This is a genomic window from Janthinobacterium amylolyticum (assembly GCF_051380655.1).
Taxonomy (GTDB): domain Bacteria; phylum Pseudomonadota; class Gammaproteobacteria; order Burkholderiales; family Burkholderiaceae_D; genus Janthinobacterium.
In genome coordinates this window covers 516322-572446 of sequence record NZ_JBNYXL010000003.1, presented here as the reverse complement: position 1 = coordinate 572446, position 56125 = coordinate 516322, and the positions used below count along the sequence as shown (strand labels likewise).

The following is a 56125-nucleotide window of genomic DNA, read 5'->3' as shown; positions in this document are numbered from 1 at the left end:
GAACCTGTGGCACGGGTCGCGCTCGGCACCAGCGAGGAAGTCGACGCAGCCGTGCAGGCCGCCGCCGCCGCCTTTCCTTCGTGGTCCGCCACGCCGCCCTTGACGCGTGCGCGGGTGCTGTTCCGCTACCTGCAGCTGTGCCAGCAGCACACGGACGAATTTGCCGCCATGCTCACGCGCGAACATGGCAAGACGTTTGCCGATGCGCAGGGCGAGGTGGCGCGCGGCATCGAGATGGTGGAATTTGCCGTCGGCATCCCGCAGCTGTTGAAGGGAGAATTCACCGACCAGATTTCACGCGGTATCGACGCCTGGTCCATGCGCCAGGCGCTGGGCGTGGTGGCCGGCATCACGCCATTCAACTTCCCCGTGATGGTGCCGATGTGGATGTTCCCCGTCGCCATCGCTTGCGGCAATACCTTCATCTTGAAGCCGTCCGAGCGCGATCCATCCGCTTCGCTGCTGCACGCCAAACTGCTGAAGGATGCGGGCTTGCCTGACGGCGTCTTCAACGTGGTACAGGGCGACAAGGTGACGGTCGATGCCTTGCTCGACCATCCCGTGGTGCAGGCCATCAGCTTTGTCGGCTCCACGCCGATTGCCGAATATATCTATGCACGCGGCAGCGCCAGCGGCAAGCGCGTACAAGCCTTGGGCGGCGCGAAAAACCATATGGTGGTGATGTCCGACGCGGACATGGACATGACAGTTGACGCGCTGATCGGCGCCGCCTACGGTTCGGCCGGCGAGCGCTGCATGGCCATCTCCGTGGTGGTGGCCGTGGGCGACGCGGGCGACAAATTGATGGATGCACTGGCAAGGCGCACGGCCGCACTGAAAGTGCGCGACGGCATGGCCGATGGTGCGGAAATGGGGCCGGTGGTGTCGCTGGCGGCCAAGCAGCGCATTGAAAAACTGATCGCATCTGGCGTGGAGCAGGGCGCCACCTTGCTTGTTGATGGCCGCAACCATGTTGTGCCCGGACGCGAAAACGGCTTCTTCGTGGGAGGCACCCTGTTCGACCACGTGACGCCGGACATGAACATCTACAAGGAAGAGATTTTCGGCCCCGTGCTGTGCATGATGCGCTCGCCCGACGTGGTGCACGCGGTGAACCTGATCAACGCCAACGAGTACGGCAATGGCGTGGCCATCTACACGCGCGATGGCGGCGTGGCGCGCGAATTCGTGCGGCAGATACAGGTTGGCATGGTGGGCGTGAACGTGCCCCTGCCCGTGCCGATGGCCTTCAACAGTTTCGGCGGCTGGAAGCGCAGCCTGTTCGGCGACCACCACGCCTACGGCCCCGAAGGCGTGCGCTTTTATACGCGCCACAAGGCCGTGATGCAGCGCTGGCCAAACACGGCAAGCGCTGGTGTGGAATTTGCTTTTCCCCAGATGAAGTAAAGGTTTCAAATTACAAGCCGGCCGCACATAACAAGAGGAATACGCGATGATCGAGTCTTTACACTATTTGCCGCATCCCGCCCTGCCCAATGAGGAACTGGCAGGCCACTTCACGGATCTGGCGCCGCCCCTGTCGGCGCGCCAGGCGGCCATCGAAAGTGCCCGCTGCCTGTACTGCTATGACGCGCCGTGCAGCCGCATCTGCCCGTCGGAAATCGACGTGGCCAGCTTTATCCGCAACATCCACGACAAGAACATCAACGGCGCGGCCGCCGGCATCCTGAAGCAGAACATCCTGGGCGGCAGCTGCGCCAGAGTCTGTCCGACGGAAATCCTCTGCGAAGACGTCTGCGTGCGCAACCACGACGCCGAAGGCCAGCCCGTCAAGATCGGCCTGCTGCAGCGCTACGCCGTCGATCACGCACATTTCGCGGCGCACCCGTTCAGACGCGCCGCTGCCACCGGCAAGACGATCGCCATCGTCGGCGCAGGACCGGCCGGCCTGTCCTGCGCGCACCGCCTGGCCATGCTGGGGCACGACGTGGTGATTTTTGAAAAGGAAGGCAAGGCGGGCGGCCTGAATGAATACGGCATCGCCAAGTACAAGCTGACGGACGATTTCGCGCAAAAGGAGGTCGCGTTCCTGCTCGATATAGGCGGCATTGAGATCCGATGTCGCCAGGTGCTGGGTGAAAACCTGCACCTGCGCGAACTGCACGCCCAATACGACGCCGTGTTCCTGGGGCTGGGCCTGGGCGCCAGCCGCAAGCTGGGCTTGACGGGCGAGGACGCGCCGGGATTGCTGGCTGCCGTCGACTACATCGCCGCGCTGCGCCAGGCCGATGACCTGGCCGCGCTGCCCGTGCCGAAGCGGGCCATCGTCATCGGCGCCGGCAATACGGCCATCGACATGGCCGTGCAAATCCAGCGCCTGGGCGCCGAGGAAGTCACCCTCGTCTACCGGCGCGGCTTCGACGCCATGACGGCTACCCACCATGAACAGGAGATCGCCAAGGCCAACCAGGTGCGCATGCTGACGTGGGCCCAGCCGCAGCAGGTACTGCTCGATGGCGCGGGCAAGGTGGCGGGCATGCGCTTCGAAAAAACCGCCATGCAGGGCACGCGCCTGGCGGGCACGGGCGAAACATTTGACGTGGCGGCCGACGCCATTTTCAAGGCCATCGGCCAGAGCCTCGACACGGACGTGCTGCATGACCCGATGGCGTCGCTGCTGCGACGCGAGGGCGACAAGATCGCTGTCGATGCGCGCTTTCGCACGGTGCTGCCGAGGATCTACGCGGGCGGCGACTGCGTGGCGCCGGGGCAGGACTTGACGGTGCAGGCCGTCCAGCATGGCAAGCTGGCCGCACTGGCCATCCATGCCGATATTCTTTCCAAAGTGGAGGCTGCATAATGGCTGATCTCAGCATCGAATTTTGCGGCATCAAGTCGCCGAACCCTTTCTGGCTGGCGTCCGCGCCACCGACCGACAAGGCCTATAACGTGGTGCGCGCTTTTGAAGCGGGGTGGGGCGGCGTCGTGTGGAAAACCCTGGGGGAAGACCCGGCCGCCGTCAACGTCTCGTCGCGCTATTCCGCCCTGTATGGCAAGAACCGCGAAGTGGTGGGCTTCAATAACATCGAACTGATTACCGACCGCTCGCTGGAGATCAACCTGCGCGAAATCACGCAAGTGAAAAAGGACTGGCCCGACCGCGCCATCGTCGTCTCGCTGATGCTGCCCTGCGAAGAGCACTACTGGGCCGATATCCTGCCCAAGGTCGAAGCGACGGGCGCGGATGGCATCGAGCTCAATTTCGGCTGCCCGCACGGCATGCCGGAACGGGGCATGGGCGCGGCGGTGGGCCAGGTTCCCGAATATGTGCAGATGGTCACGGCCTGGTGCAAGAAGCACAGCAAGCTGCCCGTCATCGTCAAGCTCACGCCGAACATCACGGACGTGCGCATGCCGGCGCGCGCAGCCAAGGCAGGCGGCGCCGATGCCGTCTCGCTGATCAACACCATCAACTCGATTACCTCGCTCGATCTGGACCGCATGGTGGCCTTGCCCATCGTCGGCGGCGCCAGCACGCACGGAGGCTATTGCGGCGCAGCCGTGAAACCCATCGCGCTGAACATGGTGGCGGAAATCGCCCGCGATCCGCAGACGCGGGGCCTACCCATTTCCGGCATCGGCGGCATCGGAAACTGGCGCGATGCGGCCGAATTCATCGCCCTGGGCGCCGGCTGCGTGCAGGTGTGCACGGCCGCCATGCTGCATGGTTTCCGCATCGTCGAAGAAATGAAGGATGGCCTGTCGCGCTGGATGGACGAGAAGGGCTATGCATGCATCAGCGACTTTTCCGGCAAGGCCGTGGCCAACACGACGGACTGGAAATACCTGGACATGAATTACCAGGTCATCGCGCAGATCAACCAGGACGACTGCATCAAATGCGGCAAGTGCTACGTGGCCTGCGAAGACACGTCGCACCAGGCCATCGCGCAGCTGATCGACGCGGCCGGCACGCGCAGCTATGAAGTGATCAAGGATGAATGCGTGGGCTGCAACCTGTGCGAAATCACCTGTCCGGTGCAGGGCTGCATCACGATGGTGCCACAGACCACGGGCAAGCCGTACATGAACTGGACGCAGGATCCCAGGAATCCCCGGGCCTTGGCGGAGACGGCATAGGGCACGGTTATTGCGTGCGTTTATTTTATAAACAGCGGCTCGTCTTTGCAGTAAGCTAGATTACTTGAAGCCGAGCCGTTTCCACATTGCCGTATCCCTGGCGCCCGTGCGCGCCAGCGGTCTCACCGATGGAGCAACCCTGTGAACCACGACTACTCAGGCAACACGCAACTCTGGAATGAAGACCTGGCGCCCACCACGGCGGCGCAGCGCACCTGGCGCTGGTACCACTTCGCCGCGCTGTGGGTCGGCATGGTGATGTGCATTCCCGCCTACACCCTGTCGGCCAGCCTGATCGACAGCGGCATGTCCGGCTACCAGGCCGTGCTCACGGTATTTCTTGCCAACGCCATCGTGCTCCTGCCGATGCTGCTGATCGGCCATGCAGGCACCAAGTACGGCATCCCGTACGCCGTGCTGGCGCGTGCCTCGTTCGGCACGGCGGGAGCGCGCCTGCCGGCCCTGATGCGCGCCATCGTCGCCTGCGGCTGGTACGGCATCCAGACCTGGTTCGGCGGCCAGATGATCTACACCCTGATGGGCGTGCTGATGGGCCATGAACTGGGCGGCGAGAAGATCGCCGGCCTGGGCATCAATGGCAGCCAGCTGCTGTGCTTCCTGGCTTTCTGGGCCATCCAGTTCTATTACATCCTGCACGGCATGGAGTCCATCCGCAAACTGGAAACCTATACGGCACCGCTGAAAATCCTCATCTGCTTCGTGCTGCTGTACTGGGTGCACAGCAAGGCCGGCGGCGTGGGCAGCCTGCTGGACCAGCCATCGCAATTCATCCCCGGCGGTAAAAAGGCGGGCCAGTTCTGGAGCGTCTTCTGGCCATCGTTGACGGCCATGGTGGGTTTCTGGGCCACCCTGGCCTTGAACATTCCCGACTTCACGCGCTTTGCCAAGACGCAGCGCGATCAGGTGCTGGGCCAGTCGATCGGCTTGCCCGTGCCCATGGGCCTGCTGGCCATGCTGGCCGTGATCGTCACGGCAGGCTCCGTCGTCATGTACGGCAAGGCCATCTGGGACCCCGTCGACCTGGCCAGCCGCATGACGGGTGCCGCCGTGCTGATTGCCCTGATCATCCTGCTGATCGACACGGTCAGCGTCAACCTGGCGGCCAACCTGGTGGGGCCCGCATATGACTTTTCCGCGCTGGCGCCCAAGCAGATCTCGTACAAGATGGGCGGCTACATCACGGCTTTCATCGCCATCATCATGATGCCGTGGAAGGTGCTCGAATCGACACAGGGCTACATCTTCACCTGGCTGATCGGCTATTCGGCCCTGCTGGGTCCCATCGCCGGCATCCTCATCGTCGACTATTATTTCGTGCGCAAGACGCAGCTCGACGTCAGGCAGCTGTACCGCGACGACGGCGTCTACTCGTATGGCAGTGGCTGGAACATGGCGGCCCTGATCGCCTTCGTCATTGCCGTGCTGCCGAACATCCCGGGCTTTCTGAATGCGGCCTTTCCCACGGCGTTCCCGGGAGTGGCTGAAGGATTCAAGACCATCTATACCTACGCCTGGTTCGTGGGCGTGGCCATCGCCGCCGTCGTCTACGGCGTCATGATGAAGGGCAAGGTGGCGGCGCACGTGCAGCAGGCGCCGCAGTCGTAATCACTCAAGGAGACAAGATGACTACACTGATACGTGGCGGCACCGTCGTCAACGCCGACAGGGCATTCCGCGCCGATGTGCTGATCGAGGGCGACATCATCGCCGCCGTCGGCGAGAATCTGGCCGTACCGGCAGGGGCTACCGTGATCGACGCGGGCGGCCAGTACGTGATGCCGGGCGGGATCGACACGCACACGCACATGAATCTGCCCTTCATGGGCACCGTGACGTCCGACGATTTTTTCACCGGCACGGCAGCGGGACTGGCGGGCGGCACCACCACCATCATGGACTTCGTCATCCCCGCGCCGAAACAGTCGCTGATCGAGGCCTACCACCAGTGGCGCGAATGGTCGGCCAAGGCGGCCGGCGACTATACCTTCCACGTGGCGATCACCTGGTGGAGCGAGCAGGTGCATGAAGACATGGGCACCCTCGTGCGCGAGCATGGCGTGAACAGCTTCAAGCATTTCATGGCCTACAAAAACGCCATCATGGCCGATGACGAAACCCTGGTAAAAAGTTTTACGCGCTCGCTGGAGCTGGGCGCGCTGCCCACCGTGCATGCGGAAAACGGCGAGCTGGTTTTTCAATTGCAGCAAGCCTTGCTCAAGAAGGGGATCACGGGGCCGCAGGCGCATCCGCTGTCGCGCCCGCCGGCCGTGGAAGCGGAGGCGGCCAACCGCGCCATCGCCATTGCCAACGTGCTTAATACGCCTGTCTACATCGTGCACGTCTCTTGCGCGGAATCGCTGGACGCCATCACGCGTGCGCGCGCGAATGGCCAGCGCGTGTATGGCGAGGCGCTGGCAGGGCACCTGGTGATCGACGACAGCGTCTACCAAAGCGACGATTTTGATTTCGTCGCCGGCCACGTCATGAGCCCGCCGTTTCGCGGCAAGCACCATCAAGCGGCCTTGTGGCATGGTCTGCAAAGCGGCAACCTGCACACGACGGCCACCGACCACTGCACCTTTTGCGCCGAGCAGAAGGCGGCCGGCAAGGATGACTTCACGCGCATCCCGAACGGCTGCGGCGGCGTCGAGGAACGCATGGCCGTGGTGTGGGATGCGGGCGTCAATTCCGGCATGCTGACGCCGTCAGAATTCGTCAAGGTGTCGTCCACCAATGCGGCGCAGATCTTCAATATGTATCCGCGCAAGGGCATCGTCGCCGTCGGCAGCGACGCCGACATCGTGCTGTGGGACCCGCAAGGCACGCGCACCATTTCCGCCGCCACGCAGTTCGCCAAAGGGGGCTTCAATGTCTTCGAAGGACGCACCGTGCGCGGCATCCCCAGCACCACCATCGCCGCCGGCAAGGTGGTGTTCCACAAGGGCGAGTTGATGGCCGTCGAGGGGGCGGGGCGGTATATCGGGCGCCCGGCTTTTTCCGCCACGACCGCATAAGGAGTTGACGATGGATGCATTGCGTATCAATGGCGAACGCCTGTGGGCGGCGCTGATGGAACTGGCGCAGATCGGCGCCACGCCGAAGGGCGGCGTCAAGCGCCTGGCCCTGACGGACCTGGACAAGCAGGGGCGCGACCTGGTGGTGGGCTGGGGGCGCGAAGCGGGCATGAGCATCACGATCGACCAGATCGGCAACGTCTTCATGCGCCGCGACGGCGCGGACAATACCTTGCCACCGGTGATGACGGGCAGCCATATCGACACCCAGCCCACGGGCGGCAAGTTCGACGGCAATTACGGCGTGCTGGCTGGCCTGGAAGTGGTGCGCACCCTGAACGATTTGCACATCAAGACGCGGGCGCCCATCGAAGTGGCCTTCTGGACCAACGAGGAAGGCTCGCGCTTCGTGCCCGTGATGATGGGTTCCGGCGTGTTCTGCGGCGCCTTTTCGCTCGAAACCGCTTACGCGGCCAAAGACACGGAAGGCAAGACGGTGGGCGAGGAGCTGGCGCGCATCGGCTATCGCGGAGACCAGGTGCCGGGCGACCACCCGATCGGCGCCTACTTTGAAACGCACATCGAGCAGGGCCCCGTGCTGGAAGACGCGGACAAGGTGATTGGCGTCGTGCCGGCCGTGATGGGGCTGTCGTGGTATGACTGCGTGGTGACGGGCATGGAAGCGCATGCGGGCCCCACGCCCATGGGCCTGCGCAAGGATGCATTGCAGGTGGCCACTACCATCATGCAGGAGGTGGTGGCCATTGCGAACCGCTATCCGCCTTACGGGCGCGGCACGGTGGGCATGGTGCAGGTCTTCCCGAACAGCCGCAACGTGATTCCCGGCGAAGTCAAATTCAGCATCGACCTGCGCAATGTGAACGACGAACTGCTCAACACCATGCATGGCGAGATCACGGCTTTTATCGACGCCACGCGCGACAGGACGGGGCTGGGCATTTCACTGGAAAGGGTGTCCTACTACCCGCCATGCCCGTTCCACCCCGACTGCGTGGACGCCGTGCGCAACGCCACGGAAAAGCTTGGCTACTCGGTGATGGACGTGGTCTCCGGCGCCGGCCACGATGCCATCTATGCGGCCAGGCTGGCGCCGGCCGGCATGATCTTCGTGCCCTGCAAGGACGGCATCAGCCACAATGAAATCGAGGATGCCAAGCCCGAACACCTGGAAGCGGGCTGCAACGTGCTGCTGCACGCAATGCTGGAGCGGGCCGTCGCCGTCTAGCGGCAGCGGCCCGGCTCCGTTCAGGGCTTGGGTTGGAAGTTGCGCAAAAAGGCCAGCAGGGCGCGCGCCGCGATGTCGGCGTCGTCCGCCGTCATGGTTTCCAGCGGGTTGTGGCTGATGCCGCCATTGCCGCAACGGGTAAACAGCATGGCCACGTCGGTGATGGCGGCCATGGCCATGGCGTCGTGGCCGGCACCCGACAGCAGCGCGTACGGTGCGATGCCGACCGATTCCACGGCTTGCGCCAGCTGCGCCATCAGCCACGGCGCGCAAGGCGCCGCGCTGATCGACAGCAGCAGTTCAAGCTGATAATCGATCTGGCGCCGCGCGCAGATGGCGGCGATGCCATCCAGAATATCGTCGACGGCCGCCTGGCGTACCGCGTCGCTGGCCGCGCGGATATCCAGCGACAGGGTGCAGGCGCCGGCGATCACGTTGACGGAGCCATTCGGCACCTGCAGCTGCCCCACGGTGCCGACCAGCGCCTCGCCCTGGTTGCAGCGCTGTTCCACCAGCAGGATGATTTCGGCGGCCGCGCTGGCCGCATCCTTGCGCATGGTCATGGGCGTGGTGCCCGCGTGGCTGGCCACGCCGCCCAGGGTCACCAGGTAGCGCGAGCTGCCGGCGATGGCCGTGACGATCCCCAGCGGCAGGTCGCGTTCCAGCAGCACGGGACCCTGCTCGATATGCACTTCCACATAGCCGAGCAAATCGGCCGGATCGCGCGCGATGGCACCGATGGCGGTCGCTTCATGGCCGGCGGCGGCCAGCGCCTCGCGCATGCTGACGCCGTCCGCGTCACGCTGTTCCAGCAGCGCCACGTCGAACCTGCCCGTGACGGCCGTGCTGCCCAGGAAAGTGCTCTTGAAGCGCACGCCTTCCTCTTCGGCGAAGCCGACGATCTCGAAGTGAAACGGCAGCTTTTCGCCCCGCTCATGCAGGTGGCGCACGATGGCGATCGGCAGCACGATACCCAGGCGGCCGTCGTACTTGCCGCCGTTGCGCACCGTGTCGTAGTGCGATCCCGTCATCAGGGTTTTCGCGCCGGGCGTGTCGGACAGATAGCGTCCGACCACATTGCCGACAGCATCGATATGCACCTGCATGCCTGCTTCCGTCATCCACGCGGCCAGCTGCGCGGCCGTTTTCCGGTGCGCCGGCGTCAGGTAGGCGCAGGTCAGGTTGTAGTCGCTGTCGCTCCAGCCGGCCAGGGTTTCCGCCTGCTGCATGATGGCCGGGCCGAAGTCCAGGCGCACGTCGAACAGGTCGTTCAGCCGCAGCTCGGCGATGCGCTTGATCTGCCGCAGCGATTCGGCCAGCTCGTCGGCGCGGCGGTTTTTCAGGCGCCGCGCAAAGGTGGCGATGATGTCCTGGCGCGTCAGGCCTTCACCCGTCGGTCCCTTGACGGCAAGGATGAAGGGAAAGCCGAACTTGGCGTTGTAGTCGCTGTTGAGGCGCTGCAAGGTGGCAAATTCGTCGGGACTGCACAGGTTCAGGCCTGACTTGGCCTGCTCGCGGGTGGATTCGGCCGTCAGCTGGCCGGCGATGGCGGCCTTGCCGGCCAGCTCGGGATGGGCGCGGATCAGTCCCAGCTGTTCTTCCGGCGAAGCCAGGGCCAGCACGCGCTGCAGCTCTGCCTTGAGCGCCGTCAGGCTGGCGAAGGGCATGGCGTGGGCGGCGCGCTGGGCGATCCAGGGCGAGTGTTCGTAGATGCCGTGCAGCCGCGCGATAAAGTCGGCCGGGCTGCTGGCGTTCAGGTCTGAAAGGGTGGTCATGGTTTTCCGATCATGCAAGCGGTGATGATAGCGCCCCGTCCTGGCGTCCATTATATGCGCGCGCTGATAGCGCCTATCGCTGCACCAGCGCCTTGGCCGCGGCGCTGACCTGGTCGCGCAGCCATTTGTGCTCGGGCGCCTGGTGCACGCGCTGGTGCCACAGCTGGTAAAAGCGCATCGGTGGAAATTTCAATGGCACGGTGTACGTTTTCAGCGCCAGGGTCTTTTCATAAAAGCGCATGAACTGCCGGCCCGTGGTCAGCACCAGGTCGGTCTGCGTCAGCATGTAGGGGATCAGGCCGAAATACGCCGATTCCACCACCACGTTGCGCTGCAGGTTCTGCCGCTCCAGGAAGGAGTCGATCACGCCATGATAGCCGGGCATCATCTGCGACGGCGCCACGTGCGGCAGGCTCAGATAATCGTCCAGGGTCATGGCGTCGCTGGCCGTGCGCCGCGCGTAGGCGTTTTCCGCGTGCATGGCGCAGATGATGGGGTCTTCAAACAGCTTCGAGATGTGCAGGTGGGCGGGCGGCTCGTCCCAGTTGGCGATCACCAGGTCCAGGCCACCGTCTGACAGCTGGCGGATATGGTCGATGCCCGGCCCCAGGCTGTGCAGCACCACGCGGCTTTTCGGCGAACCGCGGCGCAGCAGCGCCACCACGTTGGGCAGGAACTGGCTGTCCAGATAGTCGGGCGCGGCGATGTGGAAGGTGCGCGCTTCTTCCTGCGCCACGAACGGCGTCTTCTTGACGAACAGGCTTTCCGTCTGGTCGAGGATGCGCTTGGCCGGATTGAGCAGGCTTTCGCCATGCTGGGTGGGCACCATGCCGCGCGCGCCGCGCACCAGCAGCGGGTCGCCCGTCAGCTCGCGCAGCTTGCGCAGTGACGCGGAAATCGAGGGCTGCGGCTGGTTGAGTTTCAGCGCCACGCGCGAGACGTTTTTTTCCACCAGCAGCAGGTAGAGGATGCGGATCAGGTGCAAATCGAGGTGTTGCGGCAGGCTGGACATGGGCTGGTGGCTCTGTTGTATATCGAATTGAATATGTCAAATATACGATATTTTTCATGTGACGGGCGGTAAATCCGTTTATCTTGTGTAGATTGGCACGAATATTGGTTCGGTCTGACTAGAGGAAATTTATGGAAGTATTTGCCTACCTGATTCCGTACGGCCTTGAATGGCTGAACCTGATCGTCCGCTGGCTGCACGTCATCACGGGCATCGCCTGGATCGGTGCTTCCTTTTATTTTGTCTGGCTCGACAACTCGATCCGCCCGCCGGCACCCGGTTCCGAGCTGGCGAAAAAAGGCGTGTCGGGCGAACTGTGGGCCGTGCATGGCGGCGGCTTTTACAATCCGCAGAAATACCTGGTGGCGCCGGCCGAACTGCCGAAGGAACTGCACTGGTTCAAGTGGGAAGCGTATTCCACCTGGCTGTCCGGCTTTGCCCTGCTGACGATTGCCTACTACTTCAATGCGCAAGCCATGATGATCGATAAATCCGTGGCGGACATCTCCAGCGGCCAGGCTGTCGGCATCGGCATCGCCACCCTTGTCATCGGCTGGACCGTCTATGACTTGCTGTGCCGCTCGAAGCTGGCGCAATATGAACTGTGGTTCGGCGTGACCGTGTTCGCGCTGATCGTCGGCGCCGCCTATGTGCTCACGCATCTGCTCAGCGGACGCGCCGCGTATATCCATGTGGGTGCCATGATCGGCACCATCATGGTGGCCAATGTGCTGATGCTGATCATTCCCGGCCAGCGCAAGATGGTCGAGGCCATGGCCGCCGGCAAGCTGCCCGACCCCAAGCACGGGATGAAGGCCAAGCAGCGCAGCGTGCATAACAATTATTTCACCTTGCCCGTGCTGTTCATCATGATCAGCAACCACTACGCGATGACCTACCGCAACGACCATGCCTGGCTGGTGCTGGCGCTGATCATGGCGGCCGGCGTCTTCATCCGCCACTTCTTCAACCTGCGCCACAGGGGGCGTGTCGAGTGGCGCTATCCGGCCCTTGGCGTGGCCTTGCTGCTGGCCGTGGCCGTCGCCATCGCGCCGAAAGCGCCGGTGGCCGTGGCGGCCGCGCCAGCGGTGGATCCGGCAGCGCAGTTCAAGAGCGTGCATGCCATCATCGCGCAGCGCTGCGCCACCTGCCATTCGGCCCAGCCCACGCAGCCGGGCTTCGCCACGGCGCCGGCCGGCATGATGCTGGATAATGAAGCGGAAATCCGCCAGCACGTGGCGCAGATCTACAAGCAGGCCATCGAACTGAAGGCCATGCCGATCGGGAACCTGACCAATATGACCGACGCCGAGCGCAGTGAGCTGGGCGTCTGGCTGCAACAGACCATGCAAGGAAAAAAATGACAACGCACGCAGAACAGATTACGGCCTGGATCGACGAACACTTCGACGAGGAAGTCGCATTCTTGCAAAAAGTGGTGCAGCAGCCGACGGACACGCCGCCCGGCAATAACGCGCCGCACGCGGAACTGGTGGCCCAATTGCTGCAGGCGTATGGCTGGCACGCGGAAAAACACGCGGTTCCGGCCGACCAGGTGGAAGCGTACGGCATGCAGAGCATCACCAATCTGATCGTGCGCCGACCATATGCGGCCAGTGGACCGACCGTGGCCCTGAACGCGCATGGCGACGTGGTGCCGCCCGGCGACAACTGGACGTATCCGCCGTACGGCGGGCAGATCGACAACGGCTATATGTACGGCCGCGCAACGGCCGTTTCGAAAGGCGATTTCGCCACCTATGTGTTTGCCGCGCGCGCCCTGGAGGCGCTGGGCATTCCACTCAAAGGCCAGCTGGAACTGCACTTCACGTATGACGAGGAATTCGGCGGCTTGCTGGGGCCGGGCTGGCTGCTGGAGCAGCAACTGACCAAGCCCGATTTTGTCATCGCCGCCGGTTTCAGCTATGGCATCGTCACGGCGCACAACGCCTGTTTGCAGCTGGAAATCACCGTGCATGGCAAGTCGGGCCACGGCTCCATGCCGGAGACGGGGCATGACGCGCTGCAGGCGGCCAACAAGATCCTCAACGCCATCTATGGCCAGTTGCCGGAGCTGAAAAAGATCAAGTCTAAGGTGGCCGGCATCGACTCGCCCACCATGCTGGTAGGCCGCATCGACGGCGGCACGAATACCAATGTGGTGCCGGGCAAGGTGGTCATGAAGATGGATCGCCGCATGATTCCGGAAGAAGACCCGGTGGCGGTGGAAGCGCAGGTGCGCGCGCTGATCGAGAATGCCGTGCGCGGCGAACCTGGCATCCGCATCGAGATCCGCCGCCTGCTGCTGTCGCATGCGTTGCGCCCCTTGCCGGGATCCGAACAGCTGGTCGGCAGCCTGCAAAAGAATGCCCAAGCCATCCTCGGCGAAACCATTCCCGCCGTCGGTACGCCGCTGTACGCGGACGCACGCCTGTATGGCGAGCGGGGCATTCCTGCCGTGCTGTATGGCGCCGGCCCGCGCACGGTGCCCGAATCGAATGCGAAGAAGGCCGATGAACGCCTGGCGCTCGAGGATTTGCGCAAGGCCAGCAAGATCGTTGCCCTGACCTTGCTCGACTTCCTGGGTGAAAAATAGGGCAGGGTGCTTTGGCTTACAATGGGGCGAACTCACCATCGTGAAGAAAACCCCATTGATTGAAGAGCCAAATTGAATACCCGTTTTCTCGAAGCGTTTGTCTGGGCCGCGCGCCTGGGCAGTTTTCGCACGGCCGCCGACAAGCTGCACATCACGCAGGCGGCCATTTCCAACCGCATCGCCTCGCTGGAGCAGGACTTCGGCACGCGATTGTTCGACCGCGATGCGCGTGAAATCCGCCTGACCTTCGCCGGGCGCAACCTGCTTGGCTATGCCGAACGCATGCTGGAACTGTGCCGCGACATGTATGCGGCCAATTCCTCGCCCGCGCAGATCACGGGCGAAGTGCGCATCGGCGTCATCGAAACCATCGTGCATACCTGGCTGATTCCCTTTTTGCAGCGCGTGCAGGAACGCTATCCGGGCATCGAGATTCAATTGACGTCCGAATCGACGCGCCGCCTGCACGAACAGCTGCAGCAGGGCGAGCTCGATATCGCGCTGCAGACGGACATGCTGACGGGCGACCATATCCGCAGCACGGGCAGCGGCGCCATCGCCATGGGCTGGGCAGGGCGGGCGGCCGACTGGCCCGACACGGGTACGCCATGGACGGTGGCGCAACTGGCGCAGCATCCGATCATCACCATGAACCGCGGTTCGCAGCCGCATTCCGCGCTCAAGGCGCTCTGCCAGGACGAGGGTGTGCAGCTGGGACGGGTGCATTGCGTCAGCTCGATTTCCGCCATCGTGCGGCTGGTGAAGTCGGGCTTCGGCATCGCCGTGCTGCCGCTGGCGCCCCTGCGCGAGGAAATCGAGCAGGGCAACATCGCCCTGATCCCGTGCACCAGCAGCCTGGCGCCGCAGCGTATCGTCATCAGCTACAGCGAAGATATCACCACGGAGGCGATCCAGCTGGTGGCCATGCTGGCGTGCGAAGAGGCGGCCCGGTTTAGCGTGGGGCTCGCGGAGGAGTACGGTGCTTGACGCTGTGGCGTAGGTCGGATTAGCGCTTGCGCGTAATCCGACAACATTGTTGGCCCATCCCGCAGCGAGTCAACATTGTTGCCTCATCTCCACCCACAAGAAAAACTTATCAGTCGCGTTCAGAATAACCCGTTTGCCAAGCGAAGGCGCGCCACCTATTCTGGGTTGGCACACCACTCATAACGCAGAACGGAACCATCATGACGACGTCCCCCACCTTGCCCGGCATCCTGTTTGTCTGGACCAGCGCCGACCCGGAACACGAACGCGATTTCAACCGCTGGTACGACCGCGAACACGTGGAAGAGCGCGTGCGCATTCCCGGCTTCGTCAGCGGCACGCGCTATCAGAGCGTGCGCGGTCCCCGCAAATACCTGGGCCTGTATCGCACCGTGTCGCTGAACGCCTTCCAGACCCCCGATTACTTCAAGGCCTTCGGCCAGCAGACGCCATGGTCGGTGACGAATTTGCAGCGCATGCGTGACCCGATGCGCAGGGTCTGCGCCATCGAGGCGGAAACGGGCATGGGCACGGGTGCCTGGCTGGCCGTGCTGCGCCTGGGCGCGCCAGCCATCGGCCAGGACGCGCAAGCGGTAGCCGGCATGGCGGCGCTGGGTGAAAAATTGCTGCAGATCGATGGCGTGATCGCCACGCGTCTGCTGATGCCCGACGCCAAGCTGTCCGGCCCCCTGCCGGCGGAGCAGAAGGAGGGCCGCGTGCTCGATCCGATTTTCCTGGTCGACGCGTCGTCGGAAAGCGCCGCCGTCGCGGCTGCCGATGCCGCCAGCGCGGCGCTGGGACTCGATGGCGCCGAAGCGGCCATCCTGCAACTGTCCTGGCAATTGCGCGAGGCCGACCTGCAGGCTGCCTGACACGCCTGCGCGCATCTTGCCGGCACGGATAACACGAGACACGGGCGACGGCGCAGGACAAAGCATCCTGCGCCGCGTCTGCAATAAAAACTGACGAGAGAGCTAGCTTATGACTACACACACCACCGCGCGCCCCACCGCGCAAGGCAGCACGCATAGCGGCGCGCATGCGGCCGCACCGGGCGGCAAGCCCAAGACGGGCCGCCTGGCCACGGCCAGCATGGTCGGCACGACTCTGGAATGGTATGACTTCACCGTCTACAACACCATGGCCGCGCTGATCTTCAACCATCTGTTCTTCCCTTCCTTCGACCCGCTGACGGGCACCATCCTGGCCTTTTCCACGTATGCGGTAGGCTATATCTCGCGCCCGATCGGCGGCGTGATCTTCGGCCACCTGGGCGACAAGCTGGGGCGCCGCTGGGTGCTGGTGGTGACGCTGATGCTGATGGGCGTGACGACGGGCCTGATGGGCCTCTTGCCGACGTACGCCACGGCCGGCATCTGGAGCCCCATCCTGCTGGTGGCGCTGCGTTTCGTGCAGGGCATCGCGCTCGGTGGCGAATGGGCGGGCGCCGTGCTGATCTCCGTCGAACACGGGGCGCCGGACAAGCGTGGCCGCAACGCCTCGTGGACGCAGGTGGGGCCGTCGTTCGGTACCCTGCTGGCGACGGGCTGCATCGGCCTGATCACGTATCTGCTGCCGCATGAAGCATTCATGGACTGGGGCTGGCGCATGCCGTTCATCGCCAGCCTGCTGCTGGTGGCGTTTGGCATGTGGATACGCAGCGGCATCGATGAGACCCCGCTGTTCAAGGAACTCGACCAGAAGGATGCGAAGGCCGAAGCGCCGATCGGCGACGTGCTGCGCGTCTACTGGCGCCGCTTGCTGATCGCCGGTGGCGTGCGCATCGGCTCGGACGTGCTGTATGCGCTGGTGGTGGTGTTTACCCTGACGTACGTGACGACGGTGCTGCATCTGTCGTCGACCCTGGCATTGACCGCCATCATGATCGGCACGGCCTGCAATGCGCTGGCGGTGCCCGTCTTTGGCGCGCTGTCGGACAAGATCGGCCGCCGCCCCGTGTATGCGCTGGGCGCCGTGCTGGGCCTCGTGTGGGCGTTTGCCTTCTTTACCTTGCTGGACACGGCCAGCCCGGCCGCCATCGTCACCGCCGTCGTCGTGGGCCTGGTCATCCACGCCATCATGTATGGCCCGCAAGCGGCTTTCGTCATCGAGCAATTCCCCACCAAGGTGCGCTACGCGGGTTCCTCGCTGGCCTATACCCTGGCCGGCGTCATCGGCGGCGGTTTCGCCCCGCTCGTCATCGCCAGCCTGTACCGCTCGTACAACAGCACCATGGCCGTCTCGCTGTACGTGGCGGCGGCCTTGCTGATCACCGGCGCCGCCGTCTTTGCGGCACGCGAAACGGGCCGCGGCCCCCTCGAAGAATAAGGAACAATCATGACTACGCATACCTTTACCCTGGCCGGCCACGGCCCCGTCACCTTCGACATCGACAGCCTGGTCATCGCTGGCTGGACGGGCCGCGACATGGCAATGGTCGAGCACCATATCGCCGAACTGGAAGCCATCGGCGTGGCGCGACCGAAAAGCGTGCCGACCTTTTACCGCGTAGCAGCAAAGCTGCTGTCGAGCGACGCGGTCATCGAAGTGCCGGGCAGCGACTCGTCCGGCGAGGCGGAATTCGTGCTGTTCTCCACCGAATACGGCCTGCTGGTGGGCATCGGCTCCGACCATACGGACCGCAAGGTGGAAAGCTATGGCGTGACGGTGTCCAAGCAGATGTGCGGCAAGCCCGTGGGCGACACCCTGTGGCGCTATGCGGACGTGGCGGGCCACTGGGACCAGCTGCAGATGCGTTCCTGGCGCGAACGGGCCGGCGTGCCGGCGCTGTACCAGGATGGCCCCGTGACGCGCATGCTGTCGCCGGAAGACCTGATTCTGCGCTACACGGGGCAGGCCAGCCTGCCGCTGGGCAGCGCCATGTTCTGCGGCACGCAACCCATCATCGGCGAGATGGGCCATGGCGACGCGTTTGCACTGGAGCTGTATGATCCAGCCTTGCAGCGCCGCCTGCAGCACCGCTATGCGGTGCAAACCCTGCCCGTGGAAGGATAAAAAAAATGACGAAGACCATCCGTGAACTGGCCGCCGACCTGGCCGCCGGCCGCATCACCAGCGTGGCACTGACAGAGCAGATGCTGGCGCGCGCCGAGGCGCACCGGGCGCAGGGCGGCCATGCCTATGTCAGCCTCGATGGCGAACAGGCATTGGCCGAAGCGCGTGCCAGCGACGCGGCGCGCGCCGCCGGCATCGTGGCCTCGCCGCTGGCCGGCCTACCCATCTCGATCAAGGACTTGTTCGACGTCAAGGGGCAAACCAGCAGCGCGGCCTCGCTGGCGCTGGCCGATGCGCCGCCCGCCGCTGCCGATGCGGGGGCCGTGGCGCGCCTGCGCGCGGCCGGCGCCGTCCTGCTGGGACGCACCAACATGAGCGAATTTGCGTTCTCGGGCCTGGGCCTCAATCCCCATCATGGCACGCCGCGCCATCCGCTGGACCGCGAACGGGTGGCCGGTGGCTCCACTTCGGGCGGCGCCGTGACGGTGGCGCTGGACATGGCGGCTGGCGCGCTGGGCACGGACACGGGCGGCTCGATCCGCATCCCGTCCGCCTTTTGCGGCCTGACGGGTTTCAAGCCGACGGCCGCTTCCGTCTCGCTGGCCGGCACTGTGCCGCTGTCGCGCTCCCTCGATTCGGCCGGCCCCATCGCGCGCAGCGTCGATTGCTGCGCGGCGCTGTACGCGGCGCTGTCGGGCCGCGAGATCGCCGCTGGCGCGCCAGCGGTGAAAGGACTGCGCTTCGGCTTTACCCTGGACTACGTGGGCACCCATGTCGAGCCGCAGGTGCAGCAGGCATTCGACCGTGCGCTGGACAAGCTGCGCGCGGCCGGCGCGCTGGTGGAGCAGTTCGATTTCCCGGAATTGCTGGAGCTGCCGACGATCAATGGCGGCGGCGGTCTGGTGGCGGCCGAGGCCTGGCACTGGCACCGGGCGCTGCTTGAAGAGAAAGGCGCGCAATACGATCAGCGCGTGGCGGCGCGCATCCGCCGTGGCCAGCAGCAGGGTGCAGCGGATTATATCGACCTGCTTGATGCGCGCGCGCGCCTGATCGCCGCCGCGCAACGGCGCCTGGCGCCATTCGACGCCTGGCTGATGCCCAGCGTGGCGATTTTGGCGCCGCGGCTCGCGCCGCTGGAAGCGGATGACGCCACCTTTTTCGCCACGAATGGCCTGGTGCTGCGCAACGCCAGCGTGATCAATTTCCTTGACGGCTGCGCCTTGTCGCTGCCTTGCCACGCTGAGGGCGAACTGCCCGTGGGACTGGGCATCTGCGCCCTGGCGGGCGCCGACGAACGCATGTTGCGGATTGGCCGCGCGGTGGAGGCCTTGTTGGGTGCACAACAATAAATAGTGCTGCGGTGCAGGAAAATGCCAACTCTGTACTATGATGGCTGGTATTGACATGGGATAGTCGCGCTTCGGGCGCCGGCAAACTTCACACTGTGCACCGATACGACCTGATTAGCTGTCATGATTGCGGCGTGCTGTACCGCAAGCGTCCGCTGCGTCCACGCGAAAAGGCGCGCTGCATCCGTTGCCGCTCGGTGCTGTATCGCGCCGCGTCAGGAAGGGGCGCGCCCGCTGGCCTGGACAAGGTGGTGGCGCTCACCCTGGGCGCCGCGCTGGTCTTCCTGATCGCCCAGTTTTTCCCCATTGTCGAACTCGACGTCAATGGTTTGACCTCCAGCGCCACCTTGCTGGGCTCCATCCGCGTGCTGTGGGCCGAACAGATGCCGGTGGTGGCGGCCATGGTCTTCCTGTTTACCATCCTCTTTCCTGCCATCGAACTCGGGTCCCTGCTGTACGTGGCGCTGGGCTTGCGCGGCGGCGTCAAGGTGCCCGGCTTTCACCGCGTGCTGCGTGCCGTGCAGATGTCGCGCGAGTGGGGCATGACGGAAGTGCTGATGATCGGCATCCTGATCACCGTTGTCAAGATGACCAGCCTGGCCACCGTGGTGCCGCAACCGGGGCTGTTCGCCTTTGGCGCCCTGACCCTGCTGCTGGCCATCGTCGTCTCGTTCGACCCGAAGGCCCTGTGGAACCTTGGCGACGACCTGACCCGCCAAGCGCTGCCCGGCATGCGCTACAAGGCCTTCGCGCCCGGCGAGAAGGTCGTGCCCTGCCACGCCTGCGGCCTGGTGGCGCCGCCCTTGGGCAAGGGCAAGCACCTGGCGTGCGTGCGCTGCGGTTCGACCCTGCACGTGCGCAAACCGAACAGCATCAGCCGCACCTGGGCCCTGCTGATCGCCGCCATGATCCTCTACATTCCCGCCAACCTGCTGCCCGTGATGGTGACCTATACGCTGTTTGGCGCGCAAAACGACACCATCATGAGTGGCGTGGTGCTGTTCTGGACCAGCGGCTCGAAGGGCCTGGCCATCATCATTTTCATCGCCAGCGTCGTCGTGCCCATGCTCAAGCTGGGCGTGCTGGCGCTGCTGGCATTCACGGCGCAGCGGCGTTCGCGCTGGCGGCCGCGCCAGCGCACCGTCTTGTACCGCATGGTCGAATTCATCGGCCGCTGGTCCATGCTCGATATCTTTGTTGTCACCCTGACGGTGGCGCTGGTGCGCTTCAAGTCGCTGGCGGTGATCACGGCCGGTCCCGGCGCGCTGGCCTTTGGCGCCGTGGTCGTGCTGACCATGCTGGCGGCGATGCAGTTCGACCCGCGCCTGATCTGGGACCCCGTCGACGAGCAGGTGCCCGGCGAGGAAGAACCCGTGGTGATAACAAGTACCGGAAACAATACAGTGATTGGAGAACAGCATGGCTGACAAAGAAACGGGCGACCTTGCCGAAACGGGCGGACGCGCATTGCCGGAACCCGATGTGGAGCAGGGCAGCCGCTGGCTGCCGTCGCTGGTGTGGCTCATTCCGCTGCTGGCCGCGCTGATCGGCGCCGGCCTGGCTGCCAAGTCCATCCTCGACCAGGGACCCACGGTAACGGTCAGCTTCAAGAGCGCCGAAGGCCTGGAGCCAGGCAAGACCAAGGTCAAGTACAAGGATGTCGATATCGGCCAGGTGCGCACCATCACGCTCGGTGACGACTTGACCAAGGTGCTGGTGACGATCGACATGAGCAAGGAAGCGCGCCGCTTCGCCACGCAGGATACGCGCTTCTGGGTGGTACGCCCGCAGATCGGCGCCAGCGGCGTGACGGGCCTGGGCACCTTGCTGTCGGGCGCCTACATCGGCGTCGATACGGGCAAGTCGGAAACGAAAAAGGATAGCTTCGTCGGCATGGAAGACCCGCCCGCCGTGGCCGGCGACCAGAAGGGCAAGCTGTACACCCTGCATGCGGACAGCCTCGGTTCTGTCGACGTGGGTTCGCCCCTGTTCTTCCACCGCCTGCGCGTGGGCAAGGTGGTCAGCTTCGCGCTGGACAAGGACGGCCATGGCATCACCATGTCCGTCTTCGTCAATGCGCCGTATGACCAGTTCGTCGGCAAGAACGCGCGCTGGTGGCATGCCAGCGGCGTCGACGTGCGGCTCGATTCCAACGGCTTCAAATTGAATACGCAATCGCTGGCGGCCATGCTGGTGGGCGGCATCGCCTTCGAGGCGGAAAACGGCCGCAAGCCGGAAGAGCCGGCACCGGCCGGCACCGTCTACCGCCTGGCCGCCGACGAGGCCAGCGCCATGCGCGAACCCGATGGCGAAGCCATCACCACCGTCTTCTATTTCGACCAGTCGCTGCGCGGCCTGCAGCCCGGTGCCACGGTGGACTTCCGCGGAATCGTGCTGGGCGAGGTGCGCTCGGTGGGCATCGAATTCGATCCCGTGAAAAAGAACTTCCGCATGCCCGTCACCGTCAACCTGTATCCGGCCCGCCTGGGCATGCGCTTCAAGACGGCCGTCGACGATGCGGAAGGCTCGGTGGGCCACCAGCTGCTTGAACGCATGGTCAGCCGCGGCTTGCGCGCCCAGCTACGCACGGGCAACCTACTCACCAGCCAGCTGTACATCGCGCTGGACTTCTTCCCGAAAGCGCCGAAGGTGGCGCTGGAAGTGAACAAGTATCCGCTGGAAGTGCCGACCGTGCCGAACACGCTGGATGAATTGCAGACGCAGATCGCCAGCATCGCCAGGAAGCTGGACCAGGTGCCGTACGCCGAGATCGGCAACAACCTGAACGCCACCATCAAGCAGGCCAATACCCTGTTCAAGCAGCTCGATGGCCAGGTAGTGCCGGAAATGCGCGATACCCTGACCGCGGCGAAGCAGACCTTCGGCACGGCCGAACAAGTGCTGCAAAAGGACTCGCCGCTGCAGTCGGACGTGCGCCAGGCCTTGCAGCAGCTGACGCAAACCCTGCAATCGCTGAACGCCCTGTCGGACTACCTGGAGCGCCACCCGGAGTCCCTGATCCGCGGCAAAAAAGGAGATGAAAAATGATGAAGCCCATCCTCGCGGCATGCACGGCGGCCTTGCTGCTGGGCGCTTGCTCCACGCCCCAGCCCGAGCATTTTTATACGCTCAGCGGCGGTGCCGACGTGCAGCCGGCCAAACCCGTGAAATACTATGTCGAGATGCTGGCCGTCAGCGTGCCGCAGCAGGTGAGCCGCAACCAGTTCGTGGTGACGGCACCCTCGGGCCGCATCGAACTGCTGGAACAGCAGCGCTGGGCGGGGCCGCTGGCCGGCGAAATCGGCCAGGCCCTGTCCACGGCCGTGACGAACGACCTGGGCGCCATCGACGTGTTCCGCACGCCGCACCCGGACAACCTGCCTGTGTACCGCATCAGCAGCAACGTGCAGCGTTTTGAATCGGTGATGGGCCAGTACGCGCTGATCGACGCCGTCTGGAGCGTGCGCCAGCTATCCAGCAGCAAGGTGGTGACGTGCCGCACGGTGGCCAATGAAAAGGTGGGCGCCGGCTACGATGAATTGGTGACGGGCCACCGCCGCGCCGTGGGCCGCATCGCCGCCGACATGGCCACTGTCGTGCGCTCGTTCGACAGCGGCAACGCCGCCTGCCCGGCCGCCTGAGCGGCCCGGCGCTAGCCACTCCCCATGGCCGCTGGTAAAATGCGGCCATGGGAATGACCTTGTTCACGCGCCGCCTTGCCGCCTGGATCGCCTGCTTTGCGATCCTGCTGGCGGCGCTCGCGCCATCGATTTCCCAGGCCGTCGCCAACGCCAAGCAGCAATCGGGCTCCGGCTGGGCTGAAATCTGCTCGGTGGCCGGCATCCGTTTTGTCCAGGTGGTCGAGGACGGCACCACCGAGGACGGCAAGTCCGCCGGCAAGGCCATGCAGATGGAGCATTGCGCCTTCTGTTCCACGCATGCGGGTTCCGCAGGCTTGCCGCCCACCGGCCCCGTGCTGCCGCTGCCCGTTGCCATGGGCACGGCCATTTTCCCCGCCCTGTATTACCAGTCTCCCGCACCGCTGTTCATCTGGTCCACCGCGCAGTCGCGCGCGCCGCCCGCCCTCGTCTGAGTTTGCATTGTCAAGTCCGACCTGTCCGCCCACTGGCGTGACGGGTCGCATCCGCATACTTCAACGAGAATCACATGAACAAGAAATTATTGGTGCTGGCCGCGGCCATCACCGTGGCCTACCCTTGCGCGCAGGCGCAGCAAGCTGACCAAACTGACCGCGCCATCGACACCGTCGTCGTTTCCGGCTCGCGCGCGCAAGCGTGGCTGTCCGAGACGCCGCAGGCCATTGGCGTCGTCAATGCGCAGACGCTGGAACGCGACAGGCCCAAGACCATGGGCGATATCCTCAACCGCATCGCCGGCGTGTATTGGAATGACCTGGGCAACGAGCAGCACAGCATGAGCATCCGCCAGCCCATCGGCACGAATGCCGTCTACCAGTATCTGGAAGATGGCATTCCCATCCGCCCGCTGGGCGTCTTCAACCACAACTCGCTCAATGAAATGAACATGGCCGGCGCCAGCGGCGTGGAAGTGGTGAAGGGCGCCGCTTCCTCGCTGTATGGCAGCAATGCCGTGGGCGGCGCCGTCAATTTCCTCACGGCCGGCGCCAGCGCCACGCCGACGGCCAAGGTGGGCGTGCGGCGCGACAACGTGGCGGGTTTTACGCGCTACGACAGCTCCGCCAGCGATACGTGGGGATCGCTGGGCCTGCGCTTCTCGCATTACAGTTCGCGCCGTGCGCGCGACAACTGGCAAGAGTACAGCTATGGCGACAAGGATTCGTTTTCGCTGCGCGCCGACTATGCGCTCAGCCACACGTCGCAGCTGCGCGCCACCCTGGTTCACACGGATCTCGACGCGGCCATGACGGGCAGCCTGTTCGAGAACGATTACCGCGCCAATCCGGGCAAGAGCCTGAACACGTTCACCTACCGCAAGGACAAGACCACGCGCATGAATGTGGCGTGGGAGGGCGCGACGACGGCCAATGGCACGAGCACCATCACCGTATTTACGCGCAAGAACGACCATGGACAACTGCCCGCGTATTCCATCGGCAGCTGCGCAGGCATGCTGTGCAAGGGCGTCATCAACAACAACCACGTCGATTCACTGGGGCTGGACGTGAAGCACCAGCAGGAATTCGCCTGGCTGCGTACACGCCTGGTTGCCGGCGTGTATGTCGACAAGAGCGACAATCCCTTTGTCAGCGATAACCTGTCCATCGTGCGCGATGCGGCCACGGGACGCTATCTGCGCTACACCCTGGCCAACGCCTCCAATCCGCAGGGCGTGCGCGACTACCAGACGGACATTCTGAACACGGCCATCTTCGCGCAATGGGAGTTTTCGCCGCTGGCCGGCACGCGCGTGGTGCTGGGCGGCCGTTCGGACGCCATCCGCTACGACTACCATAACAGGCTGGCGCCAGGCGGCAGCGCCAATTACGGCGCGCCCGACGAGTCGCGCAGCTTTTCGCATGTGAGCCCGAAGCTGGGCGCCACCTACGCCATCGGCCATGCAGGCAGCGTGTATGCGAACGTCAGCCAGGGCTTCACGCCGCCCGAGGTGAGCCAGCTGTACGGCAAGACGGGCATCGCCGACCTGCAGCCGTCCGTGTACAACAACTATGAAATCGGCCTGCGCCGGGCTTTCCTTGAGGGCCGCTTGAAACTCGATACGGCCCTGTACCGGCTCGACGGACGCGACACCATCGTCAGCTATACGCTGTCGCCGGGGAACAGCGAAAACCGCAATGCGGGCCGCACGCGCAGCGAAGGACTGGAACTGGGGCTGAACTACGCCAGCGGCCCGTTCGACGCGCGCTTCGCCACGGCCATCGCGCGGCACCGCTACCTGCGCTACCAGCTTTCCAGCAGCCTCGATTACAGCGGCCGCAGCATGCCGCAGGCGCCGCGCGACATCACCTCGTTCGAGGTCGGCTACCAGCCCGTGGCCGGCGCCAGGGTGGCGCTGGAAGCCGTGCACCAGGGCCGCCACTGGATGAACAATGCCAACACGGTGGAATATGGCGGCCATGCGCTGATCAACCTGCGCGCCAGCTACCGGCTGGCGCGCGGGCTGGAAGCGTGGGCGCAGGTGCGCAACCTTGCCGACAAGCGCTATGCCGATTCGGCCAGCAGCAGTTACTCGGGCACGGGCAGCTACACGGCCAATACGCAGAACCAGTACACGCCCGGCGCGCCGCGCAGCGTGATGCTGGGCCTGTCCTACACCTACGGCGCACTGTGAGGATGGCCATGGACGATCATACCTTTCTCATCGCGCGCCGCAAAAGCCTGTACTGGCGCCTCCACTTCTGGGCCGCGCTGATCGCCTCGCCATTTGCGCTGCTGGCGACCCTGACGGGCATGTTGTATGTTTTCACGCCGCAGATCGAGGCAAGGCTGTATCAGCACCTCGATCATGTGCTGCCGCAGGGCGCCATGCTGCCGCTGGATACTGCCGTGGCGGCAGCGGAACGGGCGGCGCCGCGCGGCTGGGAAGTGCAGCATGTGGTGCCGCCGTTCCAAGCTAGCGACGCGGTGCAGGTGGCGTTCGCGCCGCCCGGTGGCGCGCAGGATGAACACGCGGGCCATGGCGGGCATGCCGCGTCCGTCAAGCCGAAGTTTGGCCTGCCCGCGCAAGCCATCGTTGTCTACGTGAATCCGTATGACGCGCGCGTGCTGGGCAGCCTGGCCAGCAGCGAGCGTTTCGGCAACTGGGCCAAGAAGCTGCATTCGCGCCTGCTGCAAAACGATGGCTGGCGCTGGATGATCGAACTGGCGGCCAGCTGGCTGATGGTGATGCTGGTGACGGGCGTGATCCTGTGGTGGCCGCGCGGCGCGCAGGCAGGTTTGCCGAAGCGCGGTGCGCGGGGCCGCAATGGCTGGCGCCAGTGGCATGCGTTCCTCGGCGTGGCGCTGGGCGTGGTGAGCTTCGTGATCCTGGCCACGGGCCTCACATGGAGCCAGCAGGCGGGCGGGCGGATCCGCGCGTTGCGCGACGTCAGCGGCCAGGCGCCGCCGCCCGCGCCGCGCGGCCTGCGCTCAACAGAGGAGGGCGCGCCGCTGGACTGGCAGGATGCGTGGCAGGTGGCGCGCAGCCACGCGCCCGCCATCGCCGTGCAGCTGACGGCGCCGGCCAGCCAGAACGATGTGTGGCGCGCCACCATGGCCGACCGCAGCCGGCCCACCTTGCGCTTCGACCTGCAGTTCGACGCCTACAGCGGCAAGCCCCTGTACTACGCGGGCTGGGAAGCGCAGACGGCGTTCGGCAAGGCCACGGCCATCGGCATCCCGTTTCACCGGGGCGAATTCGGCTGGTGGAACCAGGCCTTGCTGCTGCTGTTTGGCGCCAGCGTGCTGTTTTCGCTGGTATCGGGCTGGGTGATGTTCTTCAAGCGCCGCATGCCAGGTTCGCTGGGCTTGCCCAGGCTGCTGCCCGGCGCCTGGACCTCGCCCTCGGCGCTAGCCTGGCTGGTGGCGGCGCTCATGTGCGCGCTGATGCCCTTGCTGCTTGTTTCCGGCGGCCTGCTGATGCTGCTGGAACTGGGCCTGGCACGGCGACAGCGGCTTGGACGCCGACGATGGGCTGGGCGATAAGGGCAGCCATGGCCTGGCGCTTGCTGGGATAAAATGAGAGGGCGCGGCCTGGCTCGTTGCCAAGGGCCGCACCTTAGCCATGGCTGAACATGAAATTCATCGACTTTCCCGCTTTGTCCGCGCTGGCCGCCACGTCGGCGCTGGTGACAAAAAAATGCAGCTGCTGCGCCGTCCCGCTCGATGCCTGGCAGCGCCTTCCCACCTCGCTGGAGCTGGACCGCTTTGAAGAAATCGGCACCCTGCGCGAAGACCCGTACGAAGAACCGACGTTTGCCGAATATCACCCGCAGGGCACGCGCTACGACAGCATCGACGCGCCCATCGCGCCGCGTTTTTATCCCGCCAACCTGAGCCAGGTGGCCCGCTGCCTGGACTGCGGTCGCCACTACCTGCGCTACAACGAGGCGGGCGGCTACTTCACGGAACTGCGCATCCGCGCGCTGCGCCCGGAACTGCTGGCCGACGCGCCGCTGTAGATGCGCGCAGCACGGCTACAGGCTTTCCTTGAGGTGCGCGATGCCGTGTTCGTCGTAGATCGAGTACACGGCGGCGAGGATGTTTTCCAGTTCGGGCGAGCGGTCCATGCGCCGCATGCTGAACAGGATGGGTGAGAACGCGTGCTGGTCGTCCAGCTTGCGGTAGATGACGTTACGGTGATGCATGGCTTGCACGCTTTCCGGCACGATGGAAATGCCCTGGCCGGCCGCCACCAGGCCCATGGAAATCTGCAGCTCGCGCACCTCGGTGACGAGGCCGGGGGTGACATTGCCATCGCTGAACATGGCCAGCACCTGGTCGGCAAAGCTGGGGCGCGGCGCCTTCGGGTACACCAGCAGGGTTTCATGCGTCAGGTCCGTCAGGCGCAGGCCGCCCTCGCCATGCGCCAGCCGGTGCCCGGGCGGCAGGGCCACCACCAGGCGTTCTTCGCGCAGCAGGATGCGGCGGATGCTGGGATCCTCGCTTTTCAGGCGCCCGAAACCCACGTCGATGCGCCCTTCCTTCAGGGCCTTGATCTGCTCCACCGTCGTCATTTCGTGCAAGGTCACGTCCACCTCGGGGTGGCGTTCGCAATAGCGGTGCACCACATCGGGCAATTCCCCATACAGGGTCGAGGCGACGAAGCCGATTGACAGGGTACGTTCCAGCTTGCCGATGCGCTGCGTCATCGCCTTCAGGTCGCGCACCTGGTCGAGCAGCGGGCGCGCGTGGGCGAGAAAAAACTCGCCCGCCTCGGTCAGGCGCAAGGGCCGCGAACCTTTTTCGATCAGTGCCACGCCCAGGGTTTCTTCCAGCTGCTGCATCTGCCGGCTGAGGGGCGGCTGCGCGATATGCAGGCGTTCGGCGGCGCGCGTGAAGTTCCTTTCTTCGGCGACCGCAACGAAGTAGCGCAAGTGGCGTAATTCCATCTTCATACCTTTCAGGTATAGGTTCGATACCAACTCGGTGTTGGACGCGGGGACTTTTGGGGCATATCGTGTCTCCACTCCACAGAATTATACGGAATAAATATGATTCAAAATATCGAGACCTTCCTGGTCGATGTGCCGACCATTCGTCCGCACCGCATGTCCGTCGCCACCATGAATACCCAGACCCTGGTGCTGGTGCGCGTGCGCTGCGCCGACGGCATCACGGGCTGGGGCGAAGCCACCACCATCGGCGGCTTGAGCTACGGCGGCGAAAGCCCGGAAAGCATCAAGACGAATATCGACACCTATATCGCGCCGCTGCTGGTCGGCATGGAAGCGAGCCAGGTGGCGAAAGCCATGGCCACCTTGCGCAAGGTGGTGCAGGGCAACCGCTTCGCCAAGTGCGCGATCGAAACGGCGCTGCTCGACGCGCAGGCGCGCCGCCTGAACGTGCCGCTGTCGGAACTGCTGGGCGGGCGGGTACGCGACGCGCTGCCCGTGGCCTGGGTGCTGGCCAGCGGCGACACCGTGCGCGACATCGCCGAAGGCGAAAAAATGCTGGAACTGCGCCGCCACCGCATCTTCAAGCTGAAGATCGGCTTGCGCGACGTGATGGACGACGTGGCCCACGTGCTGGAAATCAAGCGGGCGCTTGGCGAGCGCGCCAGCGTGCGCGTCGACGTCAACCAGGCCTGGAGCGAGACGGACGCCGTTCGCGGCATCGCCGCACTGGAAGCGGGCGGCATCGACCTGATCGAGCAGCCCGTCAAGGCGGGCAACCGCGCCGCGCTGGCGCGCCTGAAGCAGCGTTTCGACGTGGCCATCATGGCCGATGAAGCCCTGCATGGCCCGGCCGATGCGCTGGCGCTGGCGCAGGCCGATGCGGCCGACGTGTACGCGGTCAAGATCACCCAGTCGGGCGGCTTGCTGCCGGCGCTGGAAGTGGCCACCGTGGCGCGCCTGGCCGGCGTCGGCCTGTATGGCGGCACCATGCTCGAAGGCGGCATCGGCACGGCCGCCACGGCCCATGTCTGTTCCACGTTTGCGGAACTGGCCTGGGGCACGGAACTGTTCGGACCACTGCTGCTGACGCAGGAAGTCCTGCGCGAACCGCTCGTGTACCGCGACTTCATGCTGCAGGTGCCGACAGGGCCGGGCCTGGGCGTGGAGATCGACACCGACAAGCTGCGTTCTTTGCAGCGTCAATAAGTCAGTCAAAGGAGAAACCATGTTATTCCATGTACGCATGAACGTGAACCTGCCCTTGAGCATGCCCGCCGAGCAGGCGGCGCAGCTCAAGCAGACGGAAAAGGAACTGGCGCAGCGCCTGCAGCAGGAAGGCAAGTGGCGCCACCTGTGGCGCATCGCCGGGCAGTACGCCAACATCAGCGTCTTTGACGTGGACAGCGTCGACGAGCTGCACAACCTGCTGACCTCGCTTCCGCTGTTCCCCTACATGCAGATCGACGTGATGCCGCTGTGCCGCCATCCATCCTCGGTGCGCGGCGACGATTCCTGACCCGCGCGCAGCATCCGGCGCAGTACCCCTTACTCAAGGAGACACCTCATGCAACATACCGACATCGATACCCTCGTCAAGAAGTGGATCGTGGACGCCGCCGACCGTCCCGCCAACCCGCGCGTGCAGCAGATCGTCGTGCGCCTGCTGGGCGACTTGTGCAAGACCATCGACGACCTGGACGTCACGCCCGACGAGTTCTGGAGCGGCCTGGCCTACCTGTCGGCCGCCGGTGCTTCCAGCGAACTGGGTTTGCTGGCGGCGGGCATGGGCCTGGAACATTTTCTCGACCTGCGCGCCGACGAGGCTGAGGCGCAGGCTGGCCTGGCCGGCGCCACGCCGCGCACCATCGAAGGTCCGCTGTACGTGGCAGGCGCACCCGAAAGCGTGGGCTACGCCCGTCTCGACGATGGCACGGAGAGCGAACGCGCCGAGGTGCTGCTGATGCAGGGCACCGTGTTTGACGCCGATGGCCAGCCGCTGCCCGGCGCGCAGGTCGAAGTCTGGCATGCGAACTTGCTGGGCAATTACTCGTTCTTCGACCATACGCAGTCGCCGTTCAACCTGCGCCGCACCATCGTCGCGGACCAGGACGGGCGCTACCAGTTCCGCAGCATCCTGCCGGTCGGCTATGGCTGCCCGCCGGACGGCACCACGCAGCAGCTGCTCGATCTGCTGGGCCGCCACGGCCAGCGTCCGGCGCACATCCATTTCTTCATCAGCGCGCCGGGCCACCGCAAGCTGACGACGCAGATCAACATCGATGGCGACAGCTATCTGTGGGACGATTTCGCCTTCGCCACGCGCGAAGGCCTGGTGCCGCCCATCACGCGGGTCGACGATGCGGCGCAACTGGCTGCCCTGCAGCTGCAGCAGCCATATGAATCGATCGCGTTTGATTTTCATTTGAGCCGCGACAGCGCGGCACTGCCGTCAGCGGCAGTCGAGCGGCAGCGCGCCGCCGCCTAAGGACACAGGGACAATAGGGACACAGCATGCAATCCTTTTTCACAGCGGGCGACACGCGCCTGCATTACCGCACCGATGGCGAACGTGGCAATCCCTGTCTGGTGCTGTCGAATTCCCTGGGCACGGACCTGTCCATGTGGGATGCGCAGGCCGATGCCCTGGCCAGCGACTTCTTCGTCGTGCGCTACGATACGCGTGGCCATGGCCAGTCCGCCAGCGGCGGCGCGCCGTTCGGCATTGAGCGCCTGGGCCAGGACGTGGTGGCGCTGCTGGACCACCTGGACGTGGCGCAGGCTGCGTTCTGCGGCATCTCGATGGGCGGCTTGACGGGCCAGTGGCTGGGCATTCACCAGCCGCGGCGCCTGACGCATCTGGTGCTGGCCAACACGGCGGCGCGTATCGGCGCGGCCGATGCCTGGCTGGCGCGCGCCGTCCAGGTGCGCCGCGAAGGCATGGGTGGCGTGGCCGGTGGCGCCGCGGCGCGCTGGTTCACGCCGGCTTTCATCACGGCTGAAGCGGCCACGGTGGCGCGCATGATCGCCGCCCTGCGCGAGCAGGATGCCGACGGCTATGCGGCCTGCTGTGCGGCGCTGGCGCAAACGGACTTGCGCGCCCAGCTGGCCGCGATTGCGCTGCCCACCCTGGTCATCGCCGGCGAGCACGATCCCGTCACCACGGTGGACGATGCGCGCTGGCTGCAGGGACAGGTGGCAGGCGCGCAGCTGGCCAGCGTGCCGGCCTCGCACCTGTCGAATGTCGAGGCGGCGCCAGCGTTCACGGCACGGCTGCGGGCGTTTTTACTGGCGTAGGCAGGACCTGATTTCGCTTTGCCCCTGAGCACCGCCACCGGCAGGACCGGCACGCGGCAGGGCAAGCTTTTTTGAAAAATAATAAAAATAGAGCAGACTTGGAGTAGACGGATGGAAAACAGATTGATGATTATCGCGGCGGTCACGGTGGGCTATTTCGCCCTCATGAGCTATATCACTTACAGCGTGCGCAAGCATGCGACCAGCAGCGAAGGCATGACGGCGGGCGGGCGCAATTATCCCGCCTTCCTGATCGGCGCCTTGCTGCTGTCGGAATTCATCGGCAGTTCCGTGAGCATCGGCACGGCGCAGAAGGGTTATGAACTGGGCATTTCCGCCGCCTGGAATCTGGTGGCGCTGTCGCTGGGCTTCTTGCTGCTGGCCATCGTGCTGGTGAAAAAATACAAGGAAAGCGGGCAGTCGACGATTTCCGGCATCCTCGCGCAAACGTATGGCGAACCCGTACGTTATGCGGCATCCATCCTCACCATCGTCGCGCTGAGCATTGTCGCCGTGGCCCTGTATGCGAGTGGCGGCGCCGTGCTGGCCGCCGTGCTGCACATCGATAAAACCGTCGCCATCCTGCTGGTGGGCGCCATTACCGTGATCTACGTCAGCCTGGGCGGCATGCGCTCGGTGGTGTACACCAACTTCGCCCACTCCATCGTCAAGTACCTGGGTGTGATCCTGGCGCTCGCGTATGCCCTGGAAGCAACGGGCGGCATCGGCGAATTGCAGGCGCAATTGCCGGCCAAGATGTTCAACTGGATCGAGATCGGCTGGGGCCAGATCATCGCCTGGATGATCGGCGGCATCGGTTCCATCTTTGCCACGCAGTACGTGATCCAGGCCCTGGTCAGCACGGACAACCCGGCCGTCGCCAAGCGTGCCTGCTATTACGTGTCGTCACTGATGATTCCGTTCGGCCTGATGGCGGCCCTGATCGGCATGTGCAGCGCCGTGCTGTATCCGGGCATGAAGTCGATCGACGCGTTCCCGACCCTGATCGCCCACATGCCGGCATTTTCCGCCAGCATCATGATCGTCGGCCTGGCCGGCGCCCTGTTCGGCGGCATTTCCGCCACCACCCTGGCATCGGCCACCCTGGCGATGAAGGATTTCTATGATCCGTGGTACAACAAGGCGAAAAATGACGCGAAGTCGATGCTGTTCCTGCGCATCGCCATCGTTGTGGCGGGCCTGCTGCCGCTGGTGCTGGCGCTGTATGCGGAAAAACTGCTGATGATCGCCTTCCTCGGCAAGGCCCTGCGCGCCACCCTGGCCGTGCTGGTGCTGATGGCCTTCTATGCGCCGAAGTTCGGCACGCCGCGCGGCGCCTTTGTCGGCGTGATCGTGTCCGTGATCGCCACCATCGGCTGGTTCCTGGCGGGCAATCCGTACGGCGTGGACAGTTCCTACCTGGCGCTGGCCGGTCCGCTGCTGACCATGGGCATCAGCCACCTGTTCAAGCCGGCGCAGGCGACAGGCGCCGCGCCTGCCGTGAAATAAGCTCAGGCCGGTGCCGCCTTCAGCCAGCGCATCAGGCGCGGCTGGAGGTAGGGCAGGCATATCAGGAAGCACAAGCCCACGCACAGGTTGAAAATCAGGTGGGCGGCTGCCACGGCCGTGCCGGCCAGCGGCAGCAGGGCATCCGACAAAGCGGGGATGAAGGGAAAGAAGGCCAGCGCGCCAGCCAGGTTGAAGAGGAAATTGGCCTTGGCCGTGGCTTGCGCGTTGGCGCTCATCTGCAGGCTCGACAGCAGTGCCGTCGAGGTGGAGCCGACATTCGCGCCCACGACGATGGCGATGGCCGCTTCGGCCGGGATCAGCTGGTGCTGCGTCAGCACGATGGCCAGGCCGGTGGAAACGCTGCTCGATTGCACCAGCGCCGTAAATAGCGCGCCCATCAGCAAGGCTATCCACGGTTCGCGCGCCTGCGCCAGGGTATCGACAAACCACGGCTGCGCCTGCAGCGGCTTGAGTTCGCTCGAAATCAGGTCGAGGGCAAAAAAGATCAAGCCAAAATAGAACGCCGCCTTGCCCAGCGCCTGTATCTTGCTGGGCAGGCTGGAGACAAGCGCGCCGCCGATGATGAACAGCGGGCCGATGCCCGTCAGCTTCATCGATACCAGCCAGGCCGTGGCCGTCGTGCCGACATTCGCGCCCAGCAGGATCGCCAGGCTGCCCGCAAAACTGATCACCTGCGCATCGACGAGGGCCACGGCCAGCGCCGTCGTGGCGCTGCTCGACTGCACCAGCGCCGTGGCGATGGCGCCGACGAGGAAACCGTACCAGCGGTTGGTGGTGACCCGGGCCAGCCAGGCTTGCATGCCGGCGCCGCCCATCGCTTGCAGCTCGCGGCTGAAGGCCTGCAAACTGTACAAGAACAACACCACGGCCGAAACGGCCGCGATCAATACCTGGAAATGATTCATGGAGCGGTGTGCCGGAGCGTCGGGGAAGACGCGATCATACCAGCCCCGTCAGGTAGTAAATGCCGATCACGAAAAACACGACGACCGTCTTGATGATGGTGATGCCGAAGATGTCACGGTAGGACTGGCGGTGCGTCAGGCCCGTGACGGCCAGCAGGGTGATCACGGCGCCATTGTGCGGCAAGGTATCCATGCCGCCGCTGGCCATGGCCACCACGCGGTGCATGACTTCCAGCGGAATGTGCGCCTGCTGCGCGGCCTGGATAAAACTGTCGGACATGGCGGCCAGCGCGATGCTCATGCCGCCCGAGGCGGAACCGGTGATGCCGGCCAGGGTCGTCACGGACACGGCCGCGTTGACGAGCGGATCGGGCACGCTGCGCAAGGTGTTGCTGACGGCAAGAAAACCGGGCAGCGCCGCGATGACGCCGCCAAAGCCGTATTCGGATGCCGTGTTCATGGCCGCCAGCAGGGCGCCGCCCACGGCCGCCTTGGTGCCTTCGGCAAAGGCGGCGCGGATGCGCCCGAAGGCTGTCAGGCAGACCAGCAAGATGCCCAGCAACAAGGCGCCTTCCACGGCCCAGATGCCGGTGACGGAAGCGATCGACGTCTGCACGGGCGCATGCAGGCCGGGCAGCGCGTCGGCGGTAAGCACGTAACTGTCGCCATACCAGTGGGGAATCAGCTTGGTGAGCGCGAAGTTGGCCACGCCTACCAGCACCAGGGGCGCGACCGACAATAGCGGATGGGGCAAGTCGCCAATGTCGGCCGAGGCCTTGTCGGCTTCGGCGCCATAGCCTTCGCCCGTGGCCATGACGGAGCGCCGGCGCCATTCGAGGAAGGCCAGGCCCATCACGACGGTCAGCACGGCGCCGATGGTGCCCAGCCACGGCGCGGCCCAGCCGGTGGTATTGAAGAAGGTGGTGGGGATGATGTTCTGGATCTGCGGCGTACCGGGCAAGGTATCCATGGTGAATGAAAACGCGCCCAGGGCGATGGCGCCCGGCATCAGGCGCTTGGGGATATTGCTCTGGCGATACAGTTCAGCCGCGAACGGATACACGGCAAACACCACGACGAACAGCGATACGCCGCCGTAGGTCAGCGCGCCGCACACGGCAACGATCACGGCATTCGCGCGCGCACTGCCGATGTAGCGGATGGCGGCCACGACGATGGACTGCGAAAAGCCGGACAGTTCAATCAGCTTGCCGAACACGGCACCGAGCAAAAAGACGGGGAAATACAGCTTGATGAAGCCGACCATCTTTTCCATGAAGATACCGCTGAAGACGGCCGGCACGGCGGACGGATCCGTCAGCAGCACGGCGCCGAGCGCGGCGACAGGCGCAAACAGGATCACGCTGTAGCCGCGGTAGGCGGCCAGCATGAGGAAGGCCAGAGCGGCCAGAACTATCAGGAAAGACATTGGTCTGGCCCTTGCGTGAGAAGTGATCAAGATATTAATAATGCAGTTAATATCATACTTCCCGGCAAGCCGCCAACGCGCAGGTCAAGGTGCAAGCAATTCAAGCCGGCGCAGTGAGGGAAAAAAGCTGGTCGGGGTGAGAGGATTCGAACCTCCGGCCTCTGCGTCCCGAACGCAGCGCTCTACCAGGCTGAGCCACACCCCGCGTACTGTTTTTGCATTACAGCAGATGGCGGGGCGGCTTTCAAGCGGCTGCGTCAAGGGCGGTTATTTTTTCTCCTGCTGCGCCTTTTTGATGTCCGCTTCGCTGACTTTTTTTGCCGGCGCATTCGTGGCGGGCGAGGCGGGGTTCTTGCGCGTGGCTTTGGCTTGTGCCATGACGGCGGCGCAGTCCGTGTCGGGGGCCTTGTCGATATTGACCAGCGGCAGCAGGGCGGCCAGCGGGGTGACGACGGTGGCCAGCGCCACGGCGGCACCCGCTTTCAGGGCCAGCGGGCCTTTTTGCGGGCCTACATCCGGGTTCTTGAACGTGCCTTTGGCGTACAGCGGCGTGCGCAGGGTGATGATGCGCGCGCCCTTGGTGCGAGGGCGCACGTCCAGGTCCAGGGTTTCATTGGCCAGGTTGACGTTGCCCGTGACATTGACGACGGCGCTGTCCGTGTCGAGCACGAAGCGGCGCACGTCGGCCTGGCCATTCGTCACGGCGAAGTCGCTGGCCAGGCAGTTCAACTGCACCTGCTTGTCGCCGAAGATTTTCACAAAGACGGCGTTGGCCAGATTCAGGCCCGCCAGTTCCAGCACGAACTGGCTGACGGAGCCTTCGCTGACGGTAGCCGCCAGTTCGCCATTCGCGCTGGCCAGCATGGCCGAGACGGAGTTGCCGTGGCCCGTCAGCGCCGCGTCGCCATACACTTCGCCGAAGCTCGCTTGCATCGATTGCAGCTTGGGAAACAGTTCGCGGATTTTCAGGTGGCGCGCCGCCACCTTGGCTTGCGCGGCGATGGTTTTCTGGCGGCCGTCGAGCGTGATGTTCGACGTGATGTCGCCGCCGGCCATGCCGAAGTTGAGCGGCGTCAAACTCAGCACTTTGTCTTTCATGCGGATGTGGGCGACGATGTCGTTGAATGGAATGTCGTGCGTGCGCACGAGTTTTTTGCCGGTAAATTTCACGTCGGCATCGAGCGCATCCCATTTGGCCGTATTGAACTGTTCCACCGGCAAGGCCTTGCTGTCCGGCTGCACGGGCGCCTTGCCGCGTGCCTGTTTCTGCGCGTTACTGTCGGCGCCGATGGTGGGGCCCAGGTCTTCCAGGCGCAATTGCTGGGACGTCACTTCGCCGCGCAGCAGGGGGCGCGGCTGGCGCGGCAGGTATTGCAGGGTGCCGGCCAGGTCGCTCTGGCCCACCGTGCCCTTGAAGTTTTGATACGTCCAGTTCCAGGTGTCGCCGTCTTTCTTGCCCAGCAAGCGGCCCTTGGTGGCGTAGTCCGGCGTTTCCGGCAGCAGCACGCCCGTCAGCGGGTATAAATCCGCCATGCTGGCGCCGGCCAGGCTCAGCTGCAGATCGATGCCGGACAAGGAGCGCGGGTCCGTCAGGGTGCCATCGATGCTGGCCTTGTTCTTGCCCAGCACGGCGTGCGCCTGCACGGGATACACGGTCTTCTCGTCCGTCAGGGACAGCACGGCGCCCGCCTTGCCGCCGCCCGTCACGGGCGCCTTGCGGTAGCTGCCGCCCAACGTGAAGGCGATGCCGTATTTTTCCACGGGCGCGCTGCCTGGCGCATCGCCCGGCGTGGCGTCGGGTGCCGTCGAACTGACCTTGGCGCGCACGTCCAGCGCGATGCCCTCGTCCAGGTAGCGGATGCTGCCGTCGCCAAAGGCCATGCGCTGGATTTCCACGTCCCATTGCGAAGGGCCATTGTCCTTGAAGGTCCAGCTATTGCTGCCATCGGCGCGCCGCTGCAGGGCGATTTGCGGCGCATCCAGCGCCAGGTCCGTCAGCACCACGCGATGTTGCAGCAGGGGCAATGGATGGATGGCCACGTCGATGCGTTTGGCACTGGCCAGCTGCGGGCCGGCCGTGGCCCAGTCCGGATTGCTGATGCGCACATCCTGCGCGCTGATGAAGGGCCGCGGCACGTAGCGGCGCCAGCCCGGTTCCGTCTTCAAGCCTTGCTTCCATTTTACTTGCAGGTCGCCGGCGATGACGAAGCTGCGGCCCGTGCTGTCCGATACCTTCTGGTTGATATAGGGGCGGGCGCGGTTCCAGTCGAAGGTCAGTACGAGGATGACCAGGATGGCGAGGAGGGCCAGCAGGGCGGCCAGGCTCCAGCCGAGAATTCTGAGCGGAGTTGTGCGTGTCATGGGATGCCGATCACAATGATTTTTTCATCAAGGTAGACCGATTGTCCATGCCGGTCGGTGCGCTGGGTTACGTACGTGGGCGGTACAGGTGCGTAGAATGCACGCTGATTGACGTCGATTCCATAATTCGAGTATTATTGAATTATGGAAAATGAAAACACAATCGGCATGCAGGCCGCGCCACTGACGAGTACGGCGGCCGTTGCGGTTCTGGCCGCGCTGGCGCAGGAATCGCGGCTGGCCGTGTTCCGCCTGCTGGTGCAGGCCGGACCGGACGGCATGGCCGCGACGAAAATCGCCGAAGCGCTGGCGATCGCCCCCTCGTCCCTGTCGTTTCACTTGAAGGAACTGGCGCACGCCAATCTGGTGACGGCAAGCAAGGCGGGGCGTTCCATCATCTATGCGGCGAATTACCCGGGCATGCATGGCTTGCTGGCCTTTCTGACCGAGAACTGCTGCGCCGGCGCGTCTTGCTGCGTCACCGACCCTACTTTACCGAAGGACATCACGACATGACGATCACGATCTATCACAACACGGCCTGCGGCACCTCGCGCAATACCCTGGCCCTGATCCGCAATACGGGCGTGGAGCCCGTCATCATCGATTACGTCAAGAACCCGCCTTCGCGCGAAGAGCTGCTGGAGCTGATCAAGCGTGCTGGCCTGTCCGTGCGCGCGGTCATGCGCGACAAGGGGGCGCTATATGAAGAGCTGGGCCTGGCCAATCCTGAATTGAGCGATGCCGCCCTGCTGGACGCCATGCAAGCCCATCCGATTTTGATCAACCGTCCCATCGTTGTCACGGAACTGGGCGTGCGCCTGTGCCGGCCTTCCGAAAAGGTGCTGGAGATCCTGCCGCTGCCGCAGCAGGGGGCGTTCACCAAGGAAGACGGCCAGGCCGTGGTGGGCGCCGACGGCAAGCCGGTGGCCTGAGATGGATGATTTACCGAATATCAGTGCGGCCCACCTGGATGTGCCCGACCTGGACAAGCTGGCGCCGGCGCAACTGTCCACGCATGCGCCGCGCATCCTGCTGCTGTACGGCTCGCTGCGTGAACGCTCGTACAGCAAGCTGCTGACCCTGGAGGCGGAGCGCATCCTGCGCCATTTCGGCGCCGACACGCGCGTGTTCGATCCGCACGGCTTGCCCATGGTCGACAGCGTGTCGCCCGAGCATCCGAAAGTGCAGGAGCTGCGCGCGCTGTCGCTGTGGTCGGAAGGGCAGGTGTGGTGCAGCCCCGAGCGCCATGGCGCCGTGACGGGCGTGTTCAAGTCGCAGATCGACTGGCTGCCGCTGGAAACGGGCAGCGTGCGTCCCACGCAGGGGCGGACCCTGGCCGTGATGCAAGTGTCGGGCGGCTCGCAATCGTTCAATGCCGTCAACGGCTTGCGCGTGCTGGGGCGCTGGATGCGCATGGTCACCATCCCGAACCAGTCGTCCGTGGCCAAGGCTTACCAGGAATTCGACGATGACGGCCGCATGAAGCCGTCGCCGTATTACACGCGCCTGGTCGACGTGATGGAGGAGCTGTATAAATTCACCCTGCTGGTGCGCGACCGCCGCGATTACCTGGGCAGCCGCTACAGTGAACGGCTGGAAGCGGAGCCGGCCATCGTGCGCGAATTGGCGGGTGCGGCCATGCAGCACGAGAATACGTAGTTTTTCCGCAGCGCATGAAAAACGGCGCCATCGGCGCCGTTGTGTTTGCTGCATGGTGAACCGTGATCAGTGATTGCGGTCGACGGCAAACGAGCACAGTTGCAGCATGGATTGCTTGTAGACGCTGTCCGGCCAGCCGGCGATGGCATCGGCGGCGCGCTGGCCGGCGATTTCCGCCTGCTGGCGCGTGTAGTCGAGGGCGCCACTATTGGTGATGGCGGCCAGGATGGCGTCGAAATGCTGCTCGTCGCCCTGCTCGATGCAGCTGCGCACCAGCTCGCGCTGTTCCGGCGTGCCGTTTTCCATCAGCCAGATCAAAGGCATGGTTGGCTTGCCTTCACGCAAGTCGTCGCCCACGTTCTTGCCGATTTCGGCGGCGTCGCCAGCATAGTCGAGCACGTCGTCGATCAGCTGGAAGGCCGTGCCCAGCGAGCGGCCGTATTCGGCTGCCGCTTCGATATCGGCTTCGCTGGCGCCGGCGATCAGGGCGCCCAGCTGGGCCGAGGCTTCGAACAGTTTCGCTGTTTTCGAGCGGATGACGTTCAGGTAGCTCTCTTGCGTGACGTCCGGATCGTGCATGTTCAGCAACTGCAGCACTTCGCCTTCGGCGATCACGTTGGTGGCGTCCGAGAGGATTTGCATGACGCGCATATTGTTCAGCGAGACCATCAGCTGGAACGAGCGCGAGTGCAGGAAGTCGCCCACCAGCACCGAGGCCGCATTGCCGAACAGGGCATTGGCCGTCTGGCGGCCGCGGCGCATCGACGATTCATCGACGACGTCATCGTGCAGCAGGGTGGCGGTATGGATGAACTCGACAACGGCAGCCAGTTCATGGTGCGCCGTGCCGCGATATGCGTGAGCATTGGCCACCAGCAAGATCAGCACGGGGCGGATGCGTTTGCCGCCTGCGCTGATGATGTACTCGGCGATCTGGTTGATCAGGATCACATCGGAGTGCAGTTTTTGGCGGATCACCGTGTTGACTGCGTCCATATCGGCGGCAATCGTTTGTACGATGGTGTTTTGGTTAACGTGTTTGTTAGCGTCAGACAAGGCGAACCTGCAATAGATTGTGGGTGCCGCGATTATACGACATGGCATGCACGCGCGTGATGTTTGCCTATGACTGTAGAGCAATTGATTGTTCTGATTGTCATCGGCGCGTGTTTCCCTGTCTGCCATGCGCAAGCCTGACATTGTGTCCAGGTTGTCGACATACCACGATCGTCAAGCTTTGTGAATACTTTTTGACGCAATTTATCAGTCCGTGTATAATCGCTGGTTCCCCCTGTTGTGTACGGCTTGCTTTGCACGGCGTTGGGACAAATTCTTTCAACATTTGATGAGGTTTCAAATCATGTACGCGGTCATAAAAACCGGTGGCAAACAATACAAAGTTGTCGCTGGCGAAAAACTTAAAGTAGAACAGATACCGGCAGACATTGGTTCCGAAATCACCATCGATCAAGTTCTCGCAGTAGGCGCGGGCGATAGCATCAAGTTTGGTGCTCCATTGGTCGAAGGTGCAACGGTACTGGTTACGGTTGTGGCGCATGGTCGCCATGATAAGGTCAAAATTTTCAAGATGCGTCGTCGTAAGCACTACCAGAAGCATCAAGGCCATCGCCAGAATTTTACCGAAATCCAAATCGTTTCGATCAACGGCTAATTGCCGCTGTTTGAATTAATCAGCTATCAAGGAGTCTTAAATGGCACATAAAAAAGGCGGCGGCACAACGCGAAACGGCCGTGATTCAGAATCAAAACGTCTGGGCGTTAAAGTCTACGGCGGCCAAGCTATCAATGCTGGCGGCATCATCATTCGTCAACGCGGCACCCCAGTGCGCGCCGGCGAAGGCGTAGGCATGGGCAAGGACCACACTCTGTTCGCGTTGATCGCTGGCAAAGTGAAGTTCGTTGTCAAAGGTGCTGGCTCGAAGCAATTCGTGACCGTTGTACCAAACGAAGCAGTACCAGCGTAATTCATCGCGGAGCGCTTGCTCCGCATGATCGCATGATGTAAGGCGCAAGCCTTCAATCGAAAGGCTCTGCCCAAGGTAGAGCCTTTTTAGTTTTATGGCGGCAAAATTATGAAGTTTATCGACGAAGCAAAAATCGAAGTCATCGCGGGTGATGGCGGCAACGGCTGCGCATCTTTCTGCCGTGAAAAATTCCGGCCTTTCGGCGGCCCCGATGGCGGCGATGGCGGTAAGGGCGGGTCCATCTGGGCCGTGGCCGACCGCAATATCAACACGCTCGTCGATTTCCGCTTTTCCAAAATGCACAAGGCTCGCAATGGCGAGCCTGGCCGTGGCGCGGATTGCTATGGCAAGGGCGCGGATGACATCCACCTGCGCATGCCTGTGGGCACCTTGATCATCGACAACGCGAGCGGCGAAATCCTGGCCGATTTGACCGAACACGGCCAGATCGAACTGCTGGCCAAGGGCGGCGAAGGCGGCTGGGGCAATATCCACTTCAAGTCCTCGACCAACCGCGCACCACGCCAAAAAGGCGAGGGCAAGGAAGGCGAACGCCGCGAACTGCGCCTGGAACTGAAAGTGCTGGCCGACGTGGGCCTGCTGGGCATGCCGAACGCCGGCAAGTCGACGTTCATTTCGGCCGTCTCGAACGCGCGCCCGAAAATCGCCGATTATCCATTTACCACCCTGCACCCGAACCTGGGCGTGGTGCGCGTGTCGCACGAGAAGAGCTTTGTGATCGCCGATATTCCCGGCTTGATCGAAGGCGCTTCCGAAGGCGCGGGCCTGGGCCATCAATTCCTGCGCCATTTGCAGCGCACCGGTCTGCTGTTGCACATCGTCGACCTGGCGCCGTTTGAAACCAACGTCGATCCTGTCAAGGAAGCCAAGGCGCTGGTCAAGGAACTGAAAAAGTACGACGAGTCGCTGGTCGACAAGCCGCGCTGGCTGGTGTTGAACAAGCTCGACATGGTGCCGGAAGACGAGCGCAAGAAGATCGTCAAGGACTTCATCAAGCGTTTCGCCTGGAAGGGTCCCGTTTTCGAGATTTCCGCCCTCAGCCATCAAGGTTGCCCGGAACTGGTGAACGCGATTTACCAGCATCTGGAAGAGAAGAAACACAGCGAAAGCCGTGCCGAAGAAACGCAGATGACCGAAGAAGCGCGCGGTATCTCGTCGATCGACCCGGATGATCCACGTTTCAAGATCCTCGACTAAGAGCCTTACCCTGATGCCGGTACAGACGGTCGCTGTCGCGCCAGCGCGCAAGCAAGCGTGGCAGCGCCGTGTATTGCATCTGATCGCGTATGCTTACGGGCTGAGCGCGGTCGCCTGCCTGCTGTTCGCCGATGAGATGGCGGCCGGCATGGGCATCTTCCTCAATGGCGTGAATGGTTACAGCCAGTTCTACGCCAGTCATGTCGGCCTCTGGGGCGCCACCGCGCTCCTGGCGCTGTTCGCGACACGGCAGGGCGAACCGCCCGTCTACAGCGATATCACTGCAATGTTGGTCCTGGCGCAGCCCGCCGGCCGCTTGTTCGCGGCCATCAGTTTCGGCTTGCCCCAAGGTATAGTGTTGTACATATGCGTCATCGAACTGCTGGCAGGCATGGCCCTGCTGTTGCTGCGTCCTGCACGCTGACGTCTATCAAAAGTGAAGAGCGCTACCCCATGGATTCCGTGATTCAAAAAGCTACCCGTATCATCATCAAAGTCGGCTCCTCGCTGGTCACCAACGATGGCCGCGGACTCGACCATGCCGCCATCGCGCGCTGGGCCGCGCAGATTTCCGGCTTGCGCGCGCTGGGCAAGGAAGTCGTGCTCGTCAGTTCCGGCGCCATCGCCGAAGGCATGCTGCGCCTCGGTTTCGAACAGCGCCCCACCGATATCCACGAATTGCAGGCTTGCGCCGCCGTGGGTCAGATGGGCCTGGCGCAAATCTATGAAAGCAGCTTCCGCGCCCACGGCCTGGGCACGGCGCAAGTGCTGCTGACGCACGCCGACCTGGCCGACCGTGAACGCTACCTGAACGCCCGCTCGACCCTGACCACCTTGCTGCGCCTTGGCGTGGTGCCGATCATCAATGAAAACGACACGGTCGTCACCGATGAAATCAAGTTTGGCGACAACGACACCCTGGGCGCCCTGGTCGCCAACCTGATCGAGGCCGATGCGCTGGTGATCCTGACGGACCAGCACGGCCTGTTCTCGGCCGACCCGCGCAAGGACCCGGACGCTTACCTGATTACGCAGGGCATTGCCGGCGATCCGGCCCTGGAGGCGATGGCCGGCGGCGCCGGCTCCAGCCTGGGCCGTGGCGGCATGCTGACGAAAATCCTCGCCGCCAAGCGCGCCGCCAAGTCCGGCGCCCACACCATCATCGCCTGGGGCCGCGACAGCGACGTGCTCAGCCGCCTCGCCAGAGGGGAAGCGATCGGCACGGAATTGCGGGCACAAACGGGGCAGTTGACGGCGCGTAAGCAGTGGATGGCAGATCATCTGCACACGGCCGGAGCTGTCGTGCTGGATGCGGGTGCCGTGCAAAAGCTGCGCCAGGAAGGTAAATCTCTGCTGCCGATCGGCGTGACAGGCGTGAATGGCGAGTTCGGCCGTGGCGCCGTCATCACCTGCGTCGACGCCAATGGCGCACCGGTGGCGCGAGGCCTGTCCAACTACACGAGCGGCGAAGCGCGCCGCATCATGCGCAAGCCCTCGACGGAAATCGAAGCCATCCTTGGCTACATGGAAGGCCACGAGCTGATCCACCGCGACAACATGGTCTTGCTGTAGGTCGGATTAACGGAGCGTAATCCGACAAACACCACCGGCGCCAGCAATGTGTCGGCTTACGCCCTGCGGGCTAACCCGACCTGCGACTACATGGAAGGCCACGCGCTGATCCACCGCGACAATATGGTCTTGCCGTAGGTCGGATTAGCGGAGCGTAATCCGACAACACCACCGGCACCAGCAATGTGTCGGCTTACGCCCTGCGGGCTAACCCGACCTACGACTACATGGAAGGCCACGCGCTGATCCACCGCGACAATATGGTCTTGCCGTAGGTCGGATTAGCGCGTGCGCGTAATCCGACAAACACCACCGGCACCAGCAATGTGTCGGCTTACGCCCTGCGGGCTAACCCGACCTGCGACGCAACGACGCAACGACAATGCTCTCGCGGGCCGTTGCCTAAACGACAGCCGGCATCGGCGACTTGTCCTTGTAGTCGCACAGGTCGGCGATCATGCAGTTCCAGCATTGCGGCTTGCGCGCCGTGCAGGTGTAGCGGCCGTGCAGGATCAGCCAGTGGTGGGCGTCGAGCAGGAACTCCTTCGGCACGAATTTCAGCAGCTTTTGCTCGACGATATCGACATTCTTGCCCGGCGCGATGCCGGTGCGGTTCGAGACGCGGAAGATGTGCGTGTCGACGGCCATGGTCAGTTCGCCAAACGCCGTGTTCATGACCACGTTGGCCGTCTTGCGGCCCACGCCGGGCAGGGCTTCCAGCGAAGCGCGGTCGCGCGGCACTTCGCCGCCGTGCTGCTCCAGCAGGATCTGGCAGGTGGCGATGACGTTCTTGGCCTTGGTGCGGTACAGGCCGATGGTGCGGATATAGCTGGCCAGCTCATCGACGCCCAGCGCCAGTATCTGGGCCGGCGTATTAGCGACCGGATACAGCAGACGCGTGGCCTTGTTGACGGACACGTCGGTTGCCTGGGCCGACAGCAGCACGGCGATCAGCAGCTCGAACGGCGTCGTGTATTCGAGCTCGGTTTTTGGCGAGGGGTTGGCGGCGCGAAAGCGCTTAAAGATTTCCAGGCGTTTGGCGGCGTTCATGCGTCTTTTTTCGGGGCAGTTGGGGGAGATGGTTCGGCTTCGGCGCTGGCGGCGGCCTTGGCGCGCGCGCGTTCCATGGCGGCGGCAATGATGGCCCGCTTGCGCTCTTTTTCCGCCTGTTCATCCGGCGTGACGGGCACTTCCTGCGTCACTTCCTGCATCTTGGCGACGGCCTTGGCGGCCAGGCGGGCTTCGTTTTCCTGCGTTTCGCGGTGCAAACGCTGCGTGCGGAAATCGTGGCGCGCGCGCGCGTCGTCGGCCTCGGCCTGGCTCCAGGCATCCCAGCCCGTGGCGTCGCCGCTGACGGGATACATGACGATGCAGTCGACGGGGCAGGGCGCCACGCACAGGTCGCAGCCCGTGCACAGGCTGCTCACCACCGTATGCATCTGCTTGGCCGCGCCGACGATGGCGTCGACGGGGCAGGCCTGGATGCACAAGGTACAGCCGATACACAGCGATTCGTCGATGTAGGCGACAGATCGCGGCCGTTCGAGGCCGTTGACGGGATTGAGAGGGATGACTTTTTTGCCCAGCAAGTTGGCCAGGCGCACGATGCCCTGCGCACCGCCAGGCGGGCACTGGTTGATGTCGGCGCTGCCGGCGGCAATTGCTTCCGCATACGGGCGGCAGCCGTTGTAGCCGCACTTGGTGCATTGCGTTTGCGGCAGCAAGTCTTCGATCTGGTCGGCAAGTGAGGGAGGGGCTGGGTGCGGCACGGTCATCTTCCACGGTAAAACGCCATTATCGGCCATCCGCGGCGCGCACAAGGAAAAACCTGTCTGGCGGCAGGGGATAGCCGGGCGGTATGGCGGCCTGTTGCAGGCGCGCCGCAATCGTATTTTATTTCCTATAGGAATGTCAAAGTGCAAATAAACAACTTTGCAAATCCTTTTTTTTGTGGGAGCATGATTTTTATCAAGGAAGTCTCCAGGAATTAACAACAGAACCGACCGCCAGTCCTGCCCTTTGCCCGTCCGGCAAGATGGCCAGGCCAAAGGAGCAGAACATGCGTTTCCTCCGGACAGTTGGTTTGCCCTGCTGTTTATGCTTTTATTCCTCGCTTGCCGTCGCGCACGGGCAGGCGGCTTCCTCCATTGCCACAGCCGGCCCTGCAGCTTCGCGCACCGTGCGCCTGGCCGCGGAAGACTGGCCCCCATTCATTTCCCGCAGTCTGCCTGCCGACGGCATGTCCGGCGCCATGGTCAGCGCCATCTTCGAGCGTCTCGGTTATGCCGTCAAATATGAGTATTTCCCGTGGAAGCGGGCCATGCAGTTCGGGCTGGGAAGTCCCCGCTATGCAGGGTTGCTGGCCGTCTGGCGCACGCCCGAACGCGAGAAGCTGTGCCATTTTTCTGTCCCCATCGGCAACACGCAAGGCGTGCTGGCCTACCTGAAGGAAGATGGCGCGCCCGGCGCCACCCTGGCTGAACTGGGCAAGCTGCGCATCGGTACCGTGGCCGGCTATTCCAATGGCGAACAGTTCGATGGCATGGTCGCGCGCGGCCAACTGCGGACGGAAGAGGGCTTGAACGACGCCACCAATCTCAGGAAATTGCTGATCAAGCGCTACCGCGTGATTGTCATTGAGCGCCACGTCTTGCAGCAATTGCTGATGGGACGCGGTTTCAGCAAGGCTGACCGCGACCGCATCGCCGTCGTCGATACGCTGTTCAAAGAGCGCTCCGTGCATGTCTGCTTCCAGCGCAGTGCCGAAGGCGCTGCCCAGCAAAAACGCTTCAACGAGGCGGCGCGCGACGTCGATACCGCCAGGCTGGAGCGTGACTACTGGAAGCGTCTCGACCAGAGCCTGGCCGCCGCTCCCGCCGAACCCTGAGGCGCCGCATCCCCGTTGTTCGTTGTCAAAACGAGATATCTAAATACGAAAGCATTCGTTCTTGTTCGTTTGTTCATCCTTTAGTCTGCATGAGCCAGGCATGAAAGCTGGGCATAAAAAAACGCCACGCCAGTGTCAGCCGGCGTGGCGTTTTAGCGGGAATACCCGGATCAGGAATGCTTCTGGATGAATTCACCGATTTTCGGACAAATGATCTCGCGCCAACGGCGGCCCGAGAAGATGCCGTAGTGGCCGCATTTTGGCGCCACGAAGTCTTGCTGCATGTCGGCAGGGATGCCGGAGCACAAGTCATGCGCCGCCTGCGTCTGGCCGGCGCCGGAAATATCGTCCAGCTCGCCTTCGACCGTGAACAGCGCCACGTTCGTGATGTCTTGCGGATGCACCAGCTGGCCACCCACTTTCCAGGTGCCCATCGGCAGGCTGAATTCCTGGAAAACCGTTTTAATGGTTTCCAGGTAGTACTCGGCCGGCATGTCCAGCACGGCGTTGTACTCGTTGTAGAACTGGCGATGGCCTTCCGCCGGCTCATCGTCGCCCGTCACCAGGTGCATGTAGAACTCGCGGTGGCTTTGCGCGTGGCGGCCCGGGTTCATGGCGATGAAACCCGCATGTTGCAGGAAGCCCGGATACACCTTGCGGCCAAAGCCCGGATAGTTCGGCGGCACAGCGTAGATCACGGTGTTTTCAAACCACGAGAATTTCTTTTCCGTCGCCAGGTTGTTCACTTGCGTGGGCGAACGGCGCGGATCGATCGGGCCGCCCATCATGGTCATGGTTTTCGGCATGTGCGGATCGTTGGCCGTCGCCATCAGCGAAATGGCCGCCAGCACGGGCACGGTCGGTTGACAGACGGAAATGACGTGCAAATCAGGCGCCAGCAAGCGGATGAATTCCTGCACATAATAAATGTAGTCATCCAGGTGGAACGGGCCTTCCGTCAGCGGTACCATGCGCGCGTCCGTCCAGTCGGTGATGTAGACATCATGCTCGGCCAGCAAGCCGCGCACGGTATCGCGCAGCAGGGTCGAGTGGTGACCGGACAGGGGGGCAACCAGCAAAACTTTGGGCTGTTGCAAGCCAGTGGCTTCTTTTTTGAAGTGGATCAGGCGGCAAAACGGTTTTGTCACGACAACGTGTTCGAGGATGTCGACGCTCTCGCCATTGACGAGAACGGATTGGATGTCGAATTGTGGTTTTTCGTAGTCTTTGCCAAGGCGGTACATCAGCTCGTAGCCGGCTGCGATGCGTTGCGAAAACGGGGTGTGGGCCAGTGGAGAAACCGGGTTGGTAAATAACTTGGAGGACATATCTGCCCATTGCATCACCGGGGTGAGGAAAGAGCGTTGCAGTTCGTGCAGTTGGTAAAGCATATAGAGTCCTTGTTTAATTCCAAGCGCCAATATCGGCTCAAATATCATAATCCAATTTTACGATGTTTGTGGAAGACAAAATGTGCTTTACCGCGCATAGATCCACAGTTTGCGTAACTGTGTGGATCCGCGCCACACTTGCGTAGACAGACCAGCAAACATGCTTTAAAAGTAAAAAAGCAGCGTTTCCGCTGCTTTTCATGTCTGTCTTGCCAGGTGAGCGCGACTTAGCGCACCAGCATGTCCAGCTTGTCCTTGACGTCCTTGAATTGCTCGGCTTCCGGCAAGGCAGGCTTGGTCTTGGTGATCGACGGCCAGTTACGCGCCAGATCGACGTTGATCTTGATGAAGGCTTGCTGGTCGCCCGGCACGTCTTCTTCCGCGAAAATCGCGTTCACCGGGCACTCTGCCACGCAGACTGCGCAGTCAATACATTCGTCCGGGTCGATTGCCAGGAAGTTCGGGCCTTCCCGGAAACAATCTACCGGGCAGACATCGACGCAGTCGGTATAGCGACAGGCGATGCAGGATTCGGTGACAACGTGGGTCATAACAGTCCTATCAATTTGGGGGGAGGTGCTGTAGCGCCTGCGGGAAACTCGGCGGCGCATACTAAAGCAAAGCATTGTATTTTAAGGCAATTCGCTATTTCTCACAAATCCCGCTTATATACAATACAAATAAGCAAATTCATTTTTTGATGGTGCCGCAACCGGGCAGAGTGGGTGAATCAGCGTCGATTGAGGACGTTGCCGGGCGATAGGGCAAGAAAACGACAGTCCTGCCCCAAAGGACGCTCTGTGGCAGGGCGGCGGGTCGCTGTGGCCGTGTCGCGCACCTTTCCCGGGACTGTGGTTTTTGTTTTGCGCAGGTCAAGTTTTCGCGACAATCAGGCGCTGGCGCGCAGTTGTGCCACCAGCGCTTGCCAGCGCGCGTTTTCGGCACTGCCATCTTCGGCAAAGGTAATCGTGCGCCGCGCGGTGGGCGCGTCGACCGTGATGTGCCATTGGGGAATGTCGGCGCCCACCTGAGCGCCGCTTGCCTGGGCATGCGTGAAAAAGCCGCTGCTGGCCAGTGCCGCTTCCAGGCCGGGGCCGGCAGGATGGGCTTGCGTATCGATTTCATACTGTTCGCTCAGGCCGGCAAAGCCGCCGCTGCTGCGGGCTGAAATTTTCATGGTCTTCCCTGCTGTGGAGTGGATGGTGGTGGGGGAGGCGACGCGGCCAGCTGGCAGCCGTGCCCGGCGTCAGGCGGGCACGCCCCCTTAGCTGGCGCCATAGCTGCGGCACCACGCCGCCAGCGCTTCACGCTCCGCTTCGAGCAACTGGTCCGATTCGCTGTATTGCGCATGGTTCATGGTACCGCAGCAGGCACGCCGGTCCTGCACGGCGCCGTCTTCGTCGACGACGTCGGCGGCAAACGTCGGCTGGCCGTCCTCCGTCAGCGCATGCGACTTGAGCACTTCGCGCACGGTAAAGCTGTTGCGGATGAACTCCTGGTAGGCGCCATTGCCATCGGCCTGGGCAATGCTCAGCATGTGGCCGGCCACGTCGGCATACGTGGCTGCCTGGTCGGGCGATGCCACCAGGGCGCGCAAGACCAGGCTGCGCAGGTAGTCGCCGCAGCGGTGCAGCACGGCCGCGTCATCTTCCAGTTGGGGCTGGCGTTCGTGGGCGAAGATGTCGGCCAGGATGTCGTAGATGGCCCCCGTAAATACTTGCGAGATGGCATGTACCTCCGTCCCCGCCTCGGACAATTTGATGTCGTTGTCGGCATTGCGCAGGCCGTTGGGGCGCCCCAGCGCCAGGCCGAACTGTTCGGCCAGGTCGGCGAGGAAGGTTTTGTCGTGCAGGTCGGATTTGGTCTGGGCGATGACGGCTTCCACCTGGTCCAGCTGCGACAGGGCGAGAAAAATGGCCGTCAGGTCGCCGAACGATTCGTGCAAGCCGCCCGTCTGCGGCGGATTATTGCTGAGCAACCAGTTTGGTTTCAAGCCATCGAGGATGGCGTGCCCTGCCTCGTGCGAAACGATGTCGAGCGAGCGGCAGGTGTACACGCGCTCGGTGGCGCCGCTGGGAATGAAGTCGCCGAACTTGAGGGCCTTGTCGCTGCGGCTGTAATAGGCGTTCATGACGTTGGGCAAGCCGTGCGGGAAGACGCGCAGCGGTGCCGTATTGCTGGCGCTGTTCCATTGCCACGGCAGTGGCGGCGCCGTGTCGCCGCTGGCCAGCGCGCGCTGGTACATGGTGAGCGTCATGCGCACGATGGCAAACGTATGCACGGCGTCGAACTGGTCGGTATTGGGCGAGACGATGAAGTCGCCAAACGCGTTCGGGCTGACCTGGGCGATGCCCGGTTCGCCAAAGGTGATGCGCGCGTCACGCGGGCCTTGCAGGGTGAGGCCGGGCAGGAAAGCTTTGCGGGTGCCCAGTTCGCTCACGGACGGGTCCTGCTTCCAGATCAGCACGCGCGAACCGACGGGCACGGCTTCGAGCTTGCGGGTCGCGGCATCGAGCAGGCGGGGCCGGCCCGGCTGCAAGGTCAGCTGGGCATTCTTGCGGTGCTGGCGGTACGGCGCCGATGGGGTGGGGACGTAGCCGACGGGCAGGGACACGCATTTGGTCAGCACGGCTTCGACCGGCACGATGACTTTCTGGTCCATGGTAGTTCTCCCGAACATGCAGCGGCTGGAACTGAAATAGTCGGCCTGCTTGGCCTGTTGCGGTTTGATGCGGCGCAAACGATGTCGGGGAAAGTGCGCTTTTTTTCGGCACGCCGCCGCCTGCCATGGTCGCGCCCGTAGTAGTGCGGCTGGTATGATGCTGGCCGTATTGCCCCCGTTTTTAATAAAAGGATCGTTTGATGGCGGATATAAATATAGTTCAGCAACATAAGCTGACAGCGGTAAAGGCCCGTGAAGCGGCGCAGCAAGTGGCCGACAAGCTGGCACAGGAATATGACCTGGCGTGCGCCTGGGATGGCGATGTGCTGCGTTTCGAGCGCAGCGGCGTCGATGGTTCCCTGACCCTTGAAAAAGAGCAGGCGCAACTGCAAATCAAGCTGGGATTCATGCTCAGCGCCTTTGCCTCGACGATTGAAGGCAAGATCGCGGAAAAAATGCGCAAGGTGTTTGCCGAGCAGGTTTGACGGCGTGCGGCCAGCTTGTCTGGCGCCCCGTTTGGTGGTAAGAATGGCGCCGCGGCGCCAGGCGAAAAGAGGCTTCTTTTCGCCCCTTTACCTCCTGGTTTTAGGCGTGACTGTGCGCCAGCACACATTGCTATCACATTTCTATTTGGAAAGCCATTGGACTTTTGTGTCTTTTTGCGTTATACTTGAGTCATATTTACAACAGCTACACCGCGTTTCACCTTCTGCTTCGCAGTACTCCCCACTCGCTGAGTGGTGAATAATTCATTGGGTTTTACACCCGCATCCAGTAAGTAAGTGATCGTTTTTTTCGGTCAAATACATTTGGTGCCATGTATTTGCATGGCGCTAGCGTTGTTAAAAGTCCTGAACCACAGCCTCTTTTAGCACGCACACGGCACCCCGGCATCGGCTTTTGCCATCCGCTGGTCATTGCGTGTCACCCCCTGTTTTCTGTCGCTCCCGTGCGCTTTTTTGCGCCGTGGCGTAGCCGACGCAACAGGGTTTGCTGATACCCGCCGCAAGCTCGCAGCTTGCAGGGGTTTCATTCCATTCGTCAATTCGAGGGAGAACCACATCGTGGCAAAACAAATTATGATCGACCATGTGTTCAAAGTGTTCGGCGACAAGCCAGAAGAAGCACTTGAACTCGTCCACCAGGGCGCCAGCAAGCAGGACATCCTGGCCAAGACTGACTGCACCATCGGCGTTTTCGACGCCACCTTTACCATTGAAGCGGGCGAGATCTTCGTCATCATGGGCCTGTCCGGTTCGGGCAAGTCGACCCTGGTGCGCATGCTGAACCGCCTGATCGAACCGACGGCCGGGCGCATCCTGATCGACGGCAATGACATCAACACCTTGCCCGATGCCCAGTTGCGCGCGCTGCGCCGCAAGGACATCAGCATGGTGTTCCAGTCGTTCGCGCTGCTGCCGCAAATTACCGTGCTCGACAACACTGCCTTCGGCATGGAACTGGCCGGCATGCCAAAAGCCGAGCGCCATGCGCTGGCCCAGCAAGCGCTGGAGCAGGTAGGCCTGGACGGCTACGGCGCCAGCTATCCCGACGAATTGTCGGGCGGCATGCAGCAGCGCGTGGGCCTGGCCCGTGCGCTGGCCTGCGACCCGTCGATCCTGCTGATGGATGAAGCGTTTTCCGCGCTCGATCCGATTATCCGCACGGAAATGCAGTCGGAACTGTTGCGCTTGCAGCAAATCAAGCGCCGCACCATTGTCTTCATTTCGCATGACCTCGACGAAGCCATGCGCATCGGCGACCGCGTCGCCATCATGAAAGACGGCCACGTGGTGCAAGTGGGCACGCCGGAAGAAATCCTGCGCAAACCTGCCAACGATTACGTGCGCAACTTCGTGCGCGGCGTCGACGCGGCGGCTGTCTTCAAGGCCAGCGATATTGCCCGCAAGAGCCAGATCGTCGTCTCCGAATCGCCCAGTCGCGGCTCGCGCGCCGCGCTGTCGATGCTGGAAGAGCAGGATCGCGCCTATGCCTACATCGTCAATCCGCAGCGCAAGTTCCTCGGCGTTGTGTCGGCCGATTCGCTGCGCAATGCGCTCGACGGCCATGTGGGACCGCTGGGCCTGGCGCATGCCTACCTGCCCGACGTGCAGACCATCAACGCAGATGAGCCCGTCGCCGGCCTGTTCGGCCAGGTGGCGCAACTGCCTTACGCCGTCCCTGTGGTGGCCAATGACGGCAGCTTCCGCGGCGCCATCAGCAAGACAACCTTGCTGAAGTTCCTCGACCGCGATACGCCAGCCATTGCCGAACAACAACAGAAAGGACAAGCATGAACCCAAGCACCGTTTCCACAGTAGAAGCTGTTGTTGAACAGCCGGCCACCCAAGTCAATCCGTGGGCGCTGACGCCACCGGGCGACACCTCCTGGCTGGACGCGGCCGGCCCGGCCGTGCAGCCGGAACACGCCGCCTCCGGTTTTCACCTGACGCAGATTTTCGACGGCTCGCTGCCGCTGGAAAGCTGGATCAACCAGGGCCTGGGCTGGGTCGTGACGCATTTCCGCCCCTTCTTCCAGGCCGTGCGCGCGCCGATCGATAGCACCCTGAACGGCGTGGAAGGCGTGCTGCTGGCGGCACCGTCGCTGACGGTGATCGCCATCATCGGCTTGCTGGCATGGCAATTTACCAGCCGCACCCTGGCCATCGGCACCGTGCTGGCGCTGCTGGTCGTGTCGATGCTGGGCATCTGGCCTGAGGCCATGACCACCTTGTCGCTGGTATTGACGTCGCTGGCCTTCTGCCTGGCCATTGGCTTGCCGCTGGGTATTTTCCTCGCCAGCAGCGACCGCGCGCAAAATGTGCTGCGTCCCTTGCTCGACGCCATGCAGACGACGCCCGCCTTTGTGTACCTGGTGCCGGTGGTGATGCTGTTTGGTATCGGTAATGCGCCTGGCGTGATCGTGACGATCATCTTTGCCCTGCCGCCGCTGGTGCGCCTGACCAACCTGGGTATCCGCCAGGTGCGTCCCGACCTGATCGAAGCGGCCCGCGCGTATGGCGCCTCGCCGTGGCAGCTGCTGACCCGCGTGCAATTCCCGCTGGCCATGCCTTCGATCATGGCCGGTATCAACCAGTCGCTGATGCTGTCGCTGTCGATGGTGGTGATTGCCTCGATGATCGCCGTCGGTGGCCTGGGCCAGATGGTATTGCGCGGCATTGGCCGCCTGGACATGGGCCTGGCAACGGTCGGTGGCCTGGGTATCGTGCTGCTGGCCATTACCCTGGACCGCCTGACGCAAGCGATGGGCCAGCCACGCCGTGGCGTGCGCCACTGGTACCAGACGGGTCCTGCCGGTTTTGTGCTGCGCCTGGTGCGCGGCAATACGGAGAAAAATAATGTTGAACAGCAAGCTACGCTGGCCAACGCACAATAAGAAAGGATTTACATGCATCAAATCGCACATTTTAAAGAGACGCAAAAATCGCAACGCAAGTTCCAGCTGTTTTCCGCCCTGGCGATCGCCGCCCTGGCCCTGACCACCAGCCTGGCCATGGCGCAGACGCCGGCCGCCGATGCGCTGCCGGGCAAGGGCATCAAGGTGCAGGCGCTGCAAAGCTCGATCGCGGAAGAAACCTTCCAGACCATGCTGGTCGACAAGGCCCTGGAAAAGCTCGGCTACGAAGTGCAGCCGATCAAGGAAGTGGAATACCCGACCGCGCATATCGCCATCGCCAACGGCGACGCCACCTTCATGGCCGTGCACTGGGATCCGATGCACAAGGATTTCTATAACAATGCGGGCGGCGACGCCAAGCTGCTGCGCACGGGCCAGTATGCCGGTCCTGCCGCGCAGGGTTATCTGATCGACAAAGCCACGGCGGAAAAGTACAACATCACGAATATCGACCAGTTGCGCGACCCGACCCTGGCCAAGCTGTTCGACCACGATGGCGATGGCAAGGCCGACTTGACCGGGTGCAACCCGGGCTGGGGCTGCGAAGCGCTGATCGAGAACCACATGGATGCGTATAAACTGCGCGAGACGGTGACGCACGTGCAGGGCAGCTATGCGGCCCTGATCGCCGATACCCTGGGCCGCTACAAGCGTGGCGAACCGATCCTGTACTACACGTGGACGCCGTACTGGGTCAGCGGCGTGCTGGTGCCTGGCAAGGACGTGATCTGGCTGAAGGTGCCATTCTCGGCCAATCCGGACAAGGTGAACACGCGTCTCGACAATGGCAGCGACTACGGCTTTGCCGTCAACACGGCGCGCATCGTGTCGAACAAGGCCTGGGCGGAGAAAAATCCGGCGGCGGCCAAGCTGTTCGAAGTGATGCAACTGCCGGTGGCGGACATCAATGCGCAGAATGAGCGCATGCGCCGCGGCGAAAACACGCAAGCCGATATCGCCCGCCATACGGCCGGCTGGATGAAGTTCCACCAGCAGACGTTTGACGGCTGGATCGCGCAGGCGCTGGCGGCAGCCAAGAAGTAAGTTTTAACGCCGTTTTAACATGAAAAAGTGGCTACCGATTTGGTAGCCACTTTTGCGTTAACAGCCTGTTTTTGTGGTTTTTGGTGAGTTTTTAGGTGTTTTCGGCCAGTTTCAGGTGCAAAATGGGGAAAGGCTTGCCGAACGGGTCAAGCGGCGAGCGGTTTTCCACGATAAAGCCCAGGTGCTGGTAAAAGCCATGCGCCTGCGCGTTGTGCTCGTTGACATCGACGGCCGTGGCTTGCAAGCTGGCGATGGCGTAGCGCACCAGCGTGCGGCCGGCACCGCTGCCGCGCCGGTCCGGATGCACGAACAGCATCTCGATCCTGGCGTGCTCGACGCACAGGAAGGCATAGGCGACGCCGTCATCGGCGCGCAGCACGTGCAGCAGGCCTTCGGCCGTCACCCTGGCCAGCTCATCGCGGACGAAGGGCATCAGGAAGGCGATATCGCTATCGGCGAGAAAATCGTGGGTGGCGCGTACGGACAGGTGCCAGACGTCGAACAAGCGGGGCAGGTCGGCGGCATGCGCCAGGGAAATCGGTGATGGTGTCATGCGGAAATTATACTGCCCCGGCAGGCGCCGGGGCAGGGTGGAC

The 56125-nt window shown here is 63.4% G+C and carries 52 protein-coding genes and 1 tRNA gene (1 of these 53 cut by a window edge); 38 read left to right on the top strand and 15 right to left on the bottom strand.

The annotated features are described in order from the left end of the window. The 6 genes from ACQ4WR_RS09055 to ACQ4WR_RS09030 all read left to right on the top strand — a co-directional run. On the top strand, nt 1-1407 hold the 3' portion of the coding sequence (locus tag ACQ4WR_RS09055; RefSeq protein ID WP_436486744.1) for a CoA-acylating methylmalonate-semialdehyde dehydrogenase. Its footprint begins 96 nt before the window's first position; only the last 1407 of its 1503 coding nucleotides appear in the window; the start codon falls outside the window, past its left edge; it ends in the stop codon at nt 1405-1407. Nucleotides 1408-1453: 46 nt separating this feature from the next. After that, a complete protein-coding gene (locus ACQ4WR_RS09050; RefSeq protein ID WP_436486742.1) occupies nt 1454-2821 on the top strand; it encodes an NAD(P)-dependent oxidoreductase in 1368 nt (455 codons plus the stop codon). After that, nucleotides 2821-4101 carry an NAD-dependent dihydropyrimidine dehydrogenase subunit PreA gene (preA, locus tag ACQ4WR_RS09045; RefSeq protein WP_436486740.1) on the top strand — a complete coding sequence of 427 codons (1281 nt, stop codon included), beginning with the start codon at nt 2821-2823 and terminating at the stop codon, nt 4099-4101. The genes ACQ4WR_RS09050 and preA overlap by 1 nt, the downstream gene beginning before the upstream one ends. Before the next feature lie 141 nt (nt 4102-4242). Beyond that, on the top strand, nt 4243-5727 hold the full coding sequence (locus tag ACQ4WR_RS09040; RefSeq protein WP_102295639.1) for an NCS1 family nucleobase:cation symporter-1: 1485 nt from the start codon (nt 4243-4245) through the stop codon (nt 5725-5727). 17 nt (nt 5728-5744) lie between these two features. After that, the gene (gene hydA, locus ACQ4WR_RS09035) at nt 5745-7136 is read left to right on the top strand and encodes a dihydropyrimidinase (RefSeq protein WP_436486738.1); all 1392 of its coding nucleotides are present in this window, start codon (nt 5745-5747) and stop codon (nt 7134-7136) included. Nucleotides 7137-7146: 10 nt separating this feature from the next. Next, nucleotides 7147-8382 (top strand): Zn-dependent hydrolase, encoded by a 1236-nt coding sequence (locus tag ACQ4WR_RS09030; protein ID WP_436486736.1) that lies wholly within the window; start codon nt 7147-7149, stop codon nt 8380-8382. Nucleotides 8383-8402: 20 nt separating this feature from the next. On the opposite strand, the gene ACQ4WR_RS09025 is transcribed toward ACQ4WR_RS09030, so the two are convergent. After that, nucleotides 8403-10157 (bottom strand): allantoate amidohydrolase, encoded by a 1755-nt coding sequence (locus ACQ4WR_RS09025; protein WP_436486734.1) that lies wholly within the window; start codon nt 10155-10157, stop codon nt 8403-8405. A gap of 73 nt (nt 10158-10230) precedes the next feature. Beyond that, the gene (locus tag ACQ4WR_RS09020; protein WP_092798123.1) at nt 10231-11169 is read right to left on the bottom strand and encodes a LysR family transcriptional regulator; all 939 of its coding nucleotides are present in this window, start codon (nt 11167-11169) and stop codon (nt 10231-10233) included. Nucleotides 11170-11300: 131 nt separating this feature from the next. On the opposite strand from ACQ4WR_RS09020, the gene ACQ4WR_RS09015 reads away from it, so the two are divergent. The 14 genes from ACQ4WR_RS09015 (at nt 11301) to ACQ4WR_RS08950 (ending at nt 27235) form a co-directional block, all read left to right on the top strand. Then, nucleotides 11301-12533: a urate hydroxylase PuuD gene (locus tag ACQ4WR_RS09015; RefSeq protein WP_436486732.1), complete on the top strand. Its 1233-nt coding sequence runs from the start codon at nt 11301-11303 to the stop codon at nt 12531-12533. Then, entirely contained in the window at nt 12530-13765 is a 1236-nt protein-coding gene (locus ACQ4WR_RS09010; RefSeq protein ID WP_436486730.1) for a M20/M25/M40 family metallo-hydrolase, read from the top strand. The genes ACQ4WR_RS09015 and ACQ4WR_RS09010 overlap by 4 nt, the downstream gene beginning before the upstream one ends. 72 nt (nt 13766-13837) lie before the next feature. Continuing rightward, on the top strand, nt 13838-14752 hold the full coding sequence (locus tag ACQ4WR_RS09005; protein WP_436486728.1) for a LysR family transcriptional regulator: 915 nt from the start codon (nt 13838-13840) through the stop codon (nt 14750-14752). Nucleotides 14753-14952: 200 nt separating this feature from the next. Then, entirely contained in the window at nt 14953-15624 is a 672-nt protein-coding gene (locus ACQ4WR_RS09000; protein WP_436486726.1) for a hypothetical protein, read from the top strand. 109 nt (nt 15625-15733) lie between these two features. Continuing rightward, nucleotides 15734-17080 (top strand): MFS transporter, encoded by a 1347-nt coding sequence (locus tag ACQ4WR_RS08995; RefSeq protein ID WP_436486724.1) that lies wholly within the window; start codon nt 15734-15736, stop codon nt 17078-17080. A 9-nt stretch (nt 17081-17089) separates the two neighbouring features. Further along, entirely contained in the window at nt 17090-17767 is a 678-nt protein-coding gene (locus tag ACQ4WR_RS08990) for a DUF2848 domain-containing protein (RefSeq protein WP_436486722.1), read from the top strand. Between the two features lie 5 nt (nt 17768-17772). After that, entirely contained in the window at nt 17773-19116 is a 1344-nt protein-coding gene (locus ACQ4WR_RS08985) for an amidase (protein WP_436486720.1), read from the top strand. 134 nt (nt 19117-19250) lie between these two features. Beyond that, nucleotides 19251-20543 carry a paraquat-inducible protein A gene (locus ACQ4WR_RS08980; protein WP_436486718.1) on the top strand — a complete coding sequence of 431 codons (1293 nt, stop codon included), beginning with the start codon at nt 19251-19253 and terminating at the stop codon, nt 20541-20543. Beyond that, nucleotides 20536-22164, top strand: a complete 1629-nt coding sequence (locus ACQ4WR_RS08975; RefSeq protein WP_436486716.1) for a PqiB family protein — start codon at nt 20536-20538, stop codon at nt 22162-22164. Before ACQ4WR_RS08980 ends, ACQ4WR_RS08975 begins: the two co-directional genes overlap by 8 nt. Further along, nucleotides 22161-22757: a PqiC family protein gene (locus ACQ4WR_RS08970; protein ID WP_436486714.1), complete on the top strand. Its 597-nt coding sequence runs from the start codon at nt 22161-22163 to the stop codon at nt 22755-22757. The genes ACQ4WR_RS08975 and ACQ4WR_RS08970 overlap by 4 nt, the downstream gene beginning before the upstream one ends. 47 nt (nt 22758-22804) lie before the next feature. Beyond that, a complete protein-coding gene (locus ACQ4WR_RS08965; RefSeq protein ID WP_436486712.1) occupies nt 22805-23209 on the top strand; it encodes a DUF2946 domain-containing protein in 405 nt (134 codons plus the stop codon). A gap of 74 nt (nt 23210-23283) precedes the next feature. Then, nucleotides 23284-25407 (top strand): TonB-dependent receptor family protein, encoded by a 2124-nt coding sequence (locus ACQ4WR_RS08960; RefSeq protein ID WP_436486710.1) that lies wholly within the window; start codon nt 23284-23286, stop codon nt 25405-25407. 8 nt (nt 25408-25415) lie between these two features. After that, the gene (locus tag ACQ4WR_RS08955) at nt 25416-26759 is read left to right on the top strand and encodes a PepSY-associated TM helix domain-containing protein (protein WP_436486708.1); all 1344 of its coding nucleotides are present in this window, start codon (nt 25416-25418) and stop codon (nt 26757-26759) included. Between the two features lie 89 nt (nt 26760-26848). Then, nucleotides 26849-27235 (top strand): hypothetical protein, encoded by a 387-nt coding sequence (locus ACQ4WR_RS08950; protein ID WP_436486707.1) that lies wholly within the window; start codon nt 26849-26851, stop codon nt 27233-27235. Between the two features lie 15 nt (nt 27236-27250). Here the strand turns inward: ACQ4WR_RS08950 and ACQ4WR_RS08945 are convergent, their stop codons facing one another. Beyond that, a complete protein-coding gene (locus ACQ4WR_RS08945) occupies nt 27251-28165 on the bottom strand; it encodes a LysR family transcriptional regulator (protein ID WP_436486705.1) in 915 nt (304 codons plus the stop codon). 102 nt (nt 28166-28267) lie between these two features. Here ACQ4WR_RS08945 and ACQ4WR_RS08940 point away from each other — a divergent pair, with 102 nt between their 5' ends. The 5 genes from ACQ4WR_RS08940 to ACQ4WR_RS08920 all read left to right on the top strand — a co-directional run bounded on the left by ACQ4WR_RS08940 (nt 28268) and on the right by ACQ4WR_RS08920 (nt 32974). Next, nucleotides 28268-29377: a muconate/chloromuconate family cycloisomerase gene (locus tag ACQ4WR_RS08940; RefSeq protein ID WP_436486703.1), complete on the top strand. Its 1110-nt coding sequence runs from the start codon at nt 28268-28270 to the stop codon at nt 29375-29377. A 19-nt stretch (nt 29378-29396) separates the two neighbouring features. Beyond that, complete coding sequence (gene catC, locus ACQ4WR_RS08935; protein WP_436486701.1) at nt 29397-29687, top strand: muconolactone Delta-isomerase; 291 nt, start codon at nt 29397-29399, stop codon at nt 29685-29687. Nucleotides 29688-29735: 48 nt separating this feature from the next. After that, complete coding sequence (catA, locus tag ACQ4WR_RS08930) at nt 29736-30656, top strand: catechol 1,2-dioxygenase (protein WP_436486699.1); 921 nt, start codon at nt 29736-29738, stop codon at nt 30654-30656. Nucleotides 30657-30682: 26 nt separating this feature from the next. After that, on the top strand, nt 30683-31465 hold the full coding sequence (gene pcaD / locus ACQ4WR_RS08925; protein ID WP_436486697.1) for a 3-oxoadipate enol-lactonase: 783 nt from the start codon (nt 30683-30685) through the stop codon (nt 31463-31465). Nucleotides 31466-31591: 126 nt separating this feature from the next. Next, on the top strand, nt 31592-32974 hold the full coding sequence (locus ACQ4WR_RS08920; protein WP_436486695.1) for a sodium:solute symporter family protein: 1383 nt from the start codon (nt 31592-31594) through the stop codon (nt 32972-32974). Between the two features lie 2 nt (nt 32975-32976). Here the strand turns inward: ACQ4WR_RS08920 and ACQ4WR_RS08915 are convergent, their stop codons facing one another. The 4 genes from ACQ4WR_RS08915 to ACQ4WR_RS08900 form a co-directional block, all read right to left on the bottom strand. Then, complete coding sequence (locus ACQ4WR_RS08915) at nt 32977-33900, bottom strand: Na/Pi cotransporter family protein (RefSeq protein ID WP_102294428.1); 924 nt, start codon at nt 33898-33900, stop codon at nt 32977-32979. A 34-nt stretch (nt 33901-33934) separates the two neighbouring features. Then, on the bottom strand, nt 33935-35329 hold the full coding sequence (locus ACQ4WR_RS08910) for a GntP family permease (RefSeq protein WP_436486693.1): 1395 nt from the start codon (nt 35327-35329) through the stop codon (nt 33935-33937). Between the two features lie 128 nt (nt 35330-35457). Next, nucleotides 35458-35534: transfer RNA gene (locus ACQ4WR_RS08905), tRNA-Pro, on the bottom strand. Between the two features lie 62 nt (nt 35535-35596). Continuing rightward, nucleotides 35597-37690, bottom strand: coding sequence for an AsmA family protein (locus tag ACQ4WR_RS08900; protein WP_436486691.1), 2094 nt, complete (start codon nt 37688-37690; stop codon nt 35597-35599). Between the two features lie 144 nt (nt 37691-37834). Here ACQ4WR_RS08900 and ACQ4WR_RS08895 point away from each other — a divergent pair, with 144 nt between their 5' ends. The 3 genes from ACQ4WR_RS08895 to arsH are packed head-to-tail and all read left to right on the top strand — an operon-like array spanning nt 37835 to nt 39352. Continuing rightward, nucleotides 37835-38206: an ArsR/SmtB family transcription factor gene (locus ACQ4WR_RS08895; protein WP_436486689.1), complete on the top strand. Its 372-nt coding sequence runs from the start codon at nt 37835-37837 to the stop codon at nt 38204-38206. After that, nucleotides 38203-38625: an arsenate reductase (glutaredoxin) gene (arsC, locus tag ACQ4WR_RS08890; protein WP_102294425.1), complete on the top strand. Its 423-nt coding sequence runs from the start codon at nt 38203-38205 to the stop codon at nt 38623-38625. The genes ACQ4WR_RS08895 and arsC overlap by 4 nt, the downstream gene beginning before the upstream one ends. A gap of 1 nt (nt 38626) precedes the next feature. Then, entirely contained in the window at nt 38627-39352 is a 726-nt protein-coding gene (gene arsH / locus ACQ4WR_RS08885; protein ID WP_436486686.1) for an arsenical resistance protein ArsH, read from the top strand. Between the two features lie 66 nt (nt 39353-39418). Here the strand turns inward: arsH and ispB are convergent, their stop codons facing one another. Next, a complete protein-coding gene (gene ispB, locus ACQ4WR_RS08880; RefSeq protein WP_374755241.1) occupies nt 39419-40456 on the bottom strand; it encodes an octaprenyl diphosphate synthase in 1038 nt (345 codons plus the stop codon). 256 nt (nt 40457-40712) lie between these two features. Between ispB and rplU the strand changes: the two genes are divergently transcribed. The 5 genes from rplU (at nt 40713) to proB (ending at nt 44127) form a co-directional block, all read left to right on the top strand. Continuing rightward, nucleotides 40713-41024, top strand: coding sequence for a 50S ribosomal protein L21 (rplU, locus tag ACQ4WR_RS08875; protein WP_034754730.1), 312 nt, complete (start codon nt 40713-40715; stop codon nt 41022-41024). 40 nt (nt 41025-41064) lie between these two features. Next, nucleotides 41065-41337 (top strand): 50S ribosomal protein L27, encoded by a 273-nt coding sequence (rpmA, locus tag ACQ4WR_RS08870; protein ID WP_070219281.1) that lies wholly within the window; start codon nt 41065-41067, stop codon nt 41335-41337. Nucleotides 41338-41445: 108 nt separating this feature from the next. Beyond that, a complete protein-coding gene (gene obgE, locus ACQ4WR_RS08865) occupies nt 41446-42555 on the top strand; it encodes a GTPase ObgE (RefSeq protein WP_102294423.1) in 1110 nt (369 codons plus the stop codon). A 13-nt stretch (nt 42556-42568) separates the two neighbouring features. Continuing rightward, entirely contained in the window at nt 42569-42979 is a 411-nt protein-coding gene (locus tag ACQ4WR_RS08860; RefSeq protein ID WP_436486684.1) for a hypothetical protein, read from the top strand. A gap of 29 nt (nt 42980-43008) precedes the next feature. Further along, nucleotides 43009-44127 (top strand): glutamate 5-kinase, encoded by a 1119-nt coding sequence (proB, locus tag ACQ4WR_RS08855; RefSeq protein ID WP_102294421.1) that lies wholly within the window; start codon nt 43009-43011, stop codon nt 44125-44127. A 402-nt stretch (nt 44128-44529) separates the two neighbouring features. Here the strand turns inward: proB and nth are convergent, their stop codons facing one another. Then, the gene (nth, locus tag ACQ4WR_RS08850; protein WP_102294414.1) at nt 44530-45177 is read right to left on the bottom strand and encodes an endonuclease III; all 648 of its coding nucleotides are present in this window, start codon (nt 45175-45177) and stop codon (nt 44530-44532) included. Further along, the gene (gene rsxB, locus ACQ4WR_RS08845) at nt 45174-45902 is read right to left on the bottom strand and encodes an electron transport complex subunit RsxB (protein ID WP_436486681.1); all 729 of its coding nucleotides are present in this window, start codon (nt 45900-45902) and stop codon (nt 45174-45176) included. The genes nth and rsxB overlap by 4 nt, the downstream gene beginning before the upstream one ends. Nucleotides 45903-46186: 284 nt before the next feature. On the opposite strand from rsxB, the gene ACQ4WR_RS08840 reads away from it, so the two are divergent. Continuing rightward, a complete protein-coding gene (locus tag ACQ4WR_RS08840) occupies nt 46187-47014 on the top strand; it encodes a substrate-binding periplasmic protein (RefSeq protein ID WP_258002953.1) in 828 nt (275 codons plus the stop codon). 170 nt (nt 47015-47184) lie between these two features. Here the strand turns inward: ACQ4WR_RS08840 and ACQ4WR_RS08835 are convergent, their stop codons facing one another. From ACQ4WR_RS08835 to ACQ4WR_RS08820, 4 genes are all read right to left on the bottom strand, one after another. Then, the gene (locus tag ACQ4WR_RS08835) at nt 47185-48405 is read right to left on the bottom strand and encodes a polyhydroxyalkanoate depolymerase (protein ID WP_436486679.1); all 1221 of its coding nucleotides are present in this window, start codon (nt 48403-48405) and stop codon (nt 47185-47187) included. Between the two features lie 227 nt (nt 48406-48632). Continuing rightward, the gene (gene fdxA / locus ACQ4WR_RS08830) at nt 48633-48956 is read right to left on the bottom strand and encodes a ferredoxin FdxA (protein ID WP_102294412.1); all 324 of its coding nucleotides are present in this window, start codon (nt 48954-48956) and stop codon (nt 48633-48635) included. Between the two features lie 338 nt (nt 48957-49294). Next, the gene (locus ACQ4WR_RS08825; RefSeq protein ID WP_102294411.1) at nt 49295-49582 is read right to left on the bottom strand and encodes a protealysin inhibitor emfourin; all 288 of its coding nucleotides are present in this window, start codon (nt 49580-49582) and stop codon (nt 49295-49297) included. 87 nt (nt 49583-49669) lie between these two features. Continuing rightward, the gene (locus ACQ4WR_RS08820; RefSeq protein WP_436486676.1) at nt 49670-51067 is read right to left on the bottom strand and encodes a gluzincin family metallopeptidase; all 1398 of its coding nucleotides are present in this window, start codon (nt 51065-51067) and stop codon (nt 49670-49672) included. A 200-nt stretch (nt 51068-51267) separates the two neighbouring features. Between ACQ4WR_RS08820 and ACQ4WR_RS08815 the strand changes: the two genes are divergently transcribed. From ACQ4WR_RS08815 to proX, 4 genes are all read left to right on the top strand, one after another. Beyond that, nucleotides 51268-51552 (top strand): polyhydroxyalkanoic acid system family protein, encoded by a 285-nt coding sequence (locus tag ACQ4WR_RS08815; protein WP_102294410.1) that lies wholly within the window; start codon nt 51268-51270, stop codon nt 51550-51552. Nucleotides 51553-52131: 579 nt separating this feature from the next. Then, nucleotides 52132-53364 carry a glycine betaine/L-proline ABC transporter ATP-binding protein ProV gene (gene proV / locus ACQ4WR_RS08810; protein WP_102294409.1) on the top strand — a complete coding sequence of 411 codons (1233 nt, stop codon included), beginning with the start codon at nt 52132-52134 and terminating at the stop codon, nt 53362-53364. Then, nucleotides 53361-54464: a glycine betaine/L-proline ABC transporter permease ProW gene (gene proW, locus ACQ4WR_RS08805; RefSeq protein WP_102294408.1), complete on the top strand. Its 1104-nt coding sequence runs from the start codon at nt 53361-53363 to the stop codon at nt 54462-54464. The genes proV and proW overlap by 4 nt, the downstream gene beginning before the upstream one ends. Nucleotides 54465-54476: 12 nt before the next feature. Further along, nucleotides 54477-55529 (top strand): glycine betaine/L-proline ABC transporter substrate-binding protein ProX, encoded by a 1053-nt coding sequence (gene proX, locus ACQ4WR_RS08800; RefSeq protein ID WP_436486673.1) that lies wholly within the window; start codon nt 54477-54479, stop codon nt 55527-55529. 91 nt (nt 55530-55620) lie between these two features. Here proX and ACQ4WR_RS08795 read toward each other — a convergent pair whose 3' ends face one another. Next, nucleotides 55621-56082: a GNAT family N-acetyltransferase gene (locus tag ACQ4WR_RS08795; protein WP_436486672.1), complete on the bottom strand. Its 462-nt coding sequence runs from the start codon at nt 56080-56082 to the stop codon at nt 55621-55623. Nucleotides 56083-56125: the final 43 nt, after the last annotated feature.

Excerpts from the sequence above, each read along its gene's own strand:
- ACQ4WR_RS09050 (WP_436486742.1), top strand. The coding sequence starts at position 1,454 with ATGATCGAGTCTTTACACTATTTGCCGCATCCCGCCCTGCCCAATGAG.
- preA (WP_436486740.1), top strand. The coding sequence starts at position 2,821 with ATGGCTGATCTCAGCATCGAATTTTGCGGCATCAAGTCGCCGAACCCT.
- hydA (WP_436486738.1), top strand. The coding sequence starts at position 5,745 with ATGACTACACTGATACGTGGCGGCACCGTCGTCAACGCCGACAGGGCA.
- ACQ4WR_RS09030 (WP_436486736.1), top strand. The coding sequence starts at position 7,147 with ATGGATGCATTGCGTATCAATGGCGAACGCCTGTGGGCGGCGCTGATG.
- ACQ4WR_RS09025 (WP_436486734.1), bottom strand. The coding sequence starts at position 10,157 with ATGACCACCCTTTCAGACCTGAACGCCAGCAGCCCGGCCGACTTTATC.
- ACQ4WR_RS09020 (WP_092798123.1), bottom strand. The coding sequence starts at position 11,169 with ATGTCCAGCCTGCCGCAACACCTCGATTTGCACCTGATCCGCATCCTC.
- ACQ4WR_RS09015 (WP_436486732.1), top strand. The coding sequence starts at position 11,301 with ATGGAAGTATTTGCCTACCTGATTCCGTACGGCCTTGAATGGCTGAAC.
- ACQ4WR_RS09010 (WP_436486730.1), top strand. The coding sequence starts at position 12,530 with ATGACAACGCACGCAGAACAGATTACGGCCTGGATCGACGAACACTTC.
- ACQ4WR_RS09000 (WP_436486726.1), top strand. The coding sequence starts at position 14,953 with ATGACGACGTCCCCCACCTTGCCCGGCATCCTGTTTGTCTGGACCAGC.
- ACQ4WR_RS08995 (WP_436486724.1), top strand. The coding sequence starts at position 15,734 with ATGACTACACACACCACCGCGCGCCCCACCGCGCAAGGCAGCACGCAT.
- ACQ4WR_RS08990 (WP_436486722.1), top strand. The coding sequence starts at position 17,090 with ATGACTACGCATACCTTTACCCTGGCCGGCCACGGCCCCGTCACCTTC.
- ACQ4WR_RS08985 (WP_436486720.1), top strand. The coding sequence starts at position 17,773 with ATGACGAAGACCATCCGTGAACTGGCCGCCGACCTGGCCGCCGGCCGC.
- ACQ4WR_RS08975 (WP_436486716.1), top strand. The coding sequence starts at position 20,536 with ATGGCTGACAAAGAAACGGGCGACCTTGCCGAAACGGGCGGACGCGCA.
- ACQ4WR_RS08970 (WP_436486714.1), top strand. The coding sequence starts at position 22,161 with ATGATGAAGCCCATCCTCGCGGCATGCACGGCGGCCTTGCTGCTGGGC.
- ACQ4WR_RS08965 (WP_436486712.1), top strand. The coding sequence starts at position 22,805 with ATGGGAATGACCTTGTTCACGCGCCGCCTTGCCGCCTGGATCGCCTGC.
- ACQ4WR_RS08960 (WP_436486710.1), top strand. The coding sequence starts at position 23,284 with ATGAACAAGAAATTATTGGTGCTGGCCGCGGCCATCACCGTGGCCTAC.
- ACQ4WR_RS08955 (WP_436486708.1), top strand. The coding sequence starts at position 25,416 with ATGGACGATCATACCTTTCTCATCGCGCGCCGCAAAAGCCTGTACTGG.
- ACQ4WR_RS08950 (WP_436486707.1), top strand. The coding sequence starts at position 26,849 with ATGAAATTCATCGACTTTCCCGCTTTGTCCGCGCTGGCCGCCACGTCG.
- ACQ4WR_RS08945 (WP_436486705.1), bottom strand. The coding sequence starts at position 28,165 with ATGGAATTACGCCACTTGCGCTACTTCGTTGCGGTCGCCGAAGAAAGG.
- ACQ4WR_RS08940 (WP_436486703.1), top strand. The coding sequence starts at position 28,268 with ATGATTCAAAATATCGAGACCTTCCTGGTCGATGTGCCGACCATTCGT.
- catC (WP_436486701.1), top strand. The coding sequence starts at position 29,397 with ATGTTATTCCATGTACGCATGAACGTGAACCTGCCCTTGAGCATGCCC.
- catA (WP_436486699.1), top strand. The coding sequence starts at position 29,736 with ATGCAACATACCGACATCGATACCCTCGTCAAGAAGTGGATCGTGGAC.
- pcaD (WP_436486697.1), top strand. The coding sequence starts at position 30,683 with ATGCAATCCTTTTTCACAGCGGGCGACACGCGCCTGCATTACCGCACC.
- ACQ4WR_RS08920 (WP_436486695.1), top strand. The coding sequence starts at position 31,592 with ATGATTATCGCGGCGGTCACGGTGGGCTATTTCGCCCTCATGAGCTAT.
- ACQ4WR_RS08915 (WP_102294428.1), bottom strand. The coding sequence starts at position 33,900 with ATGAATCATTTCCAGGTATTGATCGCGGCCGTTTCGGCCGTGGTGTTG.
- ACQ4WR_RS08910 (WP_436486693.1), bottom strand. The coding sequence starts at position 35,329 with ATGTCTTTCCTGATAGTTCTGGCCGCTCTGGCCTTCCTCATGCTGGCC.
- ACQ4WR_RS08900 (WP_436486691.1), bottom strand. The coding sequence starts at position 37,690 with ATGACACGCACAACTCCGCTCAGAATTCTCGGCTGGAGCCTGGCCGCC.
- ACQ4WR_RS08895 (WP_436486689.1), top strand. The coding sequence starts at position 37,835 with ATGGAAAATGAAAACACAATCGGCATGCAGGCCGCGCCACTGACGAGT.
- arsC (WP_102294425.1), top strand. The coding sequence starts at position 38,203 with ATGACGATCACGATCTATCACAACACGGCCTGCGGCACCTCGCGCAAT.
- arsH (WP_436486686.1), top strand. The coding sequence starts at position 38,627 with ATGGATGATTTACCGAATATCAGTGCGGCCCACCTGGATGTGCCCGAC.
- ispB (WP_374755241.1), bottom strand. The coding sequence starts at position 40,456 with ATGCCATGTCGTATAATCGCGGCACCCACAATCTATTGCAGGTTCGCC.
- rplU (WP_034754730.1), top strand. The coding sequence starts at position 40,713 with ATGTACGCGGTCATAAAAACCGGTGGCAAACAATACAAAGTTGTCGCT.
- rpmA (WP_070219281.1), top strand. The coding sequence starts at position 41,065 with ATGGCACATAAAAAAGGCGGCGGCACAACGCGAAACGGCCGTGATTCA.
- obgE (WP_102294423.1), top strand. The coding sequence starts at position 41,446 with ATGAAGTTTATCGACGAAGCAAAAATCGAAGTCATCGCGGGTGATGGC.
- ACQ4WR_RS08860 (WP_436486684.1), top strand. The coding sequence starts at position 42,569 with ATGCCGGTACAGACGGTCGCTGTCGCGCCAGCGCGCAAGCAAGCGTGG.
- proB (WP_102294421.1), top strand. The coding sequence starts at position 43,009 with ATGGATTCCGTGATTCAAAAAGCTACCCGTATCATCATCAAAGTCGGC.
- nth (WP_102294414.1), bottom strand. The coding sequence starts at position 45,177 with ATGAACGCCGCCAAACGCCTGGAAATCTTTAAGCGCTTTCGCGCCGCC.
- rsxB (WP_436486681.1), bottom strand. The coding sequence starts at position 45,902 with ATGACCGTGCCGCACCCAGCCCCTCCCTCACTTGCCGACCAGATCGAA.
- ACQ4WR_RS08840 (WP_258002953.1), top strand. The coding sequence starts at position 46,187 with ATGCGTTTCCTCCGGACAGTTGGTTTGCCCTGCTGTTTATGCTTTTAT.
- ACQ4WR_RS08835 (WP_436486679.1), bottom strand. The coding sequence starts at position 48,405 with ATGCTTTACCAACTGCACGAACTGCAACGCTCTTTCCTCACCCCGGTG.
- fdxA (WP_102294412.1), bottom strand. The coding sequence starts at position 48,956 with ATGACCCACGTTGTCACCGAATCCTGCATCGCCTGTCGCTATACCGAC.
- ACQ4WR_RS08825 (WP_102294411.1), bottom strand. The coding sequence starts at position 49,582 with ATGAAAATTTCAGCCCGCAGCAGCGGCGGCTTTGCCGGCCTGAGCGAA.
- ACQ4WR_RS08820 (WP_436486676.1), bottom strand. The coding sequence starts at position 51,067 with ATGGACCAGAAAGTCATCGTGCCGGTCGAAGCCGTGCTGACCAAATGC.
- ACQ4WR_RS08815 (WP_102294410.1), top strand. The coding sequence starts at position 51,268 with ATGGCGGATATAAATATAGTTCAGCAACATAAGCTGACAGCGGTAAAG.
- proW (WP_102294408.1), top strand. The coding sequence starts at position 53,361 with ATGAACCCAAGCACCGTTTCCACAGTAGAAGCTGTTGTTGAACAGCCG.
- proX (WP_436486673.1), top strand. The coding sequence starts at position 54,477 with ATGCATCAAATCGCACATTTTAAAGAGACGCAAAAATCGCAACGCAAG.
- ACQ4WR_RS08795 (WP_436486672.1), bottom strand. The coding sequence starts at position 56,082 with ATGACACCATCACCGATTTCCCTGGCGCATGCCGCCGACCTGCCCCGC.